Consider the following 57,671-nt stretch of genomic DNA (forward strand, 5'->3'; position numbering starts at 1 on the left):
CGGTGTCGATGAGGTGTTGGGGGACGCCGAGGTCTTCGGCGGTGACCCAGTGGCCTTGGATGAAGGGGCGCATGGCGTCGCAGAAGCGGGCCAGGACGTCGATGGCGTCGGGTGCTTTGGGGTCGTAGTCGATGCCGCCTTTGGCGCCGCCGATGGGCAGGTCGAAGGTGGCGGTTTTGGCGGCCATGCCGAAGGCGAGGTCTTCGACCTCGGTCAGGGTGCAGCCCGGGCGCATTCTGGTGCCGCCGGTGGCCATGCCCGCGACCAGGGAGTGCACGACCAGGTAGCCGTGTGTTCCGGTGACCGGGTCGGTCCAGTTCACCCGCAGCAACGGCTCACCACGCGGCGACTCGACCGGCGCGACGATGACGGCGGGGTCGATCGTCGCAACGGTGTCGACCGCGCCCACCGTGTTGATCGAGGGCACCGCATCGATCTCCGACACCGTGCTGTGCAGCTCCTCACCCGTGAGCCCCCTCGAATCCCGCATCGTGGTCGCCCACCTCCTTCCTGGTTCGCAGTTACCGAATCGGCCCGGCCCGGCGCGCAGCACAACTCGCCATCGAAGATGGCGAGTACAACGCGCTGAGCTGTGACTTTCCCCGGGCGGTGGCCTCTCGCGCCGGTGACTCCAGCCTGCTCGGTGGAGGTTCGGACGTCCAGTTACGAAACATGCACGCCGACGTTCACAATTCGTGAACTAATGCACGTCGGAATATCCGCTGACAATGCGCGAGTCAACCAATTAACCGAATAGGCTGATAATTCTCACAGCACAGGAAAGGATAACGCCCCATGCGCTCGGCGGCGTCTGCGCGGCCTCGCAGACCTTCATGCCGTGTCGCAGACACTGCAGCGTCTGCGACACGACAGCTACCTCTGCGAAGTGGTGTCTGCGATCACGGTTTCCCGGTCAGCCGGCTGCTCGGCGAGCCTCGGTCATGACCCCAGCAGGCGCCGGACGCGTATTGCCTCGTTCGCCTGGCCGGTCTCCTCGCACAGCCGCAACGTTTCGAGCCCGTGCTCGCGGGCCGGCTCCGGCTTCCCCCAGCGCGTGTAGATCTCGGTCAGGACCAGGGACGCGGCGATCTCCGGCGGACGGTAGCCGCCGTCGCGCGCGACCTGCCGCGCCTGGATCGCCGTCTCGACCGCCTGCTCCAGCTCACCGAGCGCCGCGTGCAGCCGGGCGCGGGCGCACAGCGCGTAACCGAGGTGGAACCCGAACCCGCCGGTCCGCACGATCCGCAGCGACTCGGCCAGGTGCTCGGCGGCCCGGTCGAGGAGACCGAGCCGGATCTCGGCCTCGCTCAGCGCGTTGAGGGTGGCGGCCTCGACCAGCTTCGCGCCGCTCGCCTTGGCCAGGACGAGACCGCGTTCCGCCTCCTCGCGGGCGAGCTGATCATCGCCGGTCTGCCAGCGCAGCCTGCTGAGCCAGAAGTAGGTGAAGATCAGACCCATGGGGGAGCGCAGCTCGGTGAACAGGTCCCGCGCGCGCACCAGGCTGCGTTCGGCGTCGTCGTGGCGGCCCAGCTCCAGCTGCACCGAGCCGAGGTCCATCAGGTCCGAGGCGCGGCGCATCGGCAGGTCATGTGCCTCGCTCAGCGCGAGCGCCCGCAGGTAGCTCTGCTCGGACTCGCGCAGCCGCCCGAGGTGGTGGTACTTGCCGCCGAGGGCGTTGAGCGTCCGGTTCTCCCCGGTGACCGAGCCCAGCTCGGCGAACAGCCGGGCCGCTTCCAAGGTGTGCTCGGCCGCCTCGGGTAGCCGCCCGGTCCATTCGAGCGCGGTGCCGAGGTTGTCCAGCGCGGCGGCCTCGCAGTCCTTCCAGCCCAGCTCGTGGGCGAGGCGCACCGCGTCGTGCAGATGGCGCATACCGGCGTCGCGTTGCCCGGCGCGGAACAGCGAGTCGCCGATCCCGCGATGCAGCAGCGCCTGCAGATGTACCTCGTCGTGAATGACGGCGGCGCCGAGGATCGCGGGTGCGATGTCCATCCACTCAGCGCGGCGCCCGAAGCGGTGGAAGTAGGACAGCAGGTCCTCCGCCAGCAGCCACGCCGCCGGGTACGGGCCCCGCCGCGCGGCGTGTGACAGCGCGGTGGCCAGATTCGACATCTCGACGTCCGGATCGTGGGGGACCAGCGCGACGGTGCCGGCCGGACGGCGACGCACCCGCCGGGCCAGCGCGAGCGCCGAGTCGGCGGGTAGCTGGACGGTGCTGGCGCCGTGCAGGCGCGTGCCCGCCTCGGCGATGTCGAGGTAGTGCTCGACCAACCGTGCCCAGGCCGCGTCGCGGTCCGGATCGGCGCTCGCCAACCGGGCGGCGTAGGCCCTGACCAGGTCGTGGAACCGGTAGCGGCGCGAGGCGTGCCGCTCGACCAGGTGCACCGTGGCCAGCGTGCTGAGCCACCGGCCGGCTTCGGGGAGCGAGACGTCGAGCAGCGCGGCGGTGGTGGAGGCGGTGAAATCCGCGCCGGGCACCAGCCCGAGCAGCCGGAACAGTCGCCTGCCTGGCTCGGACAGGGTGCGGTAGGTCGCGCCGAACGCGACCGCGACGATGCCCGGCTGCTCGTCGTCGAGCACCAGCGCATCGAGCGGGTTCGCTCCCTCCAGCTCGGCGACCGCGTCGGCGATCGTCGTGCCGGGCTCGGTGGCCAGGCGCGCCGCGACGACCCGCAGCGCCAGTGGCAGACCACCACACAGCTCGCCGAGCCGCGCGGCCGCCGACGCCTCGGCGGCGACCCGCCGCTCACCGAGCACCGCCTCCAGCAGCGTGTGGGTGTCGTCGCTGCCCAGCGCGTCGAGCAGGACGACGTTCGCGCCGACCGAGGACACCAGCTCGGACAGCCGGTGCCTGCTGGTCACCACGACCGAACCGGACGGCGGCAGCAGCGGCAGGACCTGGCCGGCGTCGCGGGCGTTGTCCAGGACCAGCAGCACCTGGCGGTCGGCGAGCAGCGACCGGTAGAGCGCGGTCTGTCCCTCGGAGGTGTCCGGCAGCTGGCGGGGGTCCGCACCGAGCGAACGCAGCAGCTGGCCGAGGGCGGCGTCGGAGGTCAGCGGTTCGTGCTCGGGGTCGAAGCCGCGCAGGTTGAGGTACAGCTGCCCGTCGGGGAAGTCGGCGCGGACGCGATGCGCCCAGTGGACGGCCAGCGCCGTCTTCCCGATGCCCGCCGTGCCGCTGATGACCCCGACGCCGCCGCTGCTCAGCCGCGCGTCCAGTTCGGTCAGCTCGTCGCTTCGGCCGCTGAACCCGCGCACGTCGCGGGGCAGCTCGGCGGGCGCCGGTCGCTGCTGCTGTTCGCTCTCGTCGTTCAGGACCATCGCCTGCACGTCGCGCAGCCGCTGGCCGGGTTCGATGCCCAGCTCGTCGACGAGCCTGCGGTGCGTCTCGGCGTACACAGCGAGGGCCTCGGAGCGGCGGTCGCACCGGTGCAGCGCGGTCATCAGCTGTGCGACGATCCGTTCCCGGAACGGATGCTCGGCCGCCGCCGTACGCAGCTCGCCGACGACGTGCACCGCGCGTCCCTGCGCCAGCTCGGCGGCGAACAGCTCCTCCCACGCGGTCAGGCGCAGCTCGTCGAGCCCCGGACGCTCCGTCACCACCAGCGCGTCGCCCAGCCCGCCGAGCGGGATGCCGGTCCACAGCCCGAGCGCCGAACGCAGCAACCGCGTCGCGCGGTCGGGATCCGCCGCGGCCTCTCGGCGCAGGGCGTGGAACAGGTCGAGGTCGAGCTGCCCGGGGGCGACGGTCAGCTGGTAGCCGTCACCTGCCCTGCTGATGACCTCCTGGCCCAGCGCCGCCCGCAGCTCGGAGACGTACACCTGGACGCGGCCGCGCACCGTGCGCGGTGGATCCTCACCCCATACCAGCGCGATCAGCCGTTCCTCGGACACCGCGTGGTTCGCGTGCAGCAGCAGGGTCGCGAGCAGCGCCCGTTGTTTGGGCGCGCCGAGCCGGATCGGCTCGCCGCGATCGTCGACGACGGCGACCGGGCCCAGGATTCGGTAGCGCAGCCCGGCTAATCGGGTGTCGATGTCGTCCATCGGTGTCCCTTCTGTCGGAAGCCGAGGGGAAGGCTTTCGGAAGGCGGCGCGCGCACACTCTCGCATGGCGTTGAAGGGCGGCGGGCGCGTGACCTATTCCGAATTCTCAGAATTGACCGCATCGATCGTGGCGGAAGCGCGGGCGGAACGGGCCCGGCTGACCCGTCGGCTCAGTCAGCTCGGCTATCCGGTGGTGCCCAGCGAGGCGAACTTCCTGCTGTTCGGCGATTTCGCCAGGGGCATGGACACGGCGCTGCTGTGGCAGGCGTTCGCCATCGAGGGCGCCCAGGTCGACGATGTGGGCCTGCCCGGCTATCTGCGGGTCACGGTGGGCACCCCCGAGGAGAACACAACGTTCCTACAGGTGGCCGAACGCCTCGCGCCAGCCCTGATCAGCCCGTGAGTGTTTTCGGCTGTCATAGCAGCCGAAAACACTCACGGGTCAGCGGGGGCGGATGGGCAGGACGTACGGGCCCCGGATGACCCGGGAGGGGCAGTAGGCGACCTTTCCCTCGATGCGCAGGTCGGGGAATCGGGCGAACAGGGCCTTCAGCGCGATCTCGCCCTCCATGCGGGCCAGTCCGGCGCCGATGCAGTAATGGATTCCGGCGGCGAACGACAGGTGGTCGCGTGAATTGGGACGGCTCAGGTCCAGGGCGTTCGGATTCGGGAAGACCTCCGGATCCCGGTTGGCGCCGGCCAGCAGTGTGACGACCGGGGTGCCGCGCTCCAGCGAATGCCCGGCGACGGTGACCGGGCGCAACGCGATCCGCACGCTGTACTGGGCGGGCGCCTCCAGCCGCAGCACCTCCTCGACGAGCGTCGCGGCGAGCGTCGGGTCGGCGAGCAGCGCGTCCCGCTGCGCCGGATGCTGCATGAGCCCGACGACGCCGTTGCCGATGATGTTCGCGGTGGTGACGAACCCGCCGATCAGCAGCGCCTGGCAGGTGGCGACGAGCCCGCGCCGGGTCATCTCACCGGCCTCGGTCGCGGCGACCATCGCCGAGACCATGTCGGCCCCGCCGGGGGACAGGGCCCGTACCGCGCACAGGTCCTCGAAGTACTCGGTCATCTCGGTCAGCAGGGTGCGGGTGCGCAGCAGGTCGCCGGGGGTGCGCGCGCCGTCGACGGTCGCGCCGAACTCGATGCCCCACCGCACGAACCGTTCGTGGTCCGACGGCGGTAGCCCGAGCATCTCGCAGATCACCCGGCTCGGGACCCGCACGGCGAACTCGGAGATCAGGTCGAGGCGCTCCGGCCGGTCGAGGCGATCGAGCTCGTCGTCGATCACCTCGTCCACGAACCCGCGCAGCCGCCGCATCGCGGCCGGGGTGAAGAACGGCGCGACGATCTTGCGCAGCCGAGGGTGCTCCGGCGGGTCGACCGAGGCGAACGAGTCGTCCAGCGGATGCACGAGCCGGTCCAGCCGGCCGTTGGTCGGTGTCAGCACGTGCTTCGACGCCGCCGTCGGGACCGCGCCGAACGCGTCGCTGCGCAGCACCTCGTTGCACACCCGGTGCGACACGGTCATGTAGGTGCCGCTGCGGCCGCGCACCAGCTCGCCGCGTGCCCGCACCTTCTCGTAGCGCGCGTACCCGGCGCTGCCCCGGGGCATGGCGAGGATCCGGGCGACCGGATCGCCGAGCGCCGCGGAGCGCATCAGCCGAGCCCGGCTGCGGTACAGCGACAGGGTGTGGCGCACGCTCATCGGGTCACCGCCGCGACGGGCTTGGGTGCGGTGGTGATGCCGAGGGAGTCCAGCTCCTCGCGGATCCGGTCCCGCAACACGAACTTCTTGATCTTGGTGCCGGACATCGGCCACTCCTCGACGAACCGGACGTAGCGTGGCACCCGGTAGGTGGCGACACTGCCGAGGCAGTACTCGATGATCTCCCGCTCGGTCACCGTCGCGCCGGGCACCAGCTCGAGGTACGCGGCGGGCACCTCGACGTAGTGGGCGTCCGGCGCGGCGACGACCTGCGCCATCAGCACCGCCGGGTGGGTGAGCAGGAAACCTTCGATCTCGCCGGCCGCGACGTTCTCCCCGCCGACCTTCAGCATGTCCTTGACCCGGCCGACGAACGTGACCCGGCCGTCCGGGTCCATCGTCGCGATGTCGCCGCTGTGGAACCAGCCGTCCGCGTCGAAGGACCGCGCGGTCAGCTCGGGTTCCTTGAAATACCCGTCGAAACAGTTCGACCCTCGGAACAACAACTCACCGTGGGTGTTCGCCGGGACGTCCTGGCCATCGGGCCCGATGACGCGGCATTCCATCCCGGGCAGCGGGTGCCCGCCGGTGGTGATCCGCTGTTCGAGCGTGTCGTCGGGCCGGTTGAGCGACAGGAACGAACAGGCCTCGGTCATGCCGAAGCACGAGATCAATGTGGTGTGCGGCAGCCGCGCGGCCATGTCGCGCTGCCGCTGCGGGACGCCGACGACCATCACCTGACGCAGCGCGGACAGGTCACGCTCGGCGAAGTCGGGCCGGTTGAGCACCGGTAGCCAGATCGTCTCGAACCCGGGTAGCGCGACGGTGGCGCGGGACGATTCCAGCTGGTCCAGCGCGGTGGCCGGGGTGTAGAAGCCGGTGTGGACGTAGGTTGCGCCGGCGTAGAGCGAGGCGATCGCGAACGCGATGCCGCCGATGTGGAACAGCGGCAGCGCGGTCCAGATGCGGTCGTCCGGGCTCAGTGAGAACAGTTCGTGCACGGTCGCGGCGGCGAAGCGGCTGAACGCCTCGTGACTGAGCATCGCTCCCTTCGGGCTGGCCGTGGTGCCCGAGGTGTACATGACCAGCGCGGTGTCCCGGATGCGCACGAGCACCTGCCGCCGGTCGACCTCGGCCTGCTCCACCCGCTCCGCGAGGCCCACGAGCTCGGCCTCGGTCAGGAACGGCGCACGCCCACCGGCGGTGTTCAAGGTGACGATGTGCTCGAGCTCGGGGGCCTCGGGGAGCAGGAGCCGGTCGCCGACCTCCTCGCAGCGCAGCGAGGGAAAGGTGTCGACCAGCAACGCGGTGAAGTCCGGAGCCGCGGGGTCGGCGGGGGTCTCGGTGAGCAGTACCCGAATTCCGGACTGGGTGACCAGCTGGCTCAACTCGTAGGACTTGAAGCGTGAATTCACCGGTACCGGAATTGCGCCGATCTTGGCCACGGCGCACAGTGTGGACACAGAATCCACACAGTTGGTGAGCAGGATGCCGACGGCGTCGCCCCGGTTGACCCCGAGCCCTATCAAACCCCTGGCCAGTTGGTTTGCCCGGGCCGCCAGTTCGCGATAGCTCATTTCCCCGGAAGGGAAGGCGAGGGCGATTCTGTCCGGCTGCTCCTGAGCCTGTCGATCAAGCAGGTCGCCCAGTGTGGTGGCCTCGATCAACCGACGCTGCATTCAGTCCTACCTCGTTGTCGCTGGCCGTTAAATCGGTTGTTACACAATTGTTGCGGCGCCTGCCGCGAGGTTCCCTCGATCGGATCACCTTACTTAAGGCCCGGTCAAAAGAGTGGTACGTTCACCTCACTGGGCGACCAGAAAGTTCACGTAAAGTGTAGGTCAAGGGCTAGGGGCACGGGGTTTGGCGTCACAAGAGTGGACTGATATCGACAGGCTGGGGACGTCCACGCTGAGCCAGGTCGCCCGCACGCAGGGTCGCACCATTCGTGAGACGGTCGGCGCCGCTCTGTTATTCTTCCAGGCTCGGCAAACGCCGGCCGGCTCGATCGTGGACGACCGCGACATCTTGATCTTTCAAGAATGGGATTCGGTCAACGCGCTCAAAGCTATTTCACTGTGGAAAGACACGGTGGGCGTGGTCGAGCGGCGCACTCTCGACCAGGTGCTGGATTTCCTGCGGGGGCGGCAAAAGCCGAGCGGCATGCTCAGCTGGGGTGTCCTGGATACCGCTCCCGACGAGTACTGCACGGAAACCAGCAGCGAATACGTCGCGGCGCTGACGTTGCTCGGGCTGGACGACGAAGCGCTGCCCAAAGCGCTGTTCCTGCGTGAGCAACAGCTCCCGAACGGCGCGTGGGCCGAGGTGCACTCACACATCCCGAAGGCGTTCCAGACCGAGTCCTCGGTGACCGGTTTCGCGCTCCTGGCGCTGCTCGGGCTGGACCTCGATCCGAAAGACCTCGACGGCGCGCTGGAGTTCCTCGACCAGGCCCGGCGCCCTGAAGGGCATTTCGGCCTGAATTGGTACTACTACAGCACCTACTACTACCTGATCCGCCCGGCCGTGGCGGCGCTCGCGCAGCTCGGCCACCATTCCGCCGTCGCGCACGCCTGCGAATTCGTGCTGTCCCAGCAACGGGCCGACGGCAGCTGGTACACCGAGGTCGACGGGTTCGGCGAGTACTCCTCGCCGGAACAGCACACCGCGCTCGCGCTGGAGACCCTCGCCTACGCCGGCATGGACGCCGGCCACCTCGCGGTCCGTCGAGGCCTGCTCTGGCTGCTCGCCCGTCAACGCCCCGACGGTTCCTGGGACGGCGGCTCCTACCCGTACCCGGACACCGGCACCTACCGCTCGTTCCGCGCGACCCAGCACATCTTCACGACCGCTCAAGTCCTGGCGGTCCTGCACCGCCTCGCCGCGTTGGAGGGCCTCCTTGACACCCACATCTGACATCGCGATCGTCGGGATCGGCTGTCGTCTCCCGGGTGGGGTCACCGACCAGGAGTCGCTGTGGCGGCTGCTCACCGACGGCGTCGACGCGATCGGCCCGGTGCCGGCCGACCGGTGGGACGTCGACCGGTTCTACTCGCCGCGCTCGCAGCAGCCGGGCCGGATGAATGCCCGCGAAGCCGGTTTCCTCGACGCGATCGACGGTTTCGACGCCGCGTTCTTCGGCATCTCCGGGCGGGTCGCCGAGCAGATGGACCCGCAGCAGCGGCTGCTCCTCGAGGTCGCGTGGGAAGCACTGGAGGACGCCGGCATCGTCCCGGACCGGCTCGCCGGCGGCGACACCGGTGTGTTCGTCGGTGGGTGCAGCCAGGACTACGGCGGGCTGCAGACCGCGCCCGGTGAGCTGGAGGGACTCGGCCCGCACTCGGCGACCGGCACGTTCATGTCGATCCTGTCCAACCGGCTGTCCTACACGTTCGACCTGCGCGGGCCGAGCATGACGATCGACACCGCGTGCTCGTCCTCGCTGGTCGCGGTGCACCTGGCCGCGCAGAGCCTGCGGCGCGGGGAGAGCGGGCTGGCGATCGCGGGTGGCGTCAACCTGATGCTGACCCCGCAGTTCCCGATCGCGCTGAGCCAGGCCTCGATGCTGTCGCCGGACGCCCGGTCGCGCGCGTTCGACTCGCGCGCCAACGGCTACGTCCGGGGCGAGGGCGCCGGCGTGATCGTGCTGAAGCCCCTCGCTCAGGCGCTGGAGGACCGCGACCGGGTGTACGCGGTGATCCGCGGCTCGGCGGTCAACCAGGACGGCCGCACCCAGGGCATCACGCTGCCCAGCGGGACCGCGCAGGCCGCGAACTTCCGCGACGCACTGGCCGAGGCCGGTGTGACCGGCGCCGAGGTCGGGTACGTCGAGGCGCACGGCACCGGCACCCCGGTCGGCGACCCGATCGAGGCGAACGCGCTGGGCGAGGTGCTGTCGGTGCGCCGCGAGCACCTCGGGTACCTCGGGTCGATCAAGACGAACATCGGGCACCTGGAGGCGGGTGCCGGCATCGCCGGGCTGATCAAGGCCGCGATCAGCGTGCACCGCCGCGAGATCCCGCCGACGCTGCACTACCGCGCGCCGAACCCGGCGATCGACTTCGACTCCTGGAACCTCGCCGTCCCGACCGAGACGCTGCCCTGGCCGGAGCACTACGCGATGCCGATCGCGGCGGTCAACTCGTTCGGCTTCGGCGGCACCAACGCCAACGTCGTCATCGCGGCCCCGCCCCCCGTGAGTGATTTGGGCTGCTCCGGCAGCCCAAATCACTCACGGGTCCTGACCTTGAGTGCTCGTAGTGAGGTGGGGCTGGCTCGGCTGGCGGAGGCGTTCGCCGACAAGCTCGACGCGGAACCGGACGTCGACCTGGAGCGGCTGGGCGCGCATCTGGCATTGCGGCGCAGTCACCACAACCACCGGCTCAGCGTCCTGGCCGGGGACGCCGCGGCGGGGCTGCGGGCCTTCGCCGACGGCCGGCCCTCGCCGAGCGTCACCGCCGGGGTGGTGCGCAAGAAGCAGGGCAAGGTCGCGTTCCTGTTCAACGGCCAGGGTCCGCAGTGGTGGGCGATGGGCCGCCAGCTCCTGGAGACCAGCCCGGTCTACCGGGAGAAGATCCTCGAGTGCGACCGGCTCGCGCGCAAGTACCTGGGCTGGTCGATCTACGAGGAGCTGATCGCCGACGAGCAGTCCTCCCACGTCCAGTCGACCTACTGCCTGCAGCCGACGATGTTCGCGCTGCAGGTCGCGCTCGCCGAGCTGTGGCGTGCTCACGGCGTCGTCCCGGACGGCGTCCTCGGGCACAGCATGGGCGAGATCGCCGCCGCCCACGTGTCCGGCTCGCTCGACCTGGACACCGCGTTGGAGGTCATCTGTCACCGCTCGCGCATCCAGGAGACGGCCGATCCGACCGGCGCGATGATGTTCGTCGCGCTCAGCGAGCCGGAGGCCGCCGCGCTGTGCGCACAGCACCCGGACGACATGTGGATCTCCGCGCGCAACTCTCCGCGCGCCTCCACCCTGTCCGGTCGCCGCGAGGTGCTGGACCGGGTCGCCGAGCAGCTCACCGAGCAGGGGGTGTTCGCGCGCATCCTGAAGGTCAACTGCGCCTGCCACAGCTCCGACATGGACCCGCTGCGCGACGAGCTCGTCGACATCCTGGCCGACGTGCGGGGTGGCCCGTCGCGGCTGCCGATGTACTCGACGATGACCGGCGCGCTGGTCGAGGGCACCGAGCTGAGCACCGAGTACTGGTGGCGCAACTTCCGTCAGCCGGTGCTGTTCGAACCGGGCATCCGCGCGATGATCGCGGACGGGTTCGACACGTTCATCGAGCTGTCCCCGCACCCGGTGCTGGGTAACTCGCTGGGTGAGATCCTCACCGACGCCGGTCTCGATGGGGTGGTCCTCACCTCGCTGTCGCGTAAGAAGCAGGACTGGGACAGCTTCCTCGGCGCGTTCGGCGTGCTCTACACCTCCGGCGGCCACATCGACTGGACGCTGCCCTACCCGGGCGGCGCCGCCGCGGTGGAGCTGCCGACGAACCGGTGGGTCCACGAGTCGTACTGGAACGAGAGCGAGGTGTCGCGGCGCTACCGGGCGGGCGGCCAGGCGCACCCGATGCTCAAGGCGGTCGACTCGGTGCGCCCGACGTGGGAGATTCGCTGGTCGGACCACCGGCTGAGCTGGGTGGGCGGCCACGACATCTTCGGTTCGGTCATCGTTCCCGGAGCGTCCTATGTGGAGGCGGCGCTCGTCGCGGCACGTGAGCTGACCGGTGAGTCGTGCGCTCTGGCGTACGTCTCGTTCGAACGGGCCTGCGTGCTCCCGGCGGAGGAACACCAGCTGAGTCGTCTGGAGCTGAACCCGGACGACGGCACCTTCGAGGTGCACCACCGCTCGGTACGGGGCGCCAACTGGACGCGTGCGGTGCGTGGCCGTTTCCACCGCGATCCGGTGTCCGAACCGCGCTCCTTCAGTCTCGACGAGATACGGGGACGCTGCGACCGCAGCTTCAGCGCGACGCAGGTCTACGGCACGTTCCGGACCAAGGGCTACCACTACGGTCCCGCGTTCTGCGGCATCGAACGGCTCTACGCCGGCACCGGTGAGGCGCTGGCGAAGATCAGCATCCCGCGCACGCTGCGCCGGACCGCCGCCGACTACCTGTTCCACCCCGCGGTCCTTGACGCGTTCTTCCAGAGCGCCATCCTGCACCCGACCAGCGACGACCCCGGCGAGCTGCTGCCGTACGCGTACCTGCCGACCGGCATCGAGAACATCCGTCTGCACGGCGACCCGAGTACCGCGACCTGGTGCTACAGCTCGGCGCGCAAGTTCGACGAGAGCGGCCTGTCGGTCGACATCTACGTGCTCGACGCGGCCGGCGAGGTGGTCGCCGAGTACACCCGTCTGCACGGCAAGGTCGTGCCCCGGACCGGTGTGGACGCCGAGGAGCGCCTGGAGGACCACCTCTACCAGCTGACCTGGCGCGCCGACCCCGCCGCGACCGAGGCTCCCGCGACCAGCGCGCTGACCAGTACCCCGAGCGACATCGCGGCGAGCATCGACGTCAGCACGTTCGTCGACCGTCTGGCGCGGGCCGACTACGCGGGCGCCTACCAGGACGACGTGCGCGAACTCTGCGCCGCCTACACGTGGGCCTGCCTGAGCGCCTTCGGTCAGCCACTCACCCCGGGCTCGACCTTCACCCCCGACGACCTGGCCGACCTGGTGCCGAGGTTCCACCGGGTCCTGCGCACCTACCTGCGCGATCTGGTCACCGACGGCCTCCTCACCGAGCAAGACGGCACGTACACAGCCGTGAGTGATTTGGGTTGCCAGGGCAACCCAAATCACTCACGGGAGCTGTGGGCGCGGGCGCTGACCCGGCATCCGTCGTGCGTGTGGGAGCTGCTGCTGCTGCGCAAGACCGGTGAACGGCTGCACGAGGTCCTCACCGGGGTCCTCGACCCGCTGCACCTGCTGTTCCCGGAGGGCTCGCAGGACGAGACCGAGCCGATCTACCAGAGCTCCCCGATCGCGCGGCTGTACAACCAGCTGGCGCGCGAGGCGGTGCGCCGGTTCGTCGAGACCGCCGACCCGAGGCGCACGCTGCGCATCCTGGAGGTCGGCGGCGGCACCGGCGGCCTGACCGCGAACGTGCTGCCGGTCCTGCCGGCCGACCGCTGCGAGTACGTCTTCACCGACGTCTCGCCCGCGTTCGCGCACGCCGCACAGGAACGGTTCGCCGCGTACCCGAACCTGTCGACGCAGGTCCTGGACCTGGAGCACGACCCGGTCGAGCAGGGTCTCCTGGCCGGAACGTTCGACATGGTCCTCGCCTCGGACGTCCTGCACGCCACGTCGGACCTGAAGAAGACGCTGCTGCAGATCAGCGAGCTGCTCGCGCCCGGCGGCGTGCTCGGCCTGATCGAGGCGATGCCCGGCAACCGGTTCCTGGACATGACGTTCGGGCTGACCACCGGATGGTGGTCGGGCCGCGACCTGGCGCTGCGCCCGGACGGCCCGCTGCTCGACGTCCCCGGCTGGCGCGCGGCGCTGACCTCGGTCGGCTACGACCAGGTCGCGGCCCTCGCCGACCCCGGGCACGAGGGCCCCGGCTCCCAGACGCTGCTGCTGGCCGCCGTGGGGTCGCACCCGGCGGAGCACGTCGCGCAACCGGCGGCCGAGCCGGGCGACTGGCTGATCCTCGCCGACCCCGGCGACGCGCTCGGCGCCCAGCTGGTCGCACTGATCACCGACCAGGGCGGCCGGGCGACGCTCACCAGCGAAGCCGACCTCCCGGACCTGGCAGCCACCACCGGCGTCGTGACGATCGTCGGCCGCACCCAGTCCGGCGACCGCCCCGACGCGGAAACCCTGGTCACGCACGGCACGAACGCCTGCCTGACCCTGACCAACTTGCTACGCACCCTGGCCGAGTCCAACCCGGACACCTGGCCAAGGCTCTACACGATCACCCAGGGCGCCCACACCCTCTCCACCCCCACACACCCCCTCACCCCCGCGAGTCGGGGTTCTCAGCACACCGAGTCGGGCGCCTCAGCACACCGGGAGGTGTGCTCACACCCCCAACTCGGTGTGCCCACGTCCCCGACTCGCGCGGGTTCGGCGCCCGCCTTCTCCGCGAGTCGGGCGTCCGAGCACGGCGAGTCGGGAGATCCGGCACACGAGCAGGTGTGCTCAGACTCCCGACTCGGTGTGCCCGCGTCCCCGACTCGCGCGGGTTCGGCACCCGCCTCCTCCGCGAGTCGGGCGTCCGAGCACGGCGAGTCGGGAGATTCAGCACACGAGCAGGTGTGCTCAAACCCCCAGCTCGGTGTGCCCACGTCCCCTACTCGCGTGGGTTCGGCACCCGCCTCCTCCGCGAGTCGGGCGTCGCAGCACAGCGAGTCGGGCACGTCAGCACCGCGAGTCGGGGATTCCGTCAGCGCGAGTCGGGATATTCAGCAGGGCGAGTCGGGAGATTCGTCCGCGCGAGTCGGGACATCCGCCGCGACGGGCCAGAGCCTTGGCGCGACGGGCCGAAGCCTTGGCGTGACGAGCCACAGGGCCGGGCTGACGGAAACCGCGACTCATCCTGACGAAAACCCCGACTCGCCGGGTGCGGGCGTGGTCGCGGGCGGGCCGGTGTGGGGGTTCGCGACCGTGGCGGGGCTGGAGTTCCCGCAGGCGCGGCTCACCATGATCGATCTGGCCGCCGAGCCGGAGCCGGACGACGCGCGCCATGTGTGGGACGTCCTGCGCGCGCCGACGGCCGAGCGGGAGCTGGCGATCCGCGCCGGCCAGCGGTTCGTCCGCCGTCTCACCCCACTGCCCGCGAAGGACGTCGTCCCGCCGGTGAGGGCAACCGAGCTGGCGGCCGACGCCGGGTACGCACTCGAGCTGCGCTCCCCGGGCGAGCTGGCCGAACTGCACTTCGCCGAGACGCGACGGCCCGCGCCGCAACCCAGCGAGGTCGAGGTGGAGGTCCGCGCGGCCGGGCTGAACTTCCTGGACGTCATGACTGCGCTCGGTCAGGTCCCGCCCCTGGAGTCGTCGAGCGAGTTCCGGTTCGGCGCCGAGGCCGCCGGTGTCGTCACCCGGGTCGGGGCCGAGAGCAGTCTGAAGATCGGCGACCAGGTCATGGTCGTCCACAGCGCGCAGGGCACTCTCGCCTCGCACGTCACCCTCGACGCGCGTTGTGTCGTTGCCAAGCCGGAGCGGCTGAGCTTCGAGGAGGCGGCGTCGGTCCCGATCGTCTTCCTCACCGCCTGGTATGCCCTCGAGGAGCTCGCCAGGATCCGCTCCGGCGACCGCGTGCTGATCCATTCGGCCGCCGGCGGCACCGGGCTGGCCGCGATCCAGATCGCGCTGCGCGCCGGCGCCGAGGTCTTCGCCACCGCCGGCACAGAGGAGAAGCGGTCGCTGCTGACCGAGCTGGGCGTCCATCACGTGATGGATTCCCGCTCACTGCGCTTCGTCGACGACATCCACCACGCCACCGACGGCCACGGCGTCGACGTCGTGCTCAACTCGATCGCCGGCGACGTCGCCGCGCGCACCCTCGACTGCCTCGCCCCTTACGGCCGGTTCGTGGAGATCGGCAAACGTGACCTGCTGGACAACCGCAAGCTGGGCCTGCGCCCGTTCCTGCGCAACCTGAGCTACTTCAGCTTCGACCTGCGCCAGCTGCTGGTGGACCGCCCCGAGCAGGTGCGCGCCACGCTGAACCACCTGTCCGAGCTGTTCGCCGGCGGCCAGCTGCGGCCGCTGCCGTACCGGGTGTGGCAGCCCAGCCAGACCGAGGCAGCGTTCCGGCAGATGGCGGCCGCCCGCCACATCGGCAAGCTGGTCATCGCGATGGACGAACGCGACGTCGACGTGCGTCCGCTGCCGCGACCGATGCAGCCGGCCGGCACCTGGCTCATCACCGGCGGCTTCGGCGGTCTCGGCCTGGCGATGGCCGACGCGCTGGCCACCGAGGGCGTCCGGAACCTGGTGCTGCTGGGCCGCTCCGGCCCGGCGAGCGATGAGGCGAAACAGACCCTGGAGCTGCTGCGCGACCGCGGCGTCACGGTGACGGCCGAGGCCGTCGACATCACCGACCGCGCCGCGCTGAGCGAGGTCGTCGACCGCGTCGGAACCGGGCTGCGCGGGGTCCTGCACTGCGCGATGGTCCTGGACGACGCGCTGGTCACCGAGCTCGACGAGCCCCGGATGGCCAGGGCGATCCGGCCCAAGGCACTCGGCGCGTGGCACCTGCACGAGCTGACCGCGCACCTGCCGCTGGACGCGTTTGTGCTGTTCTCCTCGGCGACGTCGATGATCGGCAACATCGGCCAGGCGAACTACGGCGCCGCGAACGCCTTCCTCGACCACCTCGCCCAGCTGCGCAGGCACCAGGGACTCCCGGCGCTGGCGATCAACTTCGGCGCGGTGTCCGACGCCGGGTACGTGGCACGCAACGCCGAGGTCGCCCGGCTGGTCGGCGCGGCCGGGCTGCGGGACTTCACCGCCGCCCAGGCCTACCGGGTCATGCGGCTGCTGCTGACCGGGCAGCACCCGAACACCGGTGTCCTGCCGATGGACTGGTCGACGTTCTTCGCCCGCCACGGTTTCGACGCCGACACCCAGCCACGCTACGCGCCGCTGTACGAGGCATGGTCCGGGGAGACGATCGGCGCGGCGGCGGGCGGCACGCTGGCCCAGCAGCTGCGCGCGCACACCGGCGACGCCCGCGACGAGCTGCTGCGTGCCGGTCTGAAGGCCAGGGTGAGCACGGTGCTCGGCATGCCGTTGTCCGACCTGGACGACGACAAACCGCTGATGGACTATCTCGACTCGCTGCTCGCGGTGGAGATCTGCGCGTGGCTGGAACGGGAGCTCGGCGCGAAGGTGACGATCATGGAGCTGATGAAGGGCCCGAGCGTCGCGCAGCTGGCGGAGCGACTGCTGGGGGAGATGGCCGCATGACCGAGGTGGACGACCGGGTGACCGTCGAGGAAGTCGAGTTCGCGCTGCCCCGCGCCGGTATCACGCTGCGGGGCAGGCGCAGGGCAGGCGCCGGCATCCCGACGCTGTTGCTGCACGGCTGGCTGGACAACTGCGCGAGCTTCGCGCCGCTGCTGCACCGCGCCGGCTCGCTGGCCGGTGAGCTGGTCGCGGTGGACCTGCCCGGGCACGGCCTCTCCGACCCGGTCACGTCGCTGACCTGCAGCTACTTCGACCATGTTGCGACGATCCTGGAACTGGTGCACACCCAGGGCTGGGACCGGATCAACCTGATCGGACATTCGCTCGGCGGTGCGCTGTCCAGCCTGGTCGCCGGACTGCGCCCGGGCCTGATCGACCGGCTGGTGCTGATCGACGCGATCGGTCCGCTGTCCCAGCAACCGGACTCCGGCCGCGAGACGATCGCCCGCTACCTGGACGCCTACCTGGCCGACCGTCCCGCGCCGGTCTACCGGTCCCGGGGTCAGGCGGTGATGGCGAGGGTCGCGCTGGCCGACATCCTCCTGGACACCGCGCAGCTGTTGGTCGAACGAGACCTGCATCCGGTCCCCGGCGGCTTCTCCTGGCGCAGTGACAACCGCCTGCGCTACCCGTCGCCGGTGATCTTCACCGAACCGCAGGTGCTGTCCTACCTGAACAGCATCACCGCGCCGACCCTGCTCGTACACGCCGAACGCACCGCGCTGCACGAACCGTTCTACCCGGCGCGCTTCACCGCGGTCCCCGACATGCGGCAGGTGACCCTGCCCGGCGGCCACCACCTGCACATCGAGAACCCCGACCAGGTCAGCGAGGCGATCCTAGGTTTCCTCACGAGCTGAACCCCGGCTTTGGTGGCTTGGAGTTATCAGGCAGGATTGTCCGATGGCTGCTCCCTCCATGAACGCGATCGTCGCGCGCTTGGCCGCTCTTGAGGCGCGCCTGGCTGATATTGAGGGCCCGTACGCCGAAGCTCAATACCGGACCCGCCGTGACGTAACCGGCATCCGCATTACCGTTGAGCGTATGGCGGAGCGGGCGGGTGTTCCGGTAGCGACGGACGCGGATATCGACGCCGCGCTTGACGAGGAAGCCTGATTCAGGCACTCAGCTCGTGGCGCGTGCTCTCGCATATGTTCGGGCGTATACTTTGACGTATGCGTACCAACACGCCCGCCGGGGCTGTCAGTCCGAAGCTGGTGAAGCCGAGGTCGCCCGATGACATCACGACCATGCGGGTACGTCGCGCGACCCTCGCCAAGCTGGAGCAGCGGAAGGTGGAACTGGGCGCTTCGTCGTTGGACGAGGCGCTGGAGACCATCCTGTTCCGCCAGCGGTCCTACGAGGCCATCGCGCGGTTGAAGGCCAACCCCGACGAGCTGGCCGACTACCAGGGTGCCGCGCACGAATGGGCCGAGGTCGACGTCGAGGTACATGGGTGAGCGTGCCGGCCGTCGAGCCATGGCAGGTCTGGTGGATCCAGTTCAACCCTCAGCTCGGCCGCGAACAGGCAGGCCGCAGGCCCGCCATCGTGGTCGGCACCGAACTGGCCTGCCAGATCCCGAACAACCTCACGATCGTCGTCCCCTGCACGCACACGGACCGAGGCCTGCCGTGGCAGCCGAGGATCACGCTGGGCACCGACCCGGGCGTCGCCATGTGCGACCAGATCAAGGCCATCGACGGCCGCCGACTCCATAAGCAGCACACATGCGGCTCGATCACGGCCCCCGACGAACGCGAAGCCGTCACCCGCGCACTCCGCGAACTCATCACGATCACGGCCTGACCCCCACTCCCGCTGGCACGAATGTGGCTTTAGGGACGTTCAACGTCCCTAAAGCCACATTCGTGCCAGGGTGGGGGCGGGTTAGGCGGGGGTGTAGAGGGTGGCGGCCGTGGTGCGGGCCGTGGTGAAGCGGGTTGATGCGTCGGACCAGTTGACCACGTTCCACCAGGCCTTCACGTAGTCCGGCTTCACGTTGCGGTACTGCAGGTAGAAGGCGTGCTCCCACATGTCGAGCATGACCAGCGGGACCTGCCCGGCCGGCAGGTTCGCCTGCTGGTCGTAGAGCTGGTGGACCAGCAGCCGCGAGCCGAACGCGTCCCAGGCGAGGATCGCCCACCCGGAGCCCTGGATGGTGGTCGCCACCGCGCTGAAGTGCGCCCGGAACGCGTCGAACGAACCGAACGCGTCGTCGATCGCGGCGGCCAGCTCGCCGGTGGGCTTGTCGCCGCCGTCCGGGGACAGGTTGCGCCAGAAGATCGAATGGTTGGCGTGGCCGCCCAGGTTGAACGCCAGGGTCTTCTCCAGCCCGACGATCGCGTCGAACGAACCGGTCTCCCGGGCCTCGGCGAGCTTCTCCAGCGTCGCGTTGGCGCCGGTCACGTACGCCTGGTGGTGCTTGTCGTGGTGCAGCTGCATGATCTCGCCCGCGATGTGCGGGGCGAGTGCGCCGTAGTCGTAGGGCAGGTCGGGCAGTACGTAGTCGCTCAAGGGAGCCGTCCTCCGGGTCAGCCGCCGCGGGCCGCGGCGGTCACCGGCCCGACGCTCGTCCCTGAACAGCGGTTGAGGTCAACCCCGACGTGACCCAGCTAACCGTGGGTGCGGGCCGACCGTGCTGTCAGAGCCACTGCACGACCAGCAGATGCACCTCGCGGTCGCGTTCCATCACCAGGTATGTGATGGCGCCTTCACCAGCGGGGCCGAAGATCAGCTCACGCATGGGCGCATCCGGCCTGTTCTCGTTGTAAGGACGCCCGAGGCTCAACGGCGCGACCTCAAGAGCCGCGAGCGCCTCCGCGTAATGGATCAGCGCGGAGCCAGGTAGAACGTTGACCTGAGCATGTACCGCGTCGTCGGGGATGACCCGATACACCTATCTGCCGAGCTTCCTATTGATCAGAGCTAGGTGATCTTCCAGCGGCACTGCGTCGGGGTTCTTGCCTGTCCGCAGGATCTCGGCTGCCTTGTCCAGCATTCGTCGATGCGCCTCGGGGCCCTGCTTTTGGGTCATCCATGCGATGCGGTGGTAGTTGCGCAGCACGTCGAGCACGCGGTTCAGGTCGAGTGTCTGAGAAGCCTCGGTCAGCGCCTGCTGGTAGGCCTGCTCGAACTCGGCGCGTTCCTCATCGATCAACGCGTCCCGGATGGCCGCGGGCGACGTTCCCGGGGGTAACGCGGGAACCGGCGAAGCGCCGTAGGGATTTCCAGCAGCCGCTGTCATGACGCAACGATAGCCACCCCTCTGTGCTTCGTCACGGGAGCCGAGTTAGTGACGCGCGGTCGTGAGGAAGGTCTGCCACTGGGTGGGGGTGAAGGTGAGAGTGGGGCTGGTGGTGCCGATCTTGCTGTCGCGGAGCAGGACCGAGCCGTTCGGTAGGACCGCCACCTCGACGCACTGGTTGTCGGGTGGCCGGGCAGCGGTGGTGTGCGCGGGCTGCGCCAGTAGGGCTCATGGGTGACTTCGCAGGCCAGCCATGCGAAGTCCCTACCGCGTCGGCGCACTGACCCCAAACGTCCCAGAGGTCCCACTTTGCGCACCTTCGTGCTGTGTCGCACATGTCCGGACGTGTGCAACACAGCACGAAGGTGTGCACAGCCGCCCGGGGGGCGCCCGCGGGCCTTTGTGCGGCGTGTACTCGGTCTGTGCGAGCTGGGGCGCGCAGATAAGATCTTGAGGTGGATCTCAAGCGGTTCGGTGTGCTCTCCGTCGTGACTGTGCTGACCTGGGGTTTCACCTCGCTGGGGCTGGTCGCCAATGCGGCGCCGACCGGGCCCAAGTGTGCGATCACCTCGGTCGACCGGTCACGCGCCTCCGCGACCTGCCCGCCGACCGCGCCGCGCCACCGCATCGTGGCGACCTGTACGCAGCGTGATCCGAACGGCCGGCGTACGAGCTCCGCGACGAAGGGCCCGTGGGTGACGGGCGCCCAGCCTGCCGAGCTGAACTGCGGCGCGGGCCACCACGTCAACACGCACGTCGAGTACTGAGTTTCGTCCCACACAGCGAGGCCCGACCCCGGTAACGGATCGCTGACCGACCCAGCGAGCTGTAACCGCGTGCGGCGCACGCTGGGCAAAGAGTTCCTGGAGAAGGCCACCGCTCGGACCGGACACTGGGCGAGAACCCTCCCAGGACGCACAGGCGGTGATCACGATGAGTCATCGTGACGGCTGTATCCATCCCGGCGACACGATCGCGTTCGTCGATACGCGCGGAACCACATGGTTCGGTCAGGCGCTGAGCGGCGTGCGTGACGCCGCGTGGCCGACGATCCGGGTGCGGATCGGCTCGATCGCCAGGGAGGTGCCGGCTCGGGACGTCACACCGTGGCCGGAGTCCCCGCCGCCCACCACATACCTACAGCCGGTGACCCACGTCGAGTCACGCCTGTGGGCTCGAGGGCTGGCGCGCAGACGCGGCGGCCTCCGCGAGGAGCGCGCGTTCGGGATAGCGTTATGAATTGTAAAACCAGCAGTGGTAAGTTTTCAGGCGGGTAATTATTCGCGCTAATGCGAACGTAGTGTGACGATATCGCCCGACCGGTGTGAAAGTTTCCGTCACTTACCCTCCTCGCATCCCCGTAATCACGTCCCGCCCTGATGAGGATGCGCTCAGTGAAGATTGCTCGCTCGATCCGTCGTTGTGCCGTTGTCGGATCAATTCTGTTGATCAGCGGAATGATCGTTTCCACACCCGCGTGGGCTGACGAACAGGCATCCTGCCAGGAAGTTTCCGTACCGGTCGCGGTCGCCGGCGATGCGCACGCCCGGATCGCCGGGTCGCTCTGCCTGCCTGAGGAACGGGTCGATGCCATTCAGGTTCTCGTTCCCGGGGCGACCTACAATCGAATATACTGGGATTTCCCTGAGAGGTCCTACGCGCGCTATGCCCAGGATCACGGACAGGCGACGTTAGCGATGGATCGATTGGACACCGGGCGTTCCACCCAGGTCGATCCGCAATTGGTGACGGTCCAGGCGGACGCGTCCTCGATTCATCAGGTGATCGACGCGCTGCGTGCCGGAAAGGTCGGCGGGCAGCGGTTCTCGCGAGTGTTGCTCGCCGGTCATTCGCTGGGCTCGATCGTGGCGGTCGACGAGGCGGCCACCTATCACGACGTCGACGCGCTCGCGCTGACCGGATTCAGCCACTTCCCCCGGGCGAGCTTCCTCGCGGCGGTGCCGGTGATCCTCAAACCGACCCAGACCGATGGCGACCCCAGGCTGGCGAATCGCCCCGTCGGCGAGCTGACGATCGACGGGCCCGATCGGAAGAAGTCGTTCTACGCGCCCGACGACGCCGACCCCAAGGTCGTCGCGACGGACGCCGCCACGAAGGACACCTTGACGGCCAACGAGCTGACCTCGTTCCCGACCTACCAGCTGGACATGAACCGGGTCACCGCGCCGACCCTGATCGCGGTCGGCAACAAGGACGCCGCCTTCGGCTGCGGACCGGCCGTCGTCACGCTCGCCGACTGCTCGAACCAGCAGGTCCTGCGCACCAGTGAACAGCCCTACTTCACGAACGCCAGAACCCTGGACACCTACGTCCAGCAGGGTTCAGGCCACGACCTGAACCTCTCCAACCACTACCGGCAGTGGTTCGACGCCCTGTCCACCTGGGCCGCGCACCACTCGCACTGAACAGCCGTGAGTGTTCTGGGTTGCCATAGCAACCCAGAACACTCACGGGTCGTTCCTAGTGGGGGCGGGTCGACAGGGGTTGCGGGTGCACCGGGGCGTCGTCGGCCAGGTCGGCGTGCGCGGTTTCGGGTGCGGCCTTCAGCGCGATCAGGGTCAGGGCGAGCATCGCCACCACGTAGACCGAGACCGCGTAGACCGTGCCGAACTGGGCGACCAGCGCGATCGACACGATCGGCGCGATACCGCCGCTGATCACCCCGGCGAGCTGGTAGCCGGCGGCGCCGGAGAACCGCAGCTTCGTCGCGAACAGCTCCGCCACGAACGAGGCCTGCGGGCCGTACATGCAGGCGTGGGTGATCAACGCGACGATCGTGGCCAGGACGATCACCACGGTCGACTTGGTGTCCAGCAGCGGGAAGAAGGCGAACGACCAGAGCGCCGCGCTGACCGCGCCGATCGCGTAGACGGGGCGGCGGCCGTAGCGGTCGGACAGCGAACCGAACAGCGGGATGAGCGGGATCTGCACGGCTGAGGCGATCAGTACGGCGTTCAGGCCGACGCTCTTGCTGATCCCGAGCGCGGTGCTCAGGTACACCAGGATGTAGGAGGTGAAGGTGTAGAAGGCGACGTCGGTGCCGATCCGCAGGCCCATCGACACGAGCAGCCCGCGCGGGTGGTTGCGGATCACCTCGAGCAGCGGCAGCTTGACCTTCTCACCCTTGTTCTCGACCTCGGTGAACAGCGGGCTCTCCGCGATCGTGCGCCGGATCCACAGCCCGACCAGCATCAGCACGCCGGACAGCAGGAAGCCGATCCGCCAGCCCCAGGACAGGAACGCCTCCTCGGGCAGCACCGCGGACAGCACGCCGAGCACCCCGGCGGCGGCCAGGTTGCCCATCGGCACGCCGACCTGCGGCCAGCTCGCGTTGAAGCCGCGCCGCTTCGGGTCGCCGTGCTCCAGAGTCATCAGCACCGCGCCGCCCCACTCGCCGCCGAGCCCGATGCCCTGGACGAACCGCAGCACGGCGAGCAGGATCGGCGCCGCGACGCCGATCGTGGTGAACCCGGGAAGGCAGCCGATGAGGAACGTCGCGCCGCCCATCATCAGCAGGGTGGTGATCAGTACCTGCTTGCGGCCGACCCGGTCACCGATATGACCGAAGATGATGCCGCCGAGCGGGCGTGCCACGAAGCCGACGGCGGCGGTGGTGAACGCCAGCAGCGTCCCGGCGACCGGGCTGAACGAGGGGAAGAACAGCTTGTTGAACACCACCGCGGAGGCGGCGGCGTAGAGGAAGAAGTCGTACCACTCCAGCGAGGTGCCGACCAGCGCGGCGGCGAGGACCTTGCGTGGAGCGCTGGGCGTCCGGTGCTCGGTGTCGGTCATGGTTGCCTCTCGGTGGTGTCAGCGGAACGATCAAGGACGAATCGGAGTCGTTGTCCGGGTCTTGCGTGCGCGGCGATCCACAGGTCGTCGGGGTGCACGACGCCGATGACCGGGTAGCCGCCGGTGACCGGGTGGTCGGCGAGGAACAGGATCGGCTGGCCCGCCGGCGGCACCTGCAGGGCGCCTTCGACGGTGGGCTCCGGCGGCAGCTCCCGGACGTGGCGGTGGCGCAGGGCCGGTCCGGCGAGCCGGATGCCGATCCGGTTGCTCTGCGCGGTGACCTCGTAGCCGTCGCGCGCGCACAGTGTGGCCAGCGCGTCGTCGACGAACCAGTGATCGCGCGGGCCGGGCAGCACCCGCAGCACCGGCCGGTCCGGGTACGCACGCTGCGGGGCGAGGTCGACGTTCGGGTACTCGGCGGTCTGCGTGCCGATCCGCAACATCGAACCCGGTTCGAGCGGCGCGGGGCCGAGCCCGGCGAGGGTGTCGGTGGCGCGCGCACCGAGCACCAGCGGCACCGCGATGCCGCCGCGCACCGCCAGGTAGGTGCGCATTCCCTCGGTCGGCATGCCCAGCCGCAGCTCGGTGCCTGCGTAGACGTGCATCGGCGTGTACATCCCGACGCCTCTGCTGGCGCCGCCGGTCACCGTCATCGGGCAGGGGGCTCCGGTGACCGCGATCAGCGCGGCGCGGGTGAAGCGGACGGTCAGGCCGCCGAACGTGGCTTCGATCGCCGCGTTGTTCTCCGGGTTGCCGACCAGTCGGTTGGCCAGCCGCAGGCTGTGCCGGTCGACCGCGCCCGAGGCGCCGACGCCGAGCTCGGCGAGGCCGGGGCGGCCGACGTCCTGGATGGTGGCCGACGGCCCGGTGGCCAGAACCTCCATGCAGGGCGGGCGGGACGCCCACAGGTCGAGCCGGTAGTCGGCCGGCAGGCGGTTGTCGTCGTTCGGCTCGCTGATCGGAGGGCTGATCGACACGGTCATCGGCGCACCGCCTCGAACCGCACCGGTGTACCGGGGGCGAGTAGCGCGGGCGGGTCCCGCCGCAGGTCCCACACGGTCAGGTCGCTGGTGCCGATCACCCGCCAGCCGCCGGGCGACGAGCGGGGGTAGACGCCGGTGTACTCGTCGGCCAGCGCGACCGAACCGGCCGGAACCGAGGTGCGCGGTGTGCTCTTGCGCGGCAGGTGCAGCTTCGGGTCGAGGCCGGTCAGGTAGCCGAAGCCGGGGGAGAAGCCGCAGAACGCGACGGTGTAGGTGGCCCCGGTGTGCCGGGCGACGACCTCGTCGGTGGACAGCCCGGTCGCGGTGGCGACCTCGTGCAGATCGAGCCCGTTGTAGCGAACCGGCACCACGACCTCGGCGTGAGCATGATCGACACGGTCACCGAGTGGCAGCTCGGTGACCGTGTCGACCAGCCGGGTGAAGCTGGTCCGCGCTCGGTCGAAGCGGATCAGCAGTGTCCGAGCCGCGGGTACCAGCTCGAGCACGCCCTCGGGTCGGGCGGTCCGCAGCGAGGTGTGCAGCGAGACCACCTCGTTCCGGTCGGCCAGCTCGACCAGAGCGCCGGTGTGGCCACAACGGAAGATGTCCATCGAGCTCGTCAGCAGCACTCGTCGACGGCGGCGAGCGCCTCGGTGCCGGCGGGGGTCAGGACCGCCCGGAGCACGTCACCGGTACGGGTGCCCGCGGTGATCAGACCGTTCGCCAGTAGCTGGTAGGCCGCGAGCTGGTCGCACGCGCCGCGCCAGTCGATCAGCAACCGGGGCAGCGGGCCGGGGGAGAGCTGGCAGCGACCGGCCGCGACCGCGATGAGCAGGGCCCGGTCCCGCCGGTTCAGCGCGGGGCGTTCCGTCGTCGTCGTTCGGGATGAGCTGGTCATGGCTACCTCGCTCGTGAAGAGTGTCGACCGTCACTGTGGAGGCAATGCTAGGGTATTGTTCAACGATTCTTCAAGGGGTTGGCCCTGCCATTCTCCCAAAGTTGCTAGACTCGCCTCCTGTCTGAACCGATGTACGGGAGGCTGGCGTGGAGTCGCAGGGTTTGTTGGCCGACCGCGCGCTGCTGGGTCGCACGAGCACGGCCGAGCGCGTCGGCGACATCCTGCGCACCCGGATCAGCGCCGGTTACTTCCCGCCCGGCGCGCGGCTGGCCGAAGAGGAGATCACCGAGGCGCTCGGGGTCTCCCGCAACACGCTGCGCGAGGCGTTCCGGCTGCTCACCCACGAGCGGCTGCTGATCCACGAGCTCAACCGAGGCATGTTCGTGCGGGTCCCGGACGTCGACGACGTGCACGATCTGTACGCGGTGCGCAAACACGTGCAGTGCTCCGTCGTGCGCACCGCGCCCACGAGTCCCGAACTACTGGCGCCGATCGCCGAGACGATCCGGGCGGGCAAGGTCGCGCTGGCCGAACAGAACTGGCAGGCGCTCGGCACCGCGGACATCTCGTTCCACGAGGAGATGGTCGCGCTCGCCGGCAGTGACCGGATCACCGAGCTGATGCGCGGTGTCCTGGCCGAGCTGCGGCTGGTCTTCCACGTGATGGACAACCCGCGCTGGTTCCACGAGCCGTACCTGGCGCGCAACGAGGAGATCCTCGACGCGCTGCGGGAGGGCAACGGGGCCCGCGCCGACGAGCTGCTCTACAAGTACCTCGACGACGCCGAACGGCAGCTGGTCGAGACCTACGTGCTGCGCCGCGCGGAACACGTCAAATGAGCGACCTGGACCTGAACTCCGACCTCGCCGAAGGGTTCGGGGTCTGGCGCCTCGGCGACGACGAGGCGCTGCTGGAGGTCGTGACCTCGGCGAACGTGGCCTGCGGGTTCCACGCCGGGGACGCCTCGACGATGCGCAAGGTGTGCGCCGTCGCCGCGCGGCGGGGTGTCGCGGTCGGAGCGCAGGTGTCCTACCGGGACCTGGCCGGTTTCGGTCGCCGGTTCATCGAGGTGGACCCGGTCGAGCTGGCCGACGAGGTGCTCTACCAGATCGGCGCGCTGCAGGCCTTCGCCGCCGCCGCCGGGACCAGGGTCTCCTACGTCAAGCCGCACGGCGCGCTGTACAACGCGACGGTCCACCACGCGGTGCAGGCCGGCGCGGTCGTGGACGGTGTGCGCGCGTTCGGTGACCTGCCGGTGCTGGGGCTGCCCGGCTCGACGCTGCTGGCCTCGGCGGAGAAGGCCGGGCTGGAGCCGGTCGAGGAGGCCTTTGCCGACCGCGGCTACACCCCCGAGGGCACGCTGGTGCCTCGATCCTCTCCCGATGCGTTGCTGACCAGCGCCGACCAGGTCGTGGAGCGGGCGCTGCGGCTGGCCTCGGACGGCGAGCTGGTGGCGGTCGACGGCACGGTCCTGCGGGTGTCGGCCCGCTCGCTGTGCCTGCACGGCGACACCGAGGGCGCGGTGGACCTGGCGCGAGCGGTCCGCTCGGCCCTCGACGCTCGCGGCGTCACTCTCGCTCCCTTCGCAGCTCAGACCCCGTGAGTGGCGAGTGGTCCCCTGGGACCACTCGCCACTCACGGGGTCTTTCGCCTGGACGATTGCACGGGTGCGGACACCTGTTCGGCATGCCTACGTGGGGAAGAGAGTATCGAGGCATTGCCAGATCGTCGAACAATCCCCTACCATCTGCCCACCGCTGCAATCCACGTCACACCTCGGGAGGGTGATCGCGGTGAGCGACTCATGAGCACCCGGTTCACGATCGGTGAGCTGGCCGCCAAGACCGGACTGACGCAGCACACGCTGAGGTACTACGAGAACGCCGGGTTGCTCCTCGACATCTCGCGTCGGTCGAACGGTCGCCGGGTGTACTTCACGGGCGACCTCGAGCGCGCGATCCTGCTGACGAAGCTGCGCTCCAGCGGCATGTCGATCGCCGAGCTCCGGCAGTTCGTGGAGATGTCCATGTCCGACGGCGTGGATGCGGCCACTCGACGGGAGACGCTGCGGAACTGTCGACGACAGATCGCGGAGCGGATCGACCGGCTGCGGGAAGCGCTGGAGGCCGTGACCGAGCTGTGCGACGAGGATGAGTAGGACAGCGCGGATGCCCGCTCGCGAAGCGCGGTTCGTCGCGCCGGGGGACATCAAGCCGTGCTGCGCGAACCCTGGGTGTGCGAACCAGGTCCCGCCGGCCCCGGGCCGCGTGCGGCTCTACTGCGGAAGGGCGTGTCGTATTCAGGCGCGCCAGGTTCGGATCGTCGCGCGCCGAGGCGATCGTGAGGGGTGCGGACGACCCTGAGCGCTCACGAGGTGTAGTCGGCCTCGGTGACCGCTGGGCCCCACTCGGGCTGGGTGCCGTCGGCCGCGATCTCCTCGATCGCCAGGTGGGTCATGAACGTCGTCGGACCCGCGCCGTGCCAGTGCCATTCGCCGGCCAGGATGCGCACCGCGTCACCCGCGCGGATCGTCTCGACGGGTTCACCGCGCCGCTGCACCCGGCCCTCGCCGTCGGTCACGACGAGGACCTGACCCACCGGGTGGCTGTGCCAGGCGGTCCGGGCGCCCGGCGCGAACCGGACGCTGTCGACCGCGATGTGCAGGTCGGAGTCGGGGGCGGCGAGTTCGTCGATCCAGGCGGGTCCGGAGATCCATTGCGTGGGCGCCGTAGTGGTGGCTCGGGCTCGGGTGATGTCCATGGCAAGTACTGTACATACTAATAGTTACAGTTGTCGACGGACCGTTCTGGTCGACACAGCATGCAGCTTGTCCGGGTTGGCGACGTTGTGGATGGCGGCGATCCGGCCGTCGGCGTCCAGGTCGAGCGTGAGTGTGGCGATGACGCGCCCGCCACCGGTGAACACGATCCCCGGAGTGGCGTTGAGCTCGACCAGCTCCACGGACATGTCCGAGGGCTCCACTCCCTGGTAGGGGCGTGCGGCGACGCCGGCGAACCACGCCGCGACCCGCTCCGCGCCGAGCACCGGGCGCATGGCCTGGCGCACCTTGCCGCCGCCGTCGGTCCACAGCGCGACCTCCGGCGCGAGCAGCTCCAACAGGGTGTTGAGATCACCGCCGGCCGCGGCCGCGAGGAACCGCCGCGTGGTCTCCCGCTGCCGCGCGGGGTCGATGTGCAGCCGGGGTCGGCGGGCCTGGACGTGCTTGCGGGCACGGTGCGCGGTCTGGCGCACCGCGTCCTCGGAACGATCGACGGCCTCGGCGATCTCGGCGGAGGAGAAGCCGAACACCTCCTTCAGCACGAACACCGCGCGCTCCAGCGGGCTCAGCGTCTCCAGCACCACCAGCATGGCGATCGACACCGATTCCGAGGCAACGGCGGGATCGGTCGAATCGGTGCTGGTCAGGATCGGTTCGGGCAGCCACGGGCCGACGTAGGCCTCGCGCCTGCTCCGGATCGACCGCAGCCGGTCCATAGCCGTGTTCGTCACGATCCGCACCAGGTAGGCCTTCGGGTCGGCGACCTGGGACCGGTCCGCACCCGACCATTTCAACCAGCTGTCCTGCACCGCGTCCTCGGCGTCGGCAGCAGTGCCCAGGATGCGGTAGGCCACCGAGAACAGCAGGTTGCGGTACTCGGCGTAGACCTGCTCCGGGCTGGTCATCGTGTGTACCGCCCGCCTCGGCGCCACGCGAACGACCCCGAAGAGGGCAGCCTGCGCATGCGCTGGAACGACGGCCACGGTGCCGAACTCACCGTCTCCTTGTACCAGACCGCCGGCCCGCCGGTCAGGCAGAAGCGTTTCGGGCTGTCGTCGGGGTGGGTGAACTGGATGACCGCGTCCCGCCGCCCCAGGCTCACCGGCGCGTGCAGGTAGCCGAAGCGGAACGGCTTGGGCCGGCGGCCGCTCAGCTCGCGGGTGATCGACAGCGCGGTGTGCACCCCGGTCGGCATCCCGCCCTGGCAGGTGCCGTGCATGAGGCCGTAACCCTGGTGCACGGCCGCGGCGTCGCCGACCGCGTAGACGCCCCGGTGCGACACCGACCGCAGCGTGGAGTCGGTGAGGATGCGGCCCCGGTCGTCGGTGTCGATCCCGGCGGCCGAGGGCAGCGGCGAGACCCGCACGCCGCTGGTCCACAGCACCGCGTCGGCCGGGATCGCGTCCTCACCGAGCAGGTCCACCGAGTCCGGCGTCACCTTGGCGATCTCCGCGAGCCGGATCTCGACGCCCAGCCTGCGCAGCGCCTCCCGCAGGTACGCCTGGGCCTTCGCGCCCAGCGTCGCGCCGGGCTCCTGCCTGCCGACCAGGACGACCCGCAGGCCCGCATGCTGCTCGGCGATCTCGGCGGCGGCCTCGACCCCGGTCAGTCCGCTGCCGCACACGACGACGGTGCCGGTGCCCTGCTCGTCCAGCTCGCGGAGCCGCCGGGCCAGCAGCTCGGCGCCGTGGGCGCCGTCGAACGTGTGGGAGTGCTCGTCCGCGCCGGGCACCGAGGTCGTGTCGGCGACCGAGCCCAGCGCGTAGACGAGCGTGTCGTACTCCAGCACCCGCTCGTCGTCGACCCGGACCGTGCCAGCGCCGGCGTCGATGCCGGTCACCCAGCCGCGCTCGAACCTGACGCCGCTACCGTCCAGCAGCGCCGGGATGCGCAGGTCGGCCAGCTGCTGACCGGCGCCGGCCTGGTGCAGGCGCAGCCGTTCTGTGAACCGGTCCGACGCGCTGACCAGCGTGATCTCCACGTCGTCGCGTCGCTTGGTGCGTGCGGCCAGGCTCACCGTCGTGGTCAGTCCGGCGTAGCCCGCTCCCAGGATGACGATCTTGTGCATCGGATTCCGTCCTCTCCATCGTGTGCTGATGGACCCCCAGACGGAAGCCGGGGCCGAGAGCGTGAGGTCGAGTGACGACCGTCACGTCACCGGTGATAGGTGTAGCTCTCACCCGTGTAGCGGCCCCTCGGGTTGATCACCGGGTACCAGAGCGCCCGCGGGTCGAGGACCGTCTCCAGGTCGTCCGTGAGGTGGGCACAGTCCGGGTGGCCGGAGTCGAGCGCCTGCCGCAGGGCCGCGCGGGCGCCGTCGATGTCGCCCTGCTTCTTGAGCAGGAGCCCGAGGTTCGTCGCGGCCATCGGCAGCTGGTCGGGGTGGCCCGAGCTGATGGCGCGATGGAACGCGGTGGTCGCGCCGGACACGTCGCCGCTCCGCATGAGGAGTACGCCGAGGTTGGTCGCGGCCATCGGCGCGTAGTCGGGATGCTCGCGCTCGATGACCAGCCGGTACGCCGCGCACGCGCTCTCGACGTCGTGGTCCTGGCTCTCGAGGCCGCGCACGAGGTCGGCGAAGCCGGAGCCCAGCACCAGCCGGTGGGCCTCGCGTACGGCGGCGACCTCAGCGTGCTCGGCGAACAGGGCGTCCAGGTTCTTCCACGCGGCGTGACGCACATCGGGGTGACCGGAGGAGATCGCCCGCTGATAGGCGTCCGCCGCACCCGCCGTGTCGCCGTGCGCGGCCAGCAGTACTGCCAGGTTGTTCCACGCCCTGGGTTCCTCGTCCCGATGCCCGGAGTCGATCGCCCGCCGGTAGGCGGCACGGGCGCTGTCGACGTCGCCCTGCTCGGCGAACAGCTCACCCAGGTTGCCCGAGGCGGCCGGGCCGTAGGTCGGGTCGTCGGAGTCGGCCGCGAGCCGGTACGCGGCGCACGCCCCGGGAACATCGCCCTGGTCGTGCAGCAGCCGTCCCAGGTTGAACGCGGAAATGGGTGCGTAGAGGGGATAGCCCGACTCGGCACCGCACCGGAACGCCGCCTGTGCCGCCGCCGTCTCACCATGCTCCAGCAGCATCATCCCCAGGTTGTTGGCGGCGAGCGACGAATAGTGCACGTCGTCGGAGTCAATGGCCAGCTGGTATGCGGCCCGAGCGCCCGCGACGTCCCCCGAACGCTCCAGCTCGGCCCCACGCTGGTAGGAGCCCCGCGCTGTCACGGGTCCCCGCCGTCTCCATCGCACCCGCCCATCCTGCAGCACACCATCCCCGTTCCGCGCGCGCGAATCATGATCATCACCGCCTCACGGCTGATTGCGGGCCCGAAAACAGCCCTCAGGCGGTGGTGATCATGACGGGATCAGGGACAGGGCGTCGCGCAGGGCCTCGGGGGAGAGGGGGGTGTCGTAGCCGGCGGGGCGGCGGCGACCCAGTTCGGTGGCCAGCACGGCGCGCAGGGTCTGCTGGGTGTGCCGGCCCAGCAGGTGGGGGTAGTGCGACATCAGGTGATCGGCCAGCAGCGCCACCATGACCCCCTCGGCGAAGCTCTCCTCGGCCGCCGCGGCAGGGGAGGTGCTGTGGGCGTGCGGGGCGAGGATGCCGGCGCGGAGCATCGCCCGGGGCAGCCGCAGCCCGGTCGACCGGCGGATCGCTCGTACGGCGATGTGGCTCAGTTCGTGCCAGGCGAGCATGCGGGCCGCGAGCGGTCGCGGCGCGGTCCGGGGCAACGTCACGCCCGCGACGGCGAGCGCCGCCTCCAGACGAGCCGCGTACCAGCGGATTCCCGTGACGTCGAAGCGGATCCTCGGCCGTCCGAAGCCGCGCTCGGTCCACGCGGCGGCCCGGTTCGTGGGGTCGCGGCCCCAATGGATGCGCCGGTCCAGCCTGCCTAGTTCGGCACGCAGCTCCCGTCGGGCGGCGGGCCCCAGCGGGCCGAGTCCGGCGAGTGCGCCGTCGAACCACGGCACCTCGTCCAGAACGGCGCGTTCCTCGGCGTTCGCGCCGGTGAACCAGGTGGGCGTCCGGGTGAGGGCCGTGCGCAGCAGGCGGACGATCGGTCCGGGCCGCGTGGTGATGCCGTGCCGGGCGAAGGCCTGCGCGCCGAGCACGTAGGCGGCGCGGTTCTCGGCCCGGGTGAGGCCTCGGTGGTAATGGCCGCTGCGAGTGTCGAGATGCCGCAGGACCAGGTGCCCGTGCCCACGCACCTCGGCGCTGCCCGCGGCGAGGACGACGTCACGGCCGCCGGCAGGCACCGGGTGGTGGATGAATACCCGCCGACCGTGGATCCGCCCGTGCGGGGCGGACACCCACAGCGAGCCGTCCTCCCGCACCACCCAGAGCACCACGGAATGTGCGGCCATGATCTCGGCGGCTTCCGGCGTGCCGACCCTGGCCTGGACGACGTGGGCGTGGAACGCGTCGCCCAGCTCGTCGCGCAGCCGCTCCGGGAACCGGTTGACCCGGCGGGGAGCGGTGGCGATCGTCCGTGCCCACCGCGCGTCGTCCGGCGCCGTGACCGGGGGCAGCCGCGCTCTGCCCAGGGCTCTGACCAGCAACGGAACGCCGATTATCAGCACCCCGACGACCGTGAGCAGGACCCAGGGATGGGATCGCAGCTGCTCGATCCACGGCGCGTCGCCGAGACTGGCCAGACCGAGCGGCAGCGCGGCCCACCGGGTGTGGTTCGCGGGTGGTGCCCGGATCGCAGCGGTGGTGTCCGCGATGAGCTGCAGTGCTCGCTCGGGTGCGTCGCGGACCTGTTCGGGCAGGCGGGAGACCCGGTGCAGGGCGGTGTCGAAGTCGAAGGGCTGATCGGGGTCGCGCACCGACTCGACGAGCGCGTCCACCAGCTCCCTGACCGCCGCCAGGTACAGCGGGTCGCGCGCCACGGTGGTGCGCAGCTCCTCGACCGGATGGTGGAAGGACCGCAGCTCGCCGCTCAGCCGGACGACGTCCGAGCGGTGGAGGTGGTAGCCGTCGAACCAGGCCGGCGCGTCGACGGTGATCAGCCCGGCGGTCGCCGACGGGGTCGCACCGAACCGGAAGCCGAGCTCCGGCCCGAACCGGTCCAGCACGTCGAACGCCGATTCCAGCTGGTGGCGGTGCAGGTCGGTGACCACCGCGTCCGGGACGCCGGCCAGCGCGGTGAGCGCGGCCCGAAGCTCGGGGAGGAACCCGGCGACGTCCCGCTCCCCGGTGATCAGCTCCTGTGCGCGGTGGACGAACTCCAGCTCGGGGCGGGCGCCGGGCATCGCGGCGACGGCGTCCGGGCCGGCCAGGCCCCGGGTGCCGCGCCGAGCAGGCGTGAACAGTTCCAGGATGGCGAGGACCACCGGCTCGGGGTGGTAGTACAGGTAGCCGGTCAGCGCGGTGACCTTGGCGGTGGGACCGCCGTGCCGGTCGTGTGCCGCCCAGTCGTGCAGCCGGTCGGTGTAGACCGAGCGCAGCACGTCCGGCAGGTGGTACAGCTGGACGTCGGTCAGCGCCGGGTACGCGGCGATGATGTGGCGCGTCAGCAACAGCATCGCCAGGCCGTGCGCGAACCGTTCGGTCTCCATCCGTTCCGCCGTGGTCAGCCCGCCGGTCGGGATCGCGAACGGCATGGACAGCCCGGTGGCGAAGGCCCGGCGCGCCACCAGGTCGATGTCCCGCGACCGGCCGGCGCCCAGGGCGTGCTGCAGCACGTGGGCCAGCTCGTGCCACAGCAGCAGCCGCCACCCCAGGTCGGCGGCCTGCTCCTCGCTGAGCGGATGCCCGAGCAGCCGGAACACCTCGGCCACGTCGCCGGTGAAGCCCTCCCTGGACACCCAGAGCCGCAGGTCGGGAAGAACGTCGGTTCCGCCGGTCCAGGACTGGACGAAGCTGACCGGCTCCTCCGACCAGTAGCTGTGCTCCAGCACCCGGTGCAGCAGGGCGTCGAGTGCCCGACGGGTGCGATCGTCGTGCGGCAGTTTCGAGGTGAGCGCGAAGAACTCGCTGACCAGGGTGAGGACACGGGTGCCGTCGCCGCCGTCGTCCCGGATCCGTTCGCCGGTGTCCTTCTCCGGCAGGGTCCGCGCCTCGGACCCGTCCGCCCTCGGCGCCGGACCGCCGACCGGCTCGGCCGGCACGTAGTGGACGTCCGAGTTCGTGAGCCGCAGCCGGGGATCGGCCGCGATGGCATTCCTGACCAGCTTCTCGGCCGGATCGCCGAGGACGGCCAGCAGCCCGGCGAGAGGGCGGGACCGGTCTGTCCGCGACCGCACGTCGCTCACCAGCAACGCCGCCACCTCGGCGCGCAGCAGCAGCTCGACGTCGACCGGGTTCCTCGCGCTGACCGACGCCCGGAACCGTGCCGCCGCGACCAGCGCCACCAGCGCCGCGTCATCGGCGACCAGCGGGCCGCCGTGGCGTACGGCGGCCACGATGTCGGCGGTGTCGTCGGCATGGTTGAAGCCGAGGTGGTTGCGGGCGTGCTCGTTGCCGAGGCGGTGGAAGAACTCCTCGTGCTCCAGCAGCCGCCACCACATGCCGGCCGCCCTGACCCGCCGCGCCATCGGGGCGAAGACGACGGTCAGGTCGCGTTCGGCCCAGTAGTAGCCGACCAGCCGGTCGGGCAGGTCGGCCAGCTCGGCGTCGGCGAGCACCGCCCGGACCTCGCGGGTCAGCGGAATCTCCCACACCCCGGGACCACGCGCCGGGTCCCGGACCTGCCCGTGCTCGGCCAGCCGGGGCAACGCGTCCTCGAAGCGGTCCTGCTCGCCCTCGCGCCACACCCCGTCCAGCACGGCGCCCGAGTGCCGGTCGAGGGCCCGCACGGCGTCGTCGATCGCGTCCAGCTGGGCGTCCAGGTCCTCGCCGGCGCGGATGCGGTCCATCAACCGGTTGAGCACCGCACGCGGGGACGGTGAGCGGCGCCTTTCCGAGCCCTCCACCAGCGCGGTCACCAGCCGACGCCACCCGGCCACGAACGACTCGGACTCCCGTAGCACGTCGATGCGGTCGCGGTGACCGGCCAGCCGGGCCGGTATCCCCGGCCGGTTCAGGTAGTGGTCGTCGAACCACGCCGGCGCGGGGACGCCACCGAGCAGCGCGGCCACCGAGGCGGGATGCACCGCCACCCCGGAGCGCTCCAGCAGCTCGAACGCCAGTTCCAGCTGCCGGACGTGCACCCTGGCCAGTGCGAAGCCGGGGACGGCCGCGAGTCGCGTGAACGCCGCCACCAGCCGGTCGCGCAACCCGGCTCCGGGTTCGGCGAACCTCCGGTCGGCGAGCACCGCGCGGGCCCAGTGGATGAACTCCGTCTCCGGGCGCACACCCGGAATGCGGGCGAGCACACCCGGGCCGGCGAGTGGGATCAGCCCGAACGCCAGCCGGGGAGTGTCCGCCAGCCACTCCAGGATGGCCAGTACGACCGGCGCGGAGTGGTAGTAGAGGTAACCGGGCAGCGCGGGGGTCGCCGGGGTGGGTCCGCCGTGCCGGTCGCGCGCCCACGCGTACATCGAGTCGGTGTGCACCGAACGCAGGACGTCCGGCAGATACCGCAGCTGCGTCGGGGTGAGGTCGATGCTGCCGGTGATGTGCCGGACCAGCAGCAGAATCGCCAGCCCGTGCGCGAACCGTTCACCCTCCAGCGCCGTCGCGGTGACCAGCCGGCCCAGCGGGATGGCCAGCGGCACGGCGAGCCCCGCGCCGAACGCGTCCAGGCCCATCGGGTTCCCGAACACGGACTCGTAGGCCAGGTCCAGTGCGTGACCGAGCTCGTGCCACACCAGCAGCCGCAGCCCCAGGTCGTAGGCGAGCTCGTCGCTGATCGGGCGGCCGAGCTCGGCCAGCGCCGACGCGATGTCCTCGGCGAGGCGTCTCGGCATGGTCCGGGAGAGCCGCAGCTCCAGGCGGGGCAGGCCCTCCTCGGTGACCCCGAGGACCCGGACGAAGCTCAGCGTGCTGTCCGACCAGTTCGTCTCCAGACCGGACAACAGCGCGGCGAGGACCGCACGGACATGTGCGGTGACCGGTAGATCAGCGGTGTGGCCGAGGTACTCCGCGACCAGCCCGAGCACCCGGGCACCGAGCGGGTCGTCGGCGGTGATCGGTTCGGGGTGCTTCTCCTCGTCGTCGGCCACCGGCGCCGGGTGATCTTCGGTCGGTTCGGGGCCGCCGACCGGTTCCGCGTCGACGGTCCACACCGTCGGATCGGCCGGGTCACCGAGCCGCAGCCCCGGGTACACCCTGATCGCCCTGCGCACGAGCACGGAGGTCTGCATCGAGCCGCCGAGATCGGTGAGCAGCTCGGCGAGCGGACGGGCGCGCTCCGGGCGGTGAGCCAGGTGGGCGACCAGCGACCGGCCCAGCTCGAACACGGAGTCGAGCACGTCGTCCGGGGAGTGTGTCGCCTCGGCGCGCCGCAGCGCCTCGGACAGGTGCAGCAGCGAGGCGATGTCGGTCGCATCCTCGTCGTGGGTGAGGCCGCGCGGGGTGCGTGTGTCGTCCTCGCGGTGGGCGACGTGGTCGAGCAGCCGCTGCCAGAGTCCGGCGGCGCGGATCCGTTCGGCCATCGGCGCGAAGACCACGGTCAGGCCGCGTTCGGCCCAGTGGTAGCCGAGGAGCCGGTCGGGCAGGTCGTCGAGGCCGGCGTCGCGCAGGAGCGCGTGGGCGGTGTCGTCGAGGGGTAGCTCGACGACGCCCGGGGGGCCACGAGGCGGGTTCGGGTTCGATTCGTGGTCGACGAGCCGGGCGAGCAGGGCGTCGAACCGGACCAGCTCGCCGTCGCGTTCGTCGATGATCATCGCGCCGGACCGTGCCGGGAGACCCGGTCCCGCCCACATCATCGCCGCGGCGCCGCCCGCCACCAGCCCGCTCGGGTCGAACAGCGCGATGCCCAGCGCCGCACCGGCGAACAACGGGAAGCCGTACTCGCCGATCAGCCGCGGCACGATCGGGTGCGACGCGGCCAGGCGCGGCGCGAGCCGCGTCACCGCGTGACCGGCGATGAGCAGCAGGAACGCCCCGGCGGCCACCGGCTGGCCGACACCGAGTGCACCCGCCGCGACGCCCAGGGCGGCCGCGACGAACCGGCGTCCCACCGGCCCCGCCAGCCACCGCCGGACCGTGCGACCCCAGCCGGCCGCGCTGCCGGCCCAGCGGACCAGTGCGCCACCCCAGCGGGCCAGCGCGACAGCGACCAGCACCGTGGCGAGGGTGAGGGCCACCTCGACGCCGGCGGTCGGAACGGTCTGGTCCAGGTGCCCGGTCGACGCCCGCGCCGTGCCGCTGTTCAGAACACTCGACGCGATGAACCCGGCCATCCCCAGACCGGCCACCACTCCGAATCCCCGGAGGAACGACGACCCCGGCCCGTCGCCCGGCTTGCCGGGCAGCGCCTCGCGCAGCGCCCGCTCGACCTGGTCTAGCCGGCTCAACCGGTCCCGCGCCTCGGCGTCCAGCCTGACCAGCGCGAGGTGGACGTCGTGCCAGATCGCCGGATCGGTGCCGGGTGACTGGCGCAGACCGTCGATCACCCGCAGCGCGTGCCGGATGCGCCCGGCGACAGCGGCCGAGGCGTCCCGCCCGTCCAGCGGCCCGGGAGTCTCACCGGTCACCACGTGCCGCAGCTGTGCCCGCAGCGCCTGCGCGCTCCAGTCGGTGAAGTCCCGTCCCCTGGCCTCGCGCAGCGCCATCTCCAGCCAGTCGACCGGCGCCGCGCCGGGCGGGGCGACCAGCCAGTCGGCGAGCACCGCCGCGACGCCCGGCAGGCGGTCGTACAGCTCCTCCAGGCCGAACTCCCTCGGTGCGGAGCGTTCCGGATAGGCGAACAGCCGCCACAACGCGGGAACCAGCTCGCCGAGCGTCTGGTCGTGGGTCTCCCGTAGCGCCCGCAACCGCTCGGCGCGTCCTCGACGGTCCAGCTCGTGCCATGACCGGACCCCGGCGACGTGGAACCACAGCTCGTGGCCGATCACCCCGGCCCAGAAGACGCGGACCTCGGCGAGTGTCGCGGCCCCCGACTCGGGCGAGACCAGCTCGGCGACCCGGACCATGGCGAGGGTCTGGTAGAGCATCTCCTCGGGCACGAGGATGCGGGCCGGTGTTCCCGGTGTGATCCAGGTGTAGGCGATCAGGCCGTCCACCGCATCGGCGCGGCCGGGTTGGAACGGCAACACGGAGACCCCGGTGGGCAACACGGTGCGTTCCGCGTCGGTCGGCGCCCTCAGCTGGTCGCCGACCCGCTCCAGGAGCTCCTCCAGCCGCTGTACCCGCTTCCCGGTGAACGGGTACAGCGACAGGGCGCCGCTGTGGCCGCCGTCCGGGTCGAGCAGCTCCCGGATCCAGCGCGGAAGGTCCGAGTTCTGCGCCAGCCGCAGCGCCTCCAGCAGTTCCTCGGCGGTGGTCGTCGCCTCGCCCAGCAGCCCGGACAGTGCCGTCCATGCGGGTGTGCGCGCGGTGTGCACCGCGTCCAGCACGTCGACGCCGACCTCGGTCAGGTCGAGCCCGTCGGCCAGCAGCCCGGAAGCCTTCAGCGTGGTGAGCCGCTGCTCGACCACGTCGAGCCGGAGACCGGTCGCGGAGGCCAGACCGGCGACGGAGCGCGGGTCCGCGCTGCCCAGCAGCTCCAGCAGGTGACCCCAGGTGTCGGTGCGCGGCGCCGGAGCCGGTGGATCCAGCGGTAGAGCCAGCTCCGGAAGACCCAGCGTCATGCCGAGCAACCGGTCCAGCTCCGCCCAGCGCCGACCGTCGCGCCACGCACCGGCCGGTGCGGACAGCACCCCGGCCAGCTGCGCCAGCAGGGCGCGCAGTGGCGCGGTCAACCGGTCGTCACGCGCGGCCGAGGCCCGGTGGGTCAGCGCGGTGGCCCACGGCACCGGCCAGAGACGCCGGCCGGTCGGTCCGGCCACCACCCAGCGGTGCTCGACCAGCCGGGACAGCAGCAGCTCCCCGTCCTCACCCGGTCGTAGCGCCGCCCGGATCTCCTCGACGGAGATCCCCGGCCGGCCGGCGACGAGCACCAGCACGGCCGCGATGCCGCCTCCGGTGCCGGGGGAGCCGCGCAGCGAACCGGTCAGCTTGCGCGCCATCTTCAGCGCGGTGTCGATGTCCGGGTTGGTCGATCGCCTGGCCAGCGGACCCGGCCAGGCGGCCGCCGCCGCGACCGAGGTGTGCGGGGCGATCAGCACCGACCCGAACGCCGCGCCGAGGAACAACGCCGTGCCGTACTCGCCGATCAGCCACAGCGCCCCGGCGACCACTCGGGTGCGAGCCGGCCCGGGGGCGAACCGTTTCACCAGCCACCCGGTGGCCACCAGCGCGAACGCACCGGCCGCCGCCCAGGGGCCCAGCAGCGCACCGCCGAGGAACCCGAGCCCGGCGACCGCCCACCGCTCCGCCCCGACCCTCGCCAGCCGCCCGAACAGGCCCCGGACCGCCAGCGCCACGAGGTGCGCCACCTCGCGGTGCCACCGGATCAGCGACAGCACCGAGACGAACGCGGCGAGCGGCGTCAGCACCGCGACCGTCTCCACCGTGGACGAGACGGTCGTGTGCAGCCACCACAGCGAACCGGCGGCGAGGCCGGCACCCAGGAGCCGCAGTGCCGGCGGGGCGCGTGCACCCCAGGACCTGCCGACCTCCGCCGAGGTGCCGTTCGAGATCAGCCGCAGCACCAGATCACCGACCGCCAGCACCACCCCGGCGCCGAACACCGAGCCGACCAGCAGCGGATGCCCGCCCAGGTACGCGGCCATCCGCCCGGCACCGACCCCGGCGGTGAGCCATCCGGCGGTGCGCACCGCCCGCGTCAGCCAGGCCTTCACTCCAGCCGAGGCCCGGTCGACGGCCCCTCGGCCTGCCCTGGCCACCACGACGACGGCGAGCGCGGCGACCAGAACGATCACCACGGTCGTCGTCCCACCGCCCGCCGAGGACTCCACCGCCCCGGGCACCGCCGCCTCGGCGACCCGCGCTCCGGCCACGAGCAGCACGGCGACCAGGACCACCCCGGCCAGCACCCACCCGACGACCCTGCCGCTCACGCCTCGTGAGTGTTGAGTGTGGCTATAGCCAGACCCAACACTCACGAGGGTGTGTGGGGGGAACGTTGCGGCCATTGCGATGGTGGACGCGCCGATGCCGGTCAGGGCCCACAGTCCGCCGAACACCATGCCGATGCCGGCCCACATCAGCCGTCGCGCCCAGCGGCCTTCGGCCGGTTCCCTCGGGCTCCCGGCCGAGCGCGGCAGCAGCAGCCGGATCGCGCCGGTGAGGCTCATGACCGCGGCGGCCACCGTGACGAGCACCGGGTGCCCGGTCACCGAGGCCAGTGCGAATCCGAGCCCGGCGCCCAGGTAGGCGGCCCAGAGCGGCTGCCCGTTCGGCGCGGTCCACAGGCGCGTGCCGGCCGGACGGACCCGGTCGGACACCGACACCGAGGGTGTCGCCGGTTCGGGCAGCGGCAGGTGCTCGACCAGCGCCGCTGCGGTGAGCATGCCCAGCAACGCGCCGACCGGACGGCGCAGCGAGGCCGGCAGCGCGGCGAGCAGCGCCGGGTAGGTGCGGCCGGCGAACTCACCGGCGACCTCCGGACCGAACGCCCCGGCCAGGTAGTTGACCAGCGCGCTGAATACGATCAGCTGACCGGCGAGCCGGCCGCGCCGCCGCGTGCCCAGCCTGGTGCCGGTGTCCTTCTCGATCCACCGCAGCAGCCGGGTCAGCCGCTCCAGCGCCCCGGCGGGCAGGTGCAGCTCGATCGCGACGCCGGGTTCGCCGACCATTCGGGCGGTGACCGGCGCGGGGTCGGCGGGCAGCTCGACCGGCGCCGTGTCCAGGCGATCCGGCAGCTTGGCGACCGCGCCGGCCAGCCAGGCCCCGGTCCACTCGTCGAGTGCGTCCCACGGGTTCGCCACCAGGTCACGCAGCGACGCCACCGCCTCGTGCACCAGCCGTCGCGCTGCGCTGCGCGGCGCCAGACCCGGCGATGCACTCAGGCCGTCCACCAGGCCGGTGACCACGAACAGCGCCGCGACCAGCCCGACCAGCGACACCGCGATCAGCGTCACCAGCAGGCCCGGCCGCGCGAGCAGCCAGTCACCGGCCACAGTGGTCAGCACGGCTCCGGCCAGGATGTCCAGCCCCACCACGGCGCCGCCGACCCACGCCACGACGTTCCGCCAGGAGACCCCGTGGCCCTCGGCCAGGATGGTCCGCAGGTACTGGTCGGACCGCGCCTGGACCAGCCGGTCGACGAGCGCGGCGGCGTGGGTGTCGTGCCGATCGCCGGTGTGCTCCGCGCCGTCGATGTGGAAGTCCCGTTCGTGGCGCAGCAGGTCGAGCCACCACTCGGCGAACGTGGGGTCGGCCTCGATCAGACGGTCCACCTCGGCCGCGACGTGCGCGGGCACCAGGATCACCGGCGTGCCGTCGGCGTCGCGCCCACCGAACGCGACCAGCCGGCCCTCCAACGGCGCCTCGGCCGTGATCCGCACCATCGCGGCCAGCCCGGCCAGCTCCTCGGCGTCGCCGGGGGACAGCCCGGGTGGCCCACGGGCCAGGTACCGGAAGGGCTGACCGGCCAGCGGGACCGACTCCGCCGTCAGTCGGGGCAGGTCCGGCTCCATGCGCCGTTGCACCTCCGCACCCGGCAGGTCGTGCGCGACCCCACCGCCGTGGCCGTCCGCGTCGCGGATCCTCAGGTAGGTCAGCCGCAGCTCCTCGGCGGCCTCGGTCAGCTCGGCGCGCCGGTCGTCGTCGCGCAGGGAGGGCAGCCGGGCGAGCACCTCGGTCAGCTCGTCGACGATCGTCGAGGGCTCGACCACGATCAACTCGCGCAGCTGAGCGGCATGGCCGGCCGGGTCGTCACCGCTCAGCGCCTCGAGCGTCCACCGGTTGACCCGCACGATGTTCTCCGCCCAGAGCAACAGGGCACGGTCGTTCGACGTCGACCCGGAGACGGCGGTCGACGCCGCGAGCCAGCGCCGGACCGCGCGCCTGCCGACACCGGCCAGCCGGGCGGCCTGGCGCGGCGTGAGCCCGGCGCGCACGGCCTCGACGGCGGACTCACGCTGGGCGTCGGACAGGTCATCGGGCAGCGGCGACATCATGCGCAGCTGGTGCCAGTCGACCCAGACCCGGTAGGTGTCCACGAGGTGGTCGCCACGGATGACGAAGCGGTCGGTGCGACCGATGAGCGAGCGGAAGTCCGGATCGTGGCGCTGGGCGGAGCTCAGGAGCAGACGCACCTCCCGGGTGCGGGCGAACCGCAGGTGAATCCTGGTGAGGACGTACAGCTCGCCCATCGTGCGCGCGATCTCGGTCAACCCTCTGGCCAGCAGCAACGGCAGGCGGGGCAGGGCCCGAACCAGCCTGAGCACGGTCCGGATGGGGTGGCCCGGCTCTCGGGCGATGTCGGCGACCGTGCTCAGCCCGACCAGGATCGTCAGCACACCGACGCCGACCGCCACGACGATCCCGGTCCGAGGGGCCCCGAGCAGCGCCGCGACGCCCGCCGCGAGAGTGCCGGTACCGATCAGCGCGCCGCCGAGGGCGTGCCGCACCAGCGCACGGCCGACGACGCCGCGATGGGACCGGTGCAGCAGCGCGGCGATCAGCCCGCTGACCAGGCCGATCCCGCCGATGGCCGCGGTCGTGAGCGGGAACGCGGCGCTGACCTGGTCGACACCGGTGATCAACACGAGGGACGTGACGCCGGTGCCGACGGTGGCCATGCCGATGGTCGCGCTCACCCCGGCCAGCAGACGCCCACCGGGGACCCGTTCCGCCCGCAGCGCCAGGAAGCTCGGCGCGAGCATTCCGATCGACAACCTGGCGAACCGGGCGAGCGCGAGCAGCATGCTGCTGCCCATCGCGACCGAGACGAGCAGGTGGTAGTCGGTGCGGTAGGTCCGGGTCACCGGGTCCCAGCTGGTGAGCTGCTCGGGCGGCAGGGCGGCCCGGATCGCGGTGAACATCTGGTACACGGTGAGCGCGTAGGCGCCGAGAGCGGCGAGCCCGAACACGACGAGCACGGCTCGGCCGGTCCGCACAGCCCGGATCCGCGACCAGTGCCCGGCGAGCGGGGTGTCGAGCACCGCCGCCGGGACGTCGTCGGTCTCGTCCGTTCGGGGGCTCACCGGCGGCACCCGCCCGTCGACCGTGGACAGCACCAGCTCGGCCGCCACGAGCGCGACCACGACGATGCCCAGCGGTGCCAGGAACGGGCCGATCACGATGGTCACGACCACCCCGGCGGGCGCGAGAACGCCCATCGCCGACATCAGGGCGCGCGTCGGGAGCGCCGGGCGCCGGTCCTCCGCGCCACGCAGCGTGTCGGCGGCCGTCACCAGGACGGCGAGCTGTACGGATCCGAGTGCGGCACCGAGCACCGCGCCGACGAACGGGGACAGTGACATCGAACTGACCAGGCCGAATGCGCCGAGGCCGAACACGACGCTGAACAGGGTCACGCCGATGCCGAGCCGTGCTCCTGGTAGGAGCGCACTCGGCGGTGACCGGCCCCGCAGGCCGTAACCGTGGGCCCAGGCCAGCCCCAGCCCGGCCGCGATCCCGACCACGACCAGCCCCTGCCACCCCACCGACCAGGAGCCCGGGAGCGAGCCGGCCGACTCCGACGCGTTCGCCGGGAGCGCGCCCGCCACCACCGCCACGACCGCGATCAGTGCCGAGACCGCGATCCGCCGCGAGGCTCTCCACCCCGCCCCCACCAGCCGGGAACCGTCGGACACCAGATCGCGCAGCCACCGCCGCACCCCGGCCCGCGACTCGGCGGTGTCCCCACCGGTCCGGGGAGCAGCGGCCGGGCCTCCCGCGCCGCCTGCTGTTGTGCCGCCGCTTCTCCTGCCGCTGGAGTCCGCGCCGGTCGAGTCGCCGCGCGTCCTGGTACCGCTGCCGGTGGTTGCGCCGCTGTCCTCGGCCGGACCGCTGTCCACGATCGAACCGCTGCCCCCGGCGGTACCGCCGCCCCCGGTCGGGCCTCCGGAGCCGTGCCGCGTCGCCCGGGTGTTCTCGTCGCCGCCGAGGATGTCGGCGAACGCGGTCGCGTGCTCGGTCAGCTCCACGGCGGACGGCCAGCCGGCGAGCAGCGCGGCGACCGTGGCGTGCTCCGGTGCGTGGGTGCCGGGCGGGACCGCGGTCAGCAACGCCTGGCCCCGTGAGGTCAGCTGGTAGGCGATCCGTCCATTACCCGACGTCTTGCGCACCAGGCCGAGCGAGGCGAGTGCGTTCAGCCGGTTCCGGAGCGACGTCGACCCACTGCCCGGCATCATCCGGGTCAGCTGCTCGACGGCGACGGGGCCTCCGGCGAGCAGGACGAGCAGATGACGCAGGTCATCGGGCCTGGCCACCAGTGTGACCGTGACCGGGGTGAGCAGCACCGAGGGGTCGCCCCGCCGCCAGAGCACGGTGTAGTCGGCCTGCCGCGTCTCCGGAGAGGTGGGCGCACTCGGGGGTGGGGCCGGGAGGCGGGGCGGTGTCGGCTGCGCGGGGCCGGCGAACGTGGCGAGCGCGGCCCACAGCACCGCCCACTCGCCGTTGCCTCTGTCGGACCAGCGCGGCCACCGGACGAACAGCCCGGCGACCGCGTCGAGCCCGTCCTCGTCGAGCCTGCCCAGCAACGTGGCCGGCCGCTCACCCACCGTGTGACGCTCGCCGTCCCGGATCACCCAGCCCTCGTCGACCAGTACGTCGAGCACCGACCGCACGACGGTCTCGGCGCGACCCAGCGCCGCGGCCAGCGGACCGACCTCCGGCTCCTCGGCGAGCAGCTCGAACAGCCGGCGCAGCCCAGGCCCGTCGGCGTCCGGTGCGTCGCCGGAGGGAGACAGCAGCAGCGGCCGGGTGACCAGCAGCTCGATCACCCGAGTCAACGGCCGGTGGTTGCCGTCCGGTGCCAGCTCGAGCACGGTCCGAGCCAGCAGGACCGCCTCGTGCAGGGTGAAGTCGTGCAGCTGGTGCGCGGCGGGCAGCCGCAGCAGCGCCCTCGCGCCGTCGGAGAGCTCGTAACCGATCTGTGGGTTGCCATTGACCAGGTCGGCCTGCACCAGCGAGATCAGCGCCGCCTCGATCCGCACCGGGTCGGCGTCGGCCTCGTCGGTGCTCAGCCGGTGGGTCAGCTCGTCGAGCTGCGACCTCGGGCTGATCGCGGAGAGCAGCTGACGCACGCTGAAGAACGCCGCCGGGCCCATCGCGGCGAGCGGTACCCCGTGCGCCGAGGCGATGCCGTCCGCCGCCAGTGCCGGCGACGCGGTGAGCACCAGCAGGAGCAGCACCGCGGCCCCGACGAACAGCACCCGCGCGACGGCCCGCCAGCGGTCCGGGAGACCGGTCCGTGTCGCCACGACCACAGCGGTGATCACGACCGTCACCAGCGTAACCGCCGTCGAAGGATGGCCGAGTGCCAGTCCGGCCAGCGGCATCATCGCGGTCGGGAGGTCGTCCGCCTCGGCCGCGAACCGCACCGTCGCATCGGTCCGCAACAGTGCCTCGTCCGGGTCGACACTCAGCACGAACCTGCGCGAGTACGCCACGGCGTTGAGCACGGCGTCGTCGTCGCCATACGCGTCGAGCAAACCGAGCAGCCAGGTCAGCTTGATCGGCCGGCCCGAGCGCAGCTCCAGCAGGTAGCTGATGCGGGCGGCCAGCGACCACGCCGCCGTCTGATCCACCCGCCAGAACAGCCCGTACGCCCTGGCCTCCAGCCGCTCGATCCCGAAGCGCCACGGCTCGTCCTCGCCGACGTCATCGATGTCCCTGTCGCCGAGAAGCTCTGCCTCCAGCTCGCCGAGCAGGTCGAGCACCTCCAGCGCCTCGACCGTCGCGGTGAGCCGCTCGCCGTCGGTCGCCTCGTCGAGCGGCCGACCGTGCGCCGAATCGAGCCGGTGGGTCAGGCGGGTCAGCCGGGTGTCGGTGTCCTCCCGCCAGGTCAGCTCGGTGAGGTGCACCGCGCCGTCGTGGGCCAGGAACCGGTTCTCCTTGTCGCTCTCGACGGCGGCCAGCACGTCGCGGACCCGTTCGCCGAACAGCCGACCCAGCTGATCCATCGGTGCGGCGTTGCCCGGCGCCACGCGCAGCAGCGCGGCGACCCGGTCGGCGAGAGGCAGCCCGGAGTCCGGGTCCAGCCGCCGGTACACCCTGCTCATCGAGGCACGGAGCTGGTCGAGGTCCAGCTCGTGCATCGGATCGTGGCCCTGCCCGCCCGCCAGCAGCCGCTCGGCGACGGCCAGCAGCGCGGCGAGCTCGAGGAACCCGGCCCGCGCCGTGTCGGTCAGCGCGGCCCGTCCGAGTTCGCCGAGAAGGACCTCCGCCCTGGCCAGTGCGACGACGACCGCCGAGGAGTCGCGGGTCGTCGGGTCGGCGGGACGGCGCACCGCGTCGTCCAGCGTCTCCCACCGGCCCGCGCGCAGGTGGGCCTCGTCGCGCAGCAGCTCCAGGAACGCCGCCCCCGGGCCGGCCAGCTCGGTGAGTAGCGCGTCGATCCTGGTCGCCAGCGCCCGCGCCTCGTCCATGCGCCGGGTCACCCCGGCCAGGAGCGACGGCAGCCGTCTCGGTGCGCTGTCGCGTAGCTGCACGGCGACCGCGAGCAGATCGGCGAGGTCGCGCTCCCGAATCTCGGGCAACGCCAGCGCCATCGCCGCCCACCGCGAGCCGGCGAACGGGCCGGGTGCGTCGGGCAGTGCACGGTCGTGCGCCAGCCAGGTCCACAGCAACGCCGCGACTCGTCCGTCCAGCTCCTGCCCGGCGAGCCTGCCGGGCAGGTCCAGCCGTTCACCGGCCTCGGTCCGGGTGTCGAGATCCGGCCACACCATCTCGGCCAGCACCCGTGCGCGCTCCGACCGAAGCTCGTCCAGTGTCCTGACCAGCTGCTTCCTGGCCTCCTCCTGGCCCGGTGCGCCGCCGATGCGGTGGGTGAGCTCGTAGTCGAACGCCTCGGCCCAGAACCGCCGGACCTGCCCGGCCAGTTCGTCGGCGCCGCTCATCTGGGCGAGGTCCAGCAACGTATGGGCCTCGTCCAACGCAGGCTCGGCGACGCCGATCACCGTGGTGTCGCCCAGCCAGGTGTAGAGCACGAGCCCCTCCACCGGCGCGCCGAACTCTCCGCGCGCGAGGCGATCCAGCAACGCTGCCGGCAGCAGCCGCAGGCGTGGGTCGTCGAGCCCGAGGCTGTCGCGCTGGTCCTCGGCCAGCTCCGCCAGCAGGCCGCCGGCGAGCGCGAACGCGATCATCCGCCGCACCGCGGTGTCCTCGTCCGGACCCAGCCGGTGCTCCGACAACGCACCGGGGACGCCCGGCCCGCCCTGGGTCCCGGCGACGGAGCCGTCACTCGGCCCGGTGACCGTCGTAGCGGGCCTGCCTGCGGAGTGCGTATGCGGCCTTGCGGTGTTCCCTGCCGCAGTACCTGACCTGTTCCTCCCTGCCGGGGACATCCGGAACCGGCTGGGAGCAGCCGGGGAGTGCGCAGCCCGGGACGGTGCTGTCCCGGTCCTGCCCCGGCTCCCTGAAGACCGGCGCTCCGTGTGATCGCGATCCACCCATGACATTCCTCCTGTGAGTGCGAACTGAACTGCGACGAATGGCCGCGCGAGTGCGACGACCAGTGGGGACAGCGCGGTCCGGGAGATGGCCCGGCCGCGTGGGACAGCGGTGAGACGGGGCAGCCGGCCGAGCCGCCAGGCGACGATCAGCAGCGTCGCGGCGGCCACGGCCGCGACCAGCAGCGGAGAGGAACCGGACAGGTCGATCCCGAGTACGGCCGGGAACATCGCGGCGGGACCGGGACGGTCGGGGCCCGCCGGGTTGACGTCGTCGTCGATGTGGCGCAGGACTTCGGCGCGCAGTGCACGCTCGGCGCGGGTGATGCGGGGAACCCGGTTCGGGCGGGTGCCGAGAGCGGTTGTGCGCTGCGCCGAGAGATCGAGGAGCGTGGTCCGGGCATCGGTGAGTGCCCGGGTGAACCGGACGCGGGCCTCGACGAGTGCCCGGTCACGGTCGGGTCCCCACTGGGTGAGCACGTCCTGGTAGGTGTTGTAGGCGGTGGTCAGCTCGGACAGCAGCGCCGTCAGCTGGGTCTTCGCGTTCGGCGGTCCGCGCCGGTTGATCGACCAGAGCAGCAGCCCGGCCGCGGCGATGACCGCCGAGGCGACCACCGCGGCGGTGTCCTGACCCAGCCACAGCTGCAGCAGCCCGTAACCGGACAGCCCCACCCCGGCCAGGGTGGTCGCGGCCTTGGCCAGTTCGGCGCGTAGCGGCTGTGCCCACGTCAGCTCGGTAGCGATGTTGCGCACGGTCAGGTAGCCGAACCCGGCGAACAGCACCGCCAGCGGCGCGATCCCCGCGATCGCTCCGGTGATGACCAGCTGCGCGATGAGCACCCCGACCGCTGAGGTGATCACCGGGAACGCCGCGAACCGGGTCAGCAGCACCACCGGCCTGCTGGTCGCCACCGTCGGCAGCACGCCGAACAGCGCGTTCGTCGCCGTCGGCACCGCGGAGACCAGGAACAACAGGTCCGCCGCCGTGAACAGCGCGTTCACCACGACGCCGAGCCCGGTCGAGGAGCCGATGGCTGGCAGGTGGATCGACAGGTTCACCAGCCAGGACAGCGCGACCAGACCGTGCAGGCCCCGGTCCACCCACTTCGGCAGCACCCACTTCGACGACCACGGCGAGTTGCGCAGCACCAGCACCGCGCCCCGGACCGCGAACGACACCAGCCCCGCGACCGTCGGCATCGGCAACGCCGACACGAGCCGGACGCCGGCGCCCAGCAGGGCCAGACCGGTGAGCACCACGAGCCCGGTCCGGCTGCGCACCCACTCGAGAGTTCGCGCGAACCCGACCACCCGGACCAGCAGCGCGACCGCCACCGCGGCGGCCGTGCCCGCCGCGGCGACCGTGAGGGGAGACCACGCCGAGGAACCCGCCGAGCCCGGGGCGGCGGACGCGACGGCGGCGGTCAGCAGCAGCCCGGCCACGACGAGCAGTCCGACGATCGCCACCCGGATCGCGATGCGCAGCACCGCCGGCGGACCGCGGTCACGGACCACGGAGGTCCCGGCCGAGCCGCCGCCGGACGGGTCCTGGGTGGTCACCGACGAGGTGGTGACCGGCGCCGGGTGCTGCTCACCCGGCACGTTCTGCCCATCCGGCGCGCCGCCCGCGCGGTGCTCGGTGAGAATCTGGTGGACCCGTGCCCTGCTCAGGCCGGTGATCCTGGCGATGAGCCGGATCGAGAGACCGTCGACGACGCCGGCCTCGACGACCGCGTCGATCACCGCCTGTTCGGTGCCGGCCGACCCGGCGACGGCCTCACGCAGCTCGGTGACCGGGCCGGCCAGTCTGTCGTGGATCTCCTTGACGTGGACCCAGATGTAGTAGACGACCCCGAGCGTCACGACCGGGTCGATGTAGACCGCCACCGTGGCGATCCCGTGGGCCAGTGCGCCGCTGGTCAGAGCACTCAACGACAGGACGCCGAGCCCGATCGCGGCCTGGACCATCACCCCGACGCTGACCGCGACGTCGGTTCGGGCGTGGTTGGCCTCGTCCAGCAGGGTGTCGTAGTTCAGCTTCCTGCCGTAGAAGGCGCGGATCATCGCGATGCCCTGACCGATCAACGTCGGCACCAGCGCCGTGCCGATCACCGCGAGCGTCCGGACCAGGTTCACCTCGGCCGGGTCGCCGAAGGCGTGGATCGCCTCCCACAGCACCCACACCCCGGAGGCGAACATCGCTGCCTCGATGATGCGGCTGGCCACCCGGTCGGCCTTCGCGGTGGCGATCCAGATCGTCACGATCATCGGGATCGCGGTCACCGCGTCGCCGATGTTGTGCCAGATGTCCCCGGCGATCACCCCGCTGTCGGCGTTCCACCACACCGACAGCAGCCACTCGATCGCCGCGGTGCCCAACAGCCCGACGAACGTGGCGGCCACGACGACCGTCGCCTCGACCTTCCACCGGAGGTTCCGCGACGCGTGCTGGCCGTGCCCATGGCCGTGCCCATGTCCGTGGCCGTGGCCGTGGCCGTGGCCGTGCCCGGTTCGGTGCGCGAGCCACGCCCGCACGCCGAACACCCCGCCACCGATGGACCCGAGCGCCACGGCCCAGTGCCACCACGGCGTGCCGAACAGCGTCCCGCCGAGGCCTACCGCGTCAGCGGTCGACGCCAGCACACCCGCCCCGGTGGCCAGCGCCGCGGCCAGCCGGAAACCCTTCGCCTGCCGGACCGTGTCCGCCACCGAACGCAGCCACTGCCCGCCGGCCGGGCCGAGGCCGGACGTGTTCGGCACCCACACGGCCACGGCCAGGACGATCACGGCGGCGGCCAGCGAGACCCGCTCGATCACCCCGAGCGACAACAGCCCGCCCAGCGGCAGCAGCGCGACGACCACCGTCAGGGCAGCGGTGCTGATGAAGACCCACGCCGTGACCCGCAGCAGGCGTTCCTGGGGGAGCGCGGTGGTCAGCCAGGCGACCGCCCACGGCAACGCGACGAACAGCACCCCGGCGGCGAGCCGGTGCACCAGCGCCGCCACATCAGCGGGGACCTCGGCTGGCGTGGTCGGGAACGCCGCCAGCAGCACCAGCGCGGCCGAGGCGATCCGCAGCAGCACCCGCAACGTCGCCGCGTTGCCGATCCGGGTGTGGTCGAACAGCCGCGCCACCAGCTCGACGGCGCCCGCCATGGCCAGCATCCCCACCGCGAGCAGCGCCTCGCCGCCAGGGGCCGCCACGTACTCGCTGACCGTGAGGGTGGGGGACAGGTAGCCGATCCCGGTGAGGTGGACCACCGCGACAGCGGCGACCGCCACCCCGAGCAGAACCGTCGCGGCCTGGCGCATCCACTGGCCGGAGCCCCGCCACAGCCTGCTGGCGAGGGTCGCGGCCAGTACCGCCGCCGCGGCACCGATCGCGGTGGGCGCCACACCGGTCAACGCGCCACCGAGCACGATGACTCCGGCGGACACCAGGCCCGTCACCGGTCCGGACCACCGCGACAACCACGACGACGGTGCGGGGCCGGGACCTGGCGTCGGCGTACCGGCAACGCCACCACCGGGCGGCGGACCCCGGCCGATGATCACCCAGGCGAGCACCGCGAGCACGAGGACCGCGGCCGCCCTGACCGGCATCGGCAGTGTGGACGCGAGCACGCCGTAGCCGGCGCCGGCCAGAGCGGCCACCAGCACGACCTGGCCGACCCGGGTCATCGACCCCCGGGCCGAGAGCCGGGCACGCAGCGCGGCGAGCGCTCCACGCAGGCCGTCCCGGGTGGCGACCAGCGTGACGGCCAGGGCCAGGGTCGCGACGGAGGTGAGCGCGATCTGCGGGGCCAGCGCCGTCCACTGGGCCAGCGCCCAGGTCAGCGTCGCCACCAGCGGGGCGACGAACTTGCCGACCGCACCGGCCAGGCTGTTCGCGGTGTCGGCGAGGTCGTAGCGTTCCGACTCACCCCGCGCCGCGAAGTACGCGGCCAGCACCGAGGTCGTGCCGATGCTCAGACCGGTCGACGCGGCCTCACCCAGGGTGCCCTGCACCACGATCCCGACGCTCGTGTCGCCCAGCAGGTGGCTGAGCCAGGTGAACACGCCGCTGAACGCGGTCAGCGCCGCCATCCCGAGCACAAACGCCTTCGGGTAGCGCTGCAGGAAGTCACCCTTGCCGGTGTCGCCCCTGAAGTGCTTGGTCAGGTCCGCGACCAGGAAGATCAGCAGCACCACCACGCCACCGGCGACGAGGCCGTAGCTGGTGAAGAAGTGCTCCGCGCCGTGCCCGGCCGCCGGCCCCAGCGCCAGCTCCCAGAACGCGTCGAACACCGAGATCGTCGCCTGGACCAGCAGGGAGATCCCGGCGATCTTGAGGACGAACCGGTCACGCAGCATCGACATCGGGCCGGTGAGCCGGCTCCCGGTCGGCTTGCGCCGCTGCTGGGTCTCCGACGGGGTGGTCAGCCACATGCCGGCGGCCGCGACCACGGTCACCCCGGCGGTGAACAGCCCCGCCGCCGCCAGGCCACCGGCGGCCAGCAGCGCGACCTGGATGTTCACCAGCGCCGGCACCGTGATGGTCACGCCGAGGACCATCAGGCCGATCAGCGTCGAGGTGAAGACGACCTTGCCGTGTGCCCTGCGCAGCGCGGTGGTGTGCGCGATCCACTCGCCCACCCTGGCGATGACCTTGCCGAACCCGGTCGCGGTCAGGCCAAGGACGAACGCTCCGGCGAGTGCACCGACCACCCCGAACGGTGCCGCGAACAGCAGGTAGCCCACTCCGGCGGCCAGCAGGGTCGCCACGAACAGCGCGCGCCGCGACAGGTAGCTGAACAGCGTCGCCACCACGAAGAACCCGACGAGGAAACCGGCGAACGTGACGTTGAACAGCACGCCGTCGGGCAGCGCCACACCCTTCGCCAGCGCCCGCGCCGTGTACAGGCCGCTCATCAGCGTCGCCATCGCGAGCCCGGAGCTGGTCAGGAACGCGATCCGCAGCGACAGGCCCGTGCCGTTCGCCCACCGGCGGATCGCGGGGGAGGGCAGCGAGGCGGCCCGCGCCTTCAGCGCCGCCCACGACCCCGGCGGGCCATGCCGTTGGATCGACCAGAAGATGACCAGGTTGGCGACCACCAGGACGCCGCCGAGCACGATCGCGGCGGTGGGGTTGACCAGCCACATCAGCCCGGTGGAGGCGATGATCATGGCTCCGTCGTCGAACCACCCGGTCAACCTGGGGATCGGGTTGGTGTGCGCCGGGTCGTCGCGGATCTCGGTGTGGAAGGCGTGCCACACCTGGTAGCCGATGGCGACCGCCATCGAGGCGACGGTGACCAGGATCGTGCCCTTGAGCCAGTCGCCGTCCAGCGCCGCCCGCAGGTAGCCCGATCCGCCGTGGCCGGGGTCGATGGCCAGACGGGTCAGCCACGACCAGTGCCCGGCGTCGAACAGCGCCAGCGCCGCGAACCGTGCCCAGCGTCGCAGCCGTGAGCGGTGATGCGGGTCCAGGCTGTCGCGGTCGGAGGCGACGAGCCGGGGGAGCTTGTTCGCGGTCACGAACCCGATGTGCGACGCGGCGAAGGCCAGCGACTCCCAGAACACCCAGCCCGGCATGTCCCCGGCCGGGATGTTCGCGTGCACGCTCGTGATCAGCGTGAGGGTGTGCGCGCCCAGCAACATCAGGTGCAGCGGTGTCCGGTCGGCGATGCGCTGGGACCAGTCACCGGGCAGCACCCGCAGGATCCCGATGTTGCCCCGGATCGTCATGGCCATGGTCGAGGCCAACGGCAGCACCCAGCTGAACAGCGGCCCGGCGATCGCGGAGAAGACCGTCAGCATCAGCCCGGAGGCCGCCATCGCGGCGCGACCCCAGCCACCGGGTCCTCTGGCGTTGATCGCCCACACCCCGATCGCGGTGGCGACCAGCGCGAGCGTGGTGGGGACCGCCGCGGCCGGGTGCTCACTCCACAGCCGCAGCAGCCCGTAACCGCCGAGGGAGACGTTCGCGGTGACGAACGCGCCGGGCAGGAAGCCCGAGGACCACCAGGTCCAACCGTTCATGATCCGGGCGCCCGCCGGGGTGGCGGCGAGCCTGCCCTGGGTGAGGTAGGTGAAGGCGACGGTGAGGGTGGCGATCGGGATCGCGGCGACCCACGGTCCGGTGAGGACGGCGAGCTGCACACCGAGCAGCCCCGCGGCGAGGGTGATGGTCGGGAACGCCAGCCAGCCGGCCCATCGGGTGGCCTGGTTGTCCGGGACGTGCGCATTGACCAGCCGCAGGAACGCAGCGGGCGGCGCTGCCATGAGGAACAGGACGTCGGCGGCCGCGAACAGCCCGTTGATCAGGGCCGGGAGACCGCCGGTGACGAATGCGGCCGGCAGGTGGATGGTCAGGTTGACCAGCCAGGACAGCGCCACGACCGCGGCGAGCACGGCCTTGACCCAGTCCGGCAGGTTCGGGAACAAGTAGGTGAGCAGGTTGGCCGTGCCGCGCACCGCGAACGCGATCAGCCCGGCGACCACCGGGACCGGCCCGTTGGCGATGACGGCCGCGACGGCCGTGGCCGCCACGACGACGCCGATCGTGGTGCGGCCGATCGGGCTGGCCAGCGCGGTCCAGAGGGTGCGCGGGGTGACGCGGGTGGCCGGGGGGGCGTTGCGGTTGATGACCCACATCAGCAACGCGGTCGTGCTGACCAGCGCACTGCTCGTGCCGATCAGGACCGGGACGTTGCCGAGCACGTAGACGATGCCGTAGATGATCAGGGAGACCGCTGAGGCCTTGGCCCAGAACCGTTTCTGGGTCGTCGGCACGGCGTGCGCGGTGCCCTTCTTCGCGGCGCGCTTGGCGGTGAGGTCTTGCCAGATCTCGAAGACCGACTCGCCCATCCAGCCGAGGTAGGTGCTCCAGATCAGTAGGAACTGGGTGGGTTCGAGGTGGTAGGAGGGCTCGGTGAGCTGGATGCCCATGAGTGGGATCGACACGATCACTGCGGCGAACGCGACGATGGTCGTCCACCGCACGACGTGCGCCCAGACCGTCGAGGCTTCGGCGGGGTTTTTCTTGCCGTTCCAGGCGGCGATCGCGGCGGGGACTCCGATGATGACGAAGCCTGCGTTTGCGATGACGAACATCAGGTTGACCTGGTAGTCGATGCTCCAGAACGCGAGCGGCAGCAGGCCGAGCACCAGTAGGTCGATGTTGACCAGCTGGGTGATCGGGCGCAGCGTGTTGACGATCCGCATCGGAATGCTCTGTGTGCCGTCGGGGCGGGGTGCGAACAGGTGGCTGGTAGCGAACCAGGGGCTGACCGGGATCCAGTTGAGCAGCCCGCGCACGGCGAAGACGACCATGCCGCCCCAGCCGGGCAGCGGGTGCGAGTCGATCAGCAGGTAGGACCCGACGAGCCCGGCGGCGGTGCCCAGCGACGACAGGCCGGTACGGCTGACCAGCCAGGTCAGCGCGCCCAGGACGTGTTGGCCCGCGCTGCCCAGCGGCCCGCCCGGCGGGTTGGGGCCGCGACGGTTGATCGCCCACAGCCCGATCGCGGTGGCGACCAGCCCGATCGTCGTCGGGACCGCGGCCGTGAGGTGCTCGGTCCACAGCCGCAGCAACCCGTAGCCGCCCAGCGACAGCCACGAGGTGACCGCCGGACCGGGGATCGGCACGAACCTCAGCACCCGGGTACCGGTCCACCAGGTCCACGTGGTCAGCAGCGGCCCGCCGAGGCGGGTGGCCGCGACCCTCGCCCCGAGACGGGTGGCGGCCAGCTTGTTCTGGGTCAGGTAGGCGAACGCGAAGGTCAACGTGGCGATCGGGATCGCCGCGATCCACGGACCGGTGACGAACGCGAGCTGCACACCCAGCAACCCGGCGGCCAGGGTGATCGTCGGGAACGCCAGATGCCCGGCCGCCCGGGTGCCGCGGTTGGTCTGCGGGGCGAGGCCGATCAGGAACAGGACGTCGGCGGCGGCGAACAGGCCGTTGACCACCGTGGTCAGCGCGTCCGGCGCCATGATCGCCATCGGCAGGTGGATGGCCAGGTTCGTGACCCAGGTCGCCACGAGCAGCACGGTGAGTGCCGTGTTCAGCCACGGCGGCAGGTTGGAGAACCGCGCCCTGACCCAGTTGACGCCGGCACGCACCGCGAACGCGATCAGCCCGGCGACGCCGGTGACCGGTCCGAAGACGAACGCGAGAGCGACCGAGCCCGCCGTGAGCACGGTGCCGATCCCGGACGACCCGCGAATCCAGACCGCGACGGCCCTCAGCGGCCCGATTCCACCGGCCAGCCAGGTGCCGACCGTGCGAGCGGGTGTCGTGATCCAGGTCGGCGCCCGGATTCGGATCGGTGACCACACCGACCGCAGCGCCGCCACCACGATCGCCGCCGCGAGCAGCGCACCGGCGATCGCCGTCACCGGGCTGTCGCCGAAGACCGCCAGCGCGGCCGAGGCGCCGGCGCCGACCACCGTCAGAACCCGCGCTCCGAGCGACGGCGGCGTGGCCGGCAGCCCGCCGAAGTCATCGGATCCGGCACCACCGAAGAGCCGGCCGAGGACCGTGCCGAACCAGGAACCGATCGCCTGGCGGTGCCGCCAGCCGAGGAACGCGGCGACCGCCCCGAGAAGTGCGCCACCCCAGTCCAGCACCAGACCCCAGTCGGTGCCTGCCTGCGCCGGCGGTGCCACCACCACTGGTGGCGGTGCCACCACGACCGGCGGCGGCGTCACCACGACCGGAGGTGCCGGGGCCACCGCGGTGAGCCGTAGCCCGCTCGGCAGCTCGGTCGGCGCCCGACCGGCGATCGTGTCCGCGTTCCATTCCTCGACCAGCCGCCAGCCGTTGCCGCCCTCGGCGTCGGTGACGCCGAAGCGGTCCGCCACCGCCCACAGGGTCGAGTCCAGCGCGAACGTGCCGTTCCACGACGGGGGCAGGTTCAGGTACCTACCGGCGAAGATCCGGCCTCGGTCGTGCACCTGGGGGTTCACCGCCGCCAGCTCGTCCGGTGTCACTCCCAACCGGTGAGCGAGGTCGTCGAACTCGTCGCCGTAGCGGATTCGCGCCTGGGTGGGCTTCACCGGCGAGACCTGAGGGGCCACCTCGGCGACGACGCGCGTCGCGGTCGCCTGCTGGGTGGCGCTGATCGTGGTCGCGCCGCTGCTCGACGTGAGCTGACCGACGGTCGTCGCGGTCGGCACCGCGAGGATCGCCATGAGAGCGCCGGCCACGAGCGTGGCCCGAATCGCCTTGGCCGTGAGCAGCCGAGGCAGCAGCGGCATGACGAGTGCGACACCCGCCGCCAGCACCAGAAGCGCGGGCAGGCTGTGGACACCGAGCTGGTGGACCACCACGAGTGCCGTGAAGGACAGGCCCAGGGTGAGCCAGGCGGGCGGCGGGCCCCGGGACGGCGCGAGCTTCCACAGCGCTGTGGCCAGCGCCGCCGCGACCACGCCGATCGTCGCGCCACCGGTCAGGAGGAGCGGTGTCCACCAGCCAGGGGCCACCCCGCCGCCGAATCCGCCGCCCAGGCCGCCGGCCAGCAACAGCGCCGCCGAGCCGAACCACCCGATGCGGCGCAGGACGGTCGTCGGGACGCCCAGGATCCGGCGCGCCCCGGTCGGGGTGCTCTCGCCAGGACCGTTCTCGCCCGGGCCGTCGTCGGCCGGACGGTTTCCGCCCGGGCCCTCGCTCGGGCGGGCGCCTGCCGGCCAGGTCAGCTCCGTCGCCCGGCCGAGCACGTCCTGGGCCCGGGCGCGGAGACCGTCGGCGATGTCGCGCATCCGCTGGGCGAA

The 57,671-nt window shown here is 71.5% G+C and carries 30 protein-coding genes (1 of these 30 running past the window's edge); 13 read left to right on the forward strand and 17 right to left on the reverse strand.

Features of this window, described 5'->3' with window-relative positions:
- Both G406_RS47780 and G406_RS47785 read right to left on the reverse strand, forming a co-directional pair.
- On the reverse strand, nt 1-490 hold a 490-nt coding region (locus tag G406_RS47780; protein ID WP_037077263.1), incomplete at its 3' end, for a Glu/Leu/Phe/Val dehydrogenase dimerization domain-containing protein.
- Nucleotides 491-939: 449 nt separating this feature from the next.
- Nucleotides 940-4,041 carry an AfsR/SARP family transcriptional regulator gene (locus G406_RS47785; RefSeq protein WP_051342296.1) on the reverse strand — a complete coding sequence of 1,034 codons (3,102 nt, stop codon included), beginning with the start codon at nt 4,039-4,041 and terminating at the stop codon, nt 940-942.
- Between the two features lie 88 nt (nt 4,042-4,129).
- Here G406_RS47785 and G406_RS0118180 point away from each other — a divergent pair, with 88 nt between their 5' ends.
- Complete coding sequence (locus G406_RS0118180) at nt 4,130-4,444, forward strand: aminotransferase class I/II-fold pyridoxal phosphate-dependent enzyme (protein ID WP_169736717.1); 315 nt, start codon at nt 4,130-4,132, stop codon at nt 4,442-4,444.
- A 39-nt stretch (nt 4,445-4,483) separates the two neighbouring features.
- Here G406_RS0118180 and G406_RS47790 read toward each other — a convergent pair whose 3' ends face one another.
- Together G406_RS47790 and G406_RS0118190 are read right to left on the reverse strand one after the other, a co-directional pair.
- Nucleotides 4,484-5,749: a cytochrome P450 gene (locus tag G406_RS47790; protein WP_037077265.1), complete on the reverse strand. Its 1,266-nt coding sequence runs from the start codon at nt 5,747-5,749 to the stop codon at nt 4,484-4,486.
- Nucleotides 5,746-7,428 carry a class I adenylate-forming enzyme family protein gene (locus G406_RS0118190; protein ID WP_028934938.1) on the reverse strand — a complete coding sequence of 561 codons (1,683 nt, stop codon included), beginning with the start codon at nt 7,426-7,428 and terminating at the stop codon, nt 5,746-5,748. The genes G406_RS47790 and G406_RS0118190 overlap by 4 nt, the downstream gene beginning before the upstream one ends.
- Nucleotides 7,429-7,840: 412 nt before the next feature.
- On the opposite strand from G406_RS0118190, the gene G406_RS0118195 reads away from it, so the two are divergent.
- Genes G406_RS0118195 through G406_RS47805 form a run of 6 tightly spaced genes read left to right on the forward strand, consistent with a single transcriptional unit; the run spans nt 7,841 to nt 18,492 of the window.
- The gene (locus G406_RS0118195; protein ID WP_028934939.1) at nt 7,841-8,665 is read left to right on the forward strand and encodes a prenyltransferase/squalene oxidase repeat-containing protein; all 825 of its coding nucleotides are present in this window, start codon (nt 7,841-7,843) and stop codon (nt 8,663-8,665) included.
- Nucleotides 8,649-16,685, forward strand: a complete 8,037-nt coding sequence (locus tag G406_RS54140) for a type I polyketide synthase (RefSeq protein WP_028934940.1) — start codon at nt 8,649-8,651, stop codon at nt 16,683-16,685. Before G406_RS0118195 ends, G406_RS54140 begins: the two co-directional genes overlap by 17 nt.
- Nucleotides 16,682-17,545 (forward strand): alpha/beta fold hydrolase, encoded by an 864-nt coding sequence (locus tag G406_RS0118205; protein WP_051342298.1) that lies wholly within the window; start codon nt 16,682-16,684, stop codon nt 17,543-17,545. Before G406_RS54140 ends, G406_RS0118205 begins: the two co-directional genes overlap by 4 nt.
- A 43-nt stretch (nt 17,546-17,588) precedes the next feature.
- A complete protein-coding gene (locus tag G406_RS0118210) occupies nt 17,589-17,801 on the forward strand; it encodes a hypothetical protein (RefSeq protein WP_028934942.1) in 213 nt (70 codons plus the stop codon).
- Nucleotides 17,802-17,860: 59 nt separating this feature from the next.
- Nucleotides 17,861-18,145 carry a hypothetical protein gene (locus tag G406_RS0118215; protein WP_028934943.1) on the forward strand — a complete coding sequence of 95 codons (285 nt, stop codon included), beginning with the start codon at nt 17,861-17,863 and terminating at the stop codon, nt 18,143-18,145.
- Complete coding sequence (locus G406_RS47805) at nt 18,142-18,492, forward strand: type II toxin-antitoxin system PemK/MazF family toxin (RefSeq protein ID WP_169736718.1); 351 nt, start codon at nt 18,142-18,144, stop codon at nt 18,490-18,492. Before G406_RS0118215 ends, G406_RS47805 begins: the two co-directional genes overlap by 4 nt.
- 81 nt (nt 18,493-18,573) lie before the next feature.
- Here G406_RS47805 and G406_RS0118225 read toward each other — a convergent pair whose 3' ends face one another.
- The 4 genes from G406_RS0118225 to G406_RS55780 form a co-directional block, all read right to left on the reverse strand.
- A complete protein-coding gene (locus G406_RS0118225; protein ID WP_028934944.1) occupies nt 18,574-19,200 on the reverse strand; it encodes a superoxide dismutase in 627 nt (208 codons plus the stop codon).
- 127 nt (nt 19,201-19,327) lie between these two features.
- Nucleotides 19,328-19,582: a hypothetical protein gene (locus G406_RS0118230; RefSeq protein WP_028934945.1), complete on the reverse strand. Its 255-nt coding sequence runs from the start codon at nt 19,580-19,582 to the stop codon at nt 19,328-19,330.
- Nucleotides 19,583-19,930: a DUF6247 family protein gene (locus tag G406_RS47810; protein WP_064742966.1), complete on the reverse strand. Its 348-nt coding sequence runs from the start codon at nt 19,928-19,930 to the stop codon at nt 19,583-19,585.
- A gap of 45 nt (nt 19,931-19,975) precedes the next feature.
- A complete protein-coding gene (locus G406_RS55780; RefSeq protein ID WP_084216159.1) occupies nt 19,976-20,152 on the reverse strand; it encodes a DUF397 domain-containing protein in 177 nt (58 codons plus the stop codon).
- Between the two features lie 233 nt (nt 20,153-20,385).
- On the opposite strand from G406_RS55780, the gene G406_RS0118245 reads away from it, so the two are divergent.
- From G406_RS0118245 to G406_RS54145, 3 genes are all read left to right on the forward strand, one after another.
- Nucleotides 20,386-20,697, forward strand: coding sequence for a hypothetical protein (locus G406_RS0118245; protein WP_028934946.1), 312 nt, complete (start codon nt 20,386-20,388; stop codon nt 20,695-20,697).
- A 166-nt stretch (nt 20,698-20,863) separates the two neighbouring features.
- Nucleotides 20,864-21,169: a hypothetical protein gene (locus G406_RS0118250; protein WP_156934973.1), complete on the forward strand. Its 306-nt coding sequence runs from the start codon at nt 20,864-20,866 to the stop codon at nt 21,167-21,169.
- 155 nt (nt 21,170-21,324) lie between these two features.
- Nucleotides 21,325-22,356 (forward strand): alpha/beta fold hydrolase, encoded by a 1,032-nt coding sequence (locus G406_RS54145; RefSeq protein WP_169736719.1) that lies wholly within the window; start codon nt 21,325-21,327, stop codon nt 22,354-22,356.
- A gap of 55 nt (nt 22,357-22,411) precedes the next feature.
- Here the strand turns inward: G406_RS54145 and G406_RS0118260 are convergent, their stop codons facing one another.
- From G406_RS0118260 to G406_RS0118275, 4 genes are all read right to left on the reverse strand, one after another.
- On the reverse strand, nt 22,412-23,743 hold the full coding sequence (locus G406_RS0118260) for an MFS transporter (protein ID WP_028934948.1): 1,332 nt from the start codon (nt 23,741-23,743) through the stop codon (nt 22,412-22,414).
- Nucleotides 23,740-24,627: a 5-oxoprolinase subunit C family protein gene (locus tag G406_RS0118265; protein ID WP_028934949.1), complete on the reverse strand. Its 888-nt coding sequence runs from the start codon at nt 24,625-24,627 to the stop codon at nt 23,740-23,742. Before G406_RS0118265 ends, G406_RS0118260 begins: the two co-directional genes overlap by 4 nt.
- Before the next feature lie 95 nt (nt 24,628-24,722).
- On the reverse strand, nt 24,723-25,337 hold the full coding sequence (locus G406_RS0118270) for a 5-oxoprolinase subunit B family protein (RefSeq protein ID WP_028934950.1): 615 nt from the start codon (nt 25,335-25,337) through the stop codon (nt 24,723-24,725).
- A gap of 8 nt (nt 25,338-25,345) precedes the next feature.
- The gene (locus G406_RS0118275; RefSeq protein ID WP_051342302.1) at nt 25,346-25,624 is read right to left on the reverse strand and encodes a hypothetical protein; all 279 of its coding nucleotides are present in this window, start codon (nt 25,622-25,624) and stop codon (nt 25,346-25,348) included.
- A 146-nt stretch (nt 25,625-25,770) separates the two neighbouring features.
- Between G406_RS0118275 and G406_RS0118280 the strand changes: the two genes are divergently transcribed.
- The 3 genes from G406_RS0118280 to G406_RS47820 all read left to right on the forward strand — a co-directional run bounded on the left by G406_RS0118280 (nt 25,771) and on the right by G406_RS47820 (nt 27,782).
- Nucleotides 25,771-26,463 carry a GntR family transcriptional regulator gene (locus G406_RS0118280; RefSeq protein WP_028934952.1) on the forward strand — a complete coding sequence of 231 codons (693 nt, stop codon included), beginning with the start codon at nt 25,771-25,773 and terminating at the stop codon, nt 26,461-26,463.
- A complete protein-coding gene (locus G406_RS0118285) occupies nt 26,460-27,227 on the forward strand; it encodes a LamB/YcsF family protein (protein WP_028934953.1) in 768 nt (255 codons plus the stop codon). Before G406_RS0118280 ends, G406_RS0118285 begins: the two co-directional genes overlap by 4 nt.
- A 201-nt stretch (nt 27,228-27,428) precedes the next feature.
- The gene (locus G406_RS47820; RefSeq protein ID WP_051342303.1) at nt 27,429-27,782 is read left to right on the forward strand and encodes a MerR family transcriptional regulator; all 354 of its coding nucleotides are present in this window, start codon (nt 27,429-27,431) and stop codon (nt 27,780-27,782) included.
- A gap of 209 nt (nt 27,783-27,991) precedes the next feature.
- Here the strand turns inward: G406_RS47820 and G406_RS47825 are convergent, their stop codons facing one another.
- The 5 genes from G406_RS47825 to G406_RS47830 all read right to left on the reverse strand — a co-directional run.
- The gene (locus tag G406_RS47825) at nt 27,992-28,384 is read right to left on the reverse strand and encodes a (R)-mandelonitrile lyase (protein ID WP_037077270.1); all 393 of its coding nucleotides are present in this window, start codon (nt 28,382-28,384) and stop codon (nt 27,992-27,994) included.
- Between the two features lie 24 nt (nt 28,385-28,408).
- Complete coding sequence (locus tag G406_RS0118300; protein ID WP_028934954.1) at nt 28,409-29,308, reverse strand: RNA polymerase sigma-70 factor; 900 nt, start codon at nt 29,306-29,308, stop codon at nt 28,409-28,411.
- Nucleotides 29,305-30,471 (reverse strand): NAD(P)/FAD-dependent oxidoreductase, encoded by a 1,167-nt coding sequence (locus tag G406_RS0118305; RefSeq protein ID WP_037077272.1) that lies wholly within the window; start codon nt 30,469-30,471, stop codon nt 29,305-29,307. Before G406_RS0118305 ends, G406_RS0118300 begins: the two co-directional genes overlap by 4 nt.
- Nucleotides 30,472-30,557: 86 nt before the next feature.
- Complete coding sequence (locus G406_RS0118310; protein ID WP_028934956.1) at nt 30,558-31,622, reverse strand: tetratricopeptide repeat protein; 1,065 nt, start codon at nt 31,620-31,622, stop codon at nt 30,558-30,560.
- 129 nt (nt 31,623-31,751) lie between these two features.
- A protein-coding gene (locus G406_RS47830) for a preprotein translocase subunit SecA (protein ID WP_211241189.1) crosses the window boundary here: on the reverse strand, nt 31,752-57,671 show its 3' portion. It continues 13,800 nt past the right edge of the window; only the last 25,920 of its 39,720 coding nucleotides appear in the window; the start codon falls outside the window, past its right edge; its stop codon occupies nt 31,752-31,754.

Origin of the sequence: Actinospineispora spinosispora DSM 44797 (genome assembly GCF_000429025.1) — a bacterium.
GTDB lineage: Bacteria > Actinomycetota > Actinomycetes > Mycobacteriales > Pseudonocardiaceae > Pseudonocardia > Pseudonocardia spinosispora.

Excerpts from the sequence above, each read along its gene's own strand:
- G406_RS0118305 (WP_037077272.1), bottom strand. The coding sequence starts at position 30,471 with ATGCACAAGATCGTCATCCTGGGAGCGGGCTACGCCGGACTGACCACG.
- G406_RS47810 (WP_064742966.1), bottom strand. The coding sequence starts at position 19,930 with ATGACAGCGGCTGCTGGAAATCCCTACGGCGCTTCGCCGGTTCCCGCG.
- G406_RS0118190 (WP_028934938.1), bottom strand. The coding sequence starts at position 7,428 with ATGCAGCGTCGGTTGATCGAGGCCACCACACTGGGCGACCTGCTTGAT.
- G406_RS0118270 (WP_028934950.1), bottom strand. The coding sequence starts at position 25,337 with ATGGACATCTTCCGTTGTGGCCACACCGGCGCTCTGGTCGAGCTGGCC.
- G406_RS47785 (WP_051342296.1), bottom strand. The coding sequence starts at position 4,041 with ATGGACGACATCGACACCCGATTAGCCGGGCTGCGCTACCGAATCCTG.
- G406_RS0118210 (WP_028934942.1), top strand. The coding sequence starts at position 17,589 with ATGGCTGCTCCCTCCATGAACGCGATCGTCGCGCGCTTGGCCGCTCTT.
- G406_RS0118260 (WP_028934948.1), bottom strand. The coding sequence starts at position 23,743 with ATGACCGACACCGAGCACCGGACGCCCAGCGCTCCACGCAAGGTCCTC.
- G406_RS0118265 (WP_028934949.1), bottom strand. The coding sequence starts at position 24,627 with ATGGAGGTTCTGGCCACCGGGCCGTCGGCCACCATCCAGGACGTCGGC.
- G406_RS47825 (WP_037077270.1), bottom strand. The coding sequence starts at position 28,384 with ATGGACATCACCCGAGCCCGAGCCACCACTACGGCGCCCACGCAATGG.
- G406_RS0118250 (WP_156934973.1), top strand. The coding sequence starts at position 20,864 with ATGAGTCATCGTGACGGCTGTATCCATCCCGGCGACACGATCGCGTTC.
- G406_RS0118285 (WP_028934953.1), top strand. The coding sequence starts at position 26,460 with ATGAGCGACCTGGACCTGAACTCCGACCTCGCCGAAGGGTTCGGGGTC.
- G406_RS0118275 (WP_051342302.1), bottom strand. The coding sequence starts at position 25,624 with ATGACCAGCTCATCCCGAACGACGACGACGGAACGCCCCGCGCTGAAC.
- G406_RS47790 (WP_037077265.1), bottom strand. The coding sequence starts at position 5,749 with ATGAGCGTGCGCCACACCCTGTCGCTGTACCGCAGCCGGGCTCGGCTG.
- G406_RS0118300 (WP_028934954.1), bottom strand. The coding sequence starts at position 29,308 with ATGACCAGCCCGGAGCAGGTCTACGCCGAGTACCGCAACCTGCTGTTC.
- G406_RS47820 (WP_051342303.1), top strand. The coding sequence starts at position 27,429 with ATGAGCACCCGGTTCACGATCGGTGAGCTGGCCGCCAAGACCGGACTG.
- G406_RS0118215 (WP_028934943.1), top strand. The coding sequence starts at position 17,861 with ATGCGTACCAACACGCCCGCCGGGGCTGTCAGTCCGAAGCTGGTGAAG.
- G406_RS0118205 (WP_051342298.1), top strand. The coding sequence starts at position 16,682 with ATGACCGAGGTGGACGACCGGGTGACCGTCGAGGAAGTCGAGTTCGCG.